Raw genomic sequence first — 57,671 nt, forward strand, 5'->3', positions numbered from 1 at the left:
AAAAAACATCGACCTCAACAATCTGGTGCTGACAGATGATCCAGAGCTGCAGAACGCAGTATTTCTTGCCGCGTTCAATTCGGGAGTTGGCTCAATTTTCGACAGCCTCTACCGCGACGACGCGATCTCGAATCTCACCGGCACTCCCCGGACTGGTTCTGATAGGACAGCGGGGATAACCGAACTACTATCCACGAATCCCCAACTCAGCTCAAAAGTAAAATATTCGCACACTACGGGCGACACGTCTCTGATCGTTGTGGAATTCGAGTTAAGTCTCACAGACGAGAATGGCCAAGTGACGCAACACAATGGAATCTGTACAGATGTTCTCGTGCGCGAAAGTGATGGCACCTGGTCGATGGCGATCGACAGGCCAATTATTCTGGATTCACATCCTATAGATTGAAGATGCCAAGAAACGGGTCGACCTCCTCGCACGAGCGTCGACCCGTTTCAGCTGCGAGATAGAGGGGCTTTGACGTAGGCTCCTCTCCCAAATTCTTCATCCCGCGTCGGCGGTTCTTCACGGCCTACGTCAAGTGCGCACAGAAATAGGGCACCCCTCTGTATTTCATTCCGTGGAGACGTCTTCTTCGTCCGAGCCGCTCAATATACGATCCAACAGATCACCAAACTGTATCAACCTGTCAGCAAGGCGGCTCCATCTCCCTTTCGTAGGAGTACACACAGACCACGAAGCGCTTCGCCTACCTGTGCGATTGCGGAATCGCTCAGGTTGATCGACGGCTCGGCCCTCAGCGTATGCGGGTTGCTGGCAGTGGGGAATATCCGAACTCCGTATTCCCGCAGCAGATACCCTGCGAATACATAGCCAATGATGCCCTGCGCCGCATTCTGGGAAAGAATCGGGTCAGCGGAATTCGATAGATCTTTGAGCTCGAAGCCCAGCATGAGGCCCAGACCGCGAACATCGGACACCACGTCGGGATACTGAGCACGCACCGATTCAAATTCAGCCCGCAGCGCAGCACCGCGCTCCTCGGCCTGTGCGTAGGCACCCCCGCCGTTAGCCTCGAGCATTCTGACTACAGACAAACCAAGATTGACAGAAAAGGCGTCCTTTGCGAACGTGGAGCTATGGAGTAGCTCGAACTGTCCATTGTATCGGGAAGAACGGATCATTGCTACCGATGACTTCGCGATGCCGCCACCTATACCCTTGGCGAGAAGTATGTAGTCTCCAATTAAGCCGATATGCGCTGCTGCGAAAAATTTACCGGTACGACCCATACCGCTTTGAATCTCGTCCACAATCACGGGAAACCCACCTGCATCTGCCGCGCTGCGAATCTCGTCCGCGAAATCTGGATCAAGAACTTTGATTCCACCCTCGCCTTGTATTGGCTCCACAAAGAAGCCCGCGATTCGCGGAACTGCCATTCCCGTCAGCCGAAGTGCGCCGTCAATTATTTCAGGCAATATAACCTCCATCCGCTCAGCGGCCAAGGCTGCCTGGACGGCTCCTGGTTTGATTGCGATAAATCTTGCCTGCGTAGCTAACCTGCTGAACGGCGTCCGATAGCCTGGGTTGTGAGTCATCTGCACACTACCCGCTAGTTTGCCGTGAAATCCACCTTCTAGCGCGAGAAACACCGGGCCCCGGGATAGCGAGACTTCGTTCGCGCGTTGTACAGTCCGAGCAACCTGATCGAATCCTGCGGAATTCGGCAATCCTAAGCGATCGTAGACATCCGATCCGATGAATGGCGCGAGATTCTCCGCCGCCCTCCAGGCCTCGACCACGTGAGCCTGCAGATCGCTGATACGGGTTCCGCGATCGAGCTCGGCATGCTTCATGGCAATTTCGACTGCCTCCGCACCACTATTCCCGAATAGTGCCGTATACGGTTCTTCGACTTTCAATTCTCGTTGTATCACTGAATTCAGCTCGATCGCGAGACTGTTGGCATAGGGATGGAAAGAAAATTGAGCATGAATGGGGACCTGGTCTGCCAGCAACTGACGCGCCTTTTCCACCAGCGCTGGATGATTATGCCCGAAAACTAGACACCCATAGCCGCCGACCAGATCAAGTACAGGTACTTCGATACCATTGTCAGTCCGATAGAATAGTATATCGCCGACGCCACGAACGTACTCGACATCCAGGCCAACGCTCGCCAGCATGCCGCGCATGTGTGGCTCGGATAGATCAACCTCAGTATTGGAAGCAGTCATGTTTCTTCTCCATCCCTGTTGTCGTTCTGAAGTGCATGTGTGATTAGCTTCGCCGAAGGGGTTGTCCACGACATAGCGCCACAGGTCGTCTTCGCCCTTCCGCAGCACATCGAGGCCGAGTCCGGAATGGTGTTCGCCGGCCAATTTGCCGTCTCCGGGAATGTCGATCGTCCAGTCCACGACTAGTAGCGCTGTATCTCCAGTGACGTGTGACTCGCGAATTGTCGCCTGCATAACCGGCTTTCGCTCAAGGTGCGCGCGGACGACCGCCTCATGCTCGATACCGCGGACTGGCTTCCCAGGCTCCCACACCGAGATGGCATCGTCAGAATACAGGCTCAGCACGCCGTCGATATCGCCGGCGTTACTGCCATTTACGTAGGTCTCGGTCATGGCCAACGGGTCGGCGACAGGCCCAATCGGACGGTCCGCTGTGATTTTCTCTGATTTCATCATCTACTTTTCCGTTCGTCGTGCGATGCGGTGGCCCGCTCCGCTGCGGTCAACGTAACCGCGGATCAACTGACGGCGTTCACTGCTTGGTAATGGAAACGTCAAAAGTGAAAGCGGAGATGCAGAAACCTCTGAGTGACCACCTGACCGGTATGAATCAGATGTCCACCGATCACGTTCCAGCCGCCGCGAGAAAGCAGTCGAATGCTATGACGGATAACCGAGCTCGCACTAGCTCGACCCTGCAATCGGAACCGGTTGCCGTCATCGGTGTCGCATGCAGGTTTCCGAGTGCGCCGAATCCAACTGCGTTCTGGACACTTTTGCGCGATGGGGTGGACGCAGTCGGGAAAGTCCCCGCCGACCGATGGATCAGCATCTCCGGCTTGACGGACCGATCGGGTTCTCTTGCACACGGCGCGTTCCTGGATTCGGTCGCAGATTTCGACGCTGCATTCTTCGGTGTGTCTCCGCGAGAAGCCTCCGCGATCGACCCTCAACAGCGGCTGACATTGGAGCTCGTCTGGGAGGCTCTGGAGGACTCGAAGATTGTGCCGGCCGATCTCGTCGGGACAACGGCTGCGGTTTACGTCGGAGCGATGCGGGACGACTATGCAGAACTGGTTCACGCGACTGGCGAGTCGGTGATCGGCCAGCACAGTAACGCAGGTCTGCACCGAGGTGTTATTGCGAACCGCGTGTCGTATGTGTTCGGCCTGCGTGGAGCGAGCGTGGTGGTCGATACTGCTCAATCTTCTTCGCTCGTAGCGGTTCACATGGCATCAGAAGCTGTGGCCACCGGACAAGCACCACTGGCAATTGTGGCCGGATTCAATCTCAACATTCTCGCCGAGAGTGCGCTCGCTGCAGAACGTTTCGGAGGCCTTTCCCCCGACGGTCGCTGCCGCACCTTCGACGCACGCGCGAATGGATTCGTCCGCGGAGAGGGAGGCGCAGCAATTGTGCTCAAGCCGCTCTCGACTGCCCTAGCCGACGGCGACGACATATACGCGGTAATCAGAGGTAGCGCTGTGAACAACGATGGTGCTACTGAGGCGCTGACGGTTCCGAGCCGAACCGCACAAGAAACAGTCATCCGAGCGGCACACGAGCGTGCAGGAGTTCGCCCCGATGAAGTTCAGTACGTGGAGCTGCATGGCACCGGAACACCGGTGGGCGATCCCATAGAGGCAGCAGCACTCAGCTCAGCCGTTGCCTCCGCGCGCACGACACCGCTCGCCGTCGGATCAGTGAAAACCAACATCGGTCATTTGGAGGCTGCCGCGGGCATGGCAGGCCTGCTCAAGGTTGTCCTGGCGATTCGCCATCGGGCAATCCCCGGCACGCTGCATTTCGAGACCGCTAACCCGAAAATTCCGTTGTCCGACCTCAATCTGAGAGTACAAACCGGGTACACCGGCTGGCCGGCCGCCGACGCGTCGCTGGTAGCTGGAGTCAGCTCCTTCGGGATGGGTGGAACCAACTGTCACATTGTTGTCTCCGAGCCCCCCACCGACTCACCTCGAGACCACCCTGACGCCGTCGAACGCCGCTCGGACCTGGTGGCGATTCCGATCTCGGCCCGCTCCTCTTCAGCCCTACGTGACCAAGCAGCTGCTCTCCTCGGCTACACAAGGAGCATCGCGGATCTGGGCTATGCGGCCGCAGTAACACGTACGCATTTCGAACAGCGGGCGGTGATCGTGGCTGCGGAGCGGTCCACTGTCGATGATGGACTATCTGCACTGGTCAATGGAATTCCGCACCCTGCTGTTGTAGTCGACACGGTCCAGGATGCCGGAGTCGGTGTGCTCTTCACCGGTCAAGGTGCACAGCGAGTACGCATGGGAGCTGACCTGGCAGCGCATCATCCTGTATTCGCCGAAGTGTTTCATCGGTTGATCGGAAAGTTCGATGGTTTAGCTGAGGTGATAGCTACAGGCAGGGACCTGGATCGAACAGAGTTCACCCAGCCTGCGCTGTTTTCTTTCGAGGTTGCCGCCTATGCACTCGTACTGTCCTGGGGCGTAAGCCCGGAAGTACTGATCGGGCATTCGGTCGGAGAAGTCGCCGCTGCTCACGTTGCCGGCGTCTTGTCGGAAGTCGATGCCTGTGCACTGGTTTCCGCACGGGGAAAGTTGATGGGCATGCTGCCGGAAGGCGGTGCCATGGTTGCAGTGGAGGCAGCTGAAGAGGCGGTGGCCGACACCCTCAAAGACGGCGTCGTAATCGCTGCTGTCAACGGGAGGCACTCGCTCGTGCTTTCAGGACCGGTAGATCCGATTCTGACAGCTGCTGAAACGATGCGCCGTCGTGGCACGCGGGTAAGACGTCTTGGCGTAAGTCATGCCTTTCACTCTCCACTCATGGATCCCATGTTGGCCGAGTTCGGTTTGGTTGTAGCTAGTTTGACGTTGAATCCACCGCGTATACCGATTGCATCAACAGTCACCGGCCAGCTCGTGACCACCGAAATGACCACCCCCGAGTACTGGGTTCGACAGGTGCGTGAGCCGGTCCGATTTCTCGATGCTGTGGCTGGGCTGACCGTTTCGACCCTGCTGGAAATAGGTCCCGATGCCGCCCTGACGAGCATGGTCCCTGACTGCGTGATGGAGGGCACCGATACCCGCGCCATAGCCCTTCAACGATCCGACCGGCCAGAGCACGATTCCGCGGTGATGGCTCTCGCCCGATTGCACTCGCGTGGTGCCGACATCGACTGGGCTACGTTCTATCGAGGCGCTGATCCAAAACCGATAGCCCTGCCGACTTACAGTTTTCAGCGAGAGCGCCATTGGATCGACCATGTCGCATCGACGCACCCGACTAAAGCGACTCGAGGAAGTCGGCAAGACTCACAGAGCGGTACTCCGACCGCACACACCGCCAGCGCTCAGGCAGTCACCGCCGCTCTGGTACGCGCACACGTCGCAGCGGTCCTGGGCATCACCGACCCGGAAGCCGTTCCAGCTCACACTCCGCTCCGTGACCTTGGCTTCAGTTCTTTGATGCTGACCGAGTTGCGAGATGCCCTAGCCGGCGTCGTAGGTCAGGAACTGCCTGCGACAATTCTCTTCGACTACCCGACCACAGCGGCGTTGGCCGAGCACCTTGTCAGTACGGGAAAACCGAACGACGTCGACCAGAACGACGGCGACAAATGCCGGCGTCCGACGGAAACCGACTCGATAGCCATCGTTGGTATGGCCTGCAGGTACCCAGGCGATGTCTCCACACCGGAGGACCTTTGGAATCTGGTCTTCAACAGGATCGACGCAGTTGGTCCGTTCCCAACGGACCGGGGCTGGTCGGCCGACCTGTACGACCCAGACCCTGACGCCTCCGGAAAAAGCAGCGTCAGAGAAGGCGGATTTCTCACAGGTGTAGCCGACTTCGATCCGGCGTTCTTCGGCATCTCGCCACGCGAGGCGCTGTCAATGGACCCCCAGCAAAGGCTGTTGCTGGAAACCGCGTGGGAGGCCATCGAACGATCCGGTGTCGAACCAGGTGCTCTAAAAGGTGCTCGTACCGGTGTGTTCATTGGCGGCACCAGTAGCGACTACGGATCCCGTATGCACGAGGCACAGCCCGAGACCGAGGGCCACATCCTGACGGGACTCGCGCCCAGCTTGCTCTCTGGCCGTATCGCGTATCAATTCGGCCTATCGGGTCCTGCGCTGACCGTCGATACCGCGTGCTCCTCATCGTTGGTTGCTCTGCACTTGGCCGTGCAATCTCTCCGTTCCGGCGAGGTCGATACAGCACTCGCTGGTGGTGCCGCGGTCATGGCAGCACCCGGCATGTTCCTGGAATTCTCGCGTCAACACGGTCTCTCTGCGGATGCGCGCTGCAAATCTTTCGCAGACGGTGCGGATGGCACCGTGTGGGCCGAGGGCGCAGGAATCTTGGCTTTGATGCGCGAGTCCGATGCGCGCCGCGACGGACGACCGATCCTGGCCGTGATACGCGGCTCAGCCATCAACAATGACGGTGCCTCGAACGGTCTCACAGCTCCCAGTGGCGCTGCTCAGCAAAGAGTAATCCGTCGTGCGCTGGCGGACGCGGGGCTCAATTCTGATGACGTAGATGTGGTCGAAGCACACGGCACCGGCACTCCACTCGGCGATCCGATCGAAGCCGAAGCGTTGGCCGCCGTCTATGGGCAGGGACGCGCAACTCCCCTGTTACTAGGCTCGCTCAAGTCCAATACCGGCCATACCCAGGCTGCCGCGGGAGTGGGCGGGGTAATCAAAATGGTCGAGTCGATGAGGCGAGGCATCGTGCCGGCAACGCTTCATGCCGACAATCCAAGTTCTCGGGTGAATTGGTCGTCGGGAGCGGTCGAGTTGGTGACAGTCAATCGCCCATGGCCGGAAACCGGCCGCGTACGTCGAGCGGGTGTCTCGTCGTTCGGCATCAGTGGAACGAACGCCCATCTCATCCTGGAGCAGGCCACCCCGTTCGCCATCGCTGCCGAGCCCGATTCGTATCCAGCTCCATGGGTTCTGAGCGCGAACTCACCTGCATCCCTCGAAGCTATGGCGGGCGTGCTGGGCGACGCCATCTCCGATATCGATGGAGGGGCAGTTGCAGCAGCATTGGCGGCGCGGCCACGCTTCGAGTATCGGGCCGCAATTGTCGGTCGTACACCGGAGGAACGGCAGGCCGGTCTGGCCGAACTGGCCGAAGGGCACGAGTCCGCGGCTGTCGTTCGTGGGTCAGCAACCACAGCAGCACGAACTGCCTTCATTTTTACTGGACAGGGCTCGCAGCGTGTGGGCATGGGTTTGGAGCTGGCAAAAGCCTTCCCTGTATTCGCACAGGCCTATGGTGACGCTATCGCCGCGCTGGATGTGCAGCTAGATCGACCTTTGTGGGACGTCATCGCAGAGGGTCCGGACGAAACTCTGGAGCGGACCGAATACGCGCAACCCGCATTGTTTGCATTCGAGGTAGCCCAAGCCCGACTGCTGGAGGCCCATGGCCTGGACCCGGATCTCGTCGCCGGTCATTCCGTCGGCGAATATGCCGCTGCACATGTAGCTGGTTTGTTGGATCTCGAAGACGCTGCGCAGCTGGTCGTCACTCGTGGTCGGTTGATGCAGTCGGCGCAGACCGGCGGAGCGATGATTGCGATCGCCGCGGCCGAACACGAGGTATTGCCGACGCTCGCAGAGTTCGATGGTCGCGTGACGATCGCAGCCGTCAACGGCCCGAGCTCTGTGGTGGTCGCGGGTGACGCGAAAGCGGTCCGCGCGTTGGCTGAGCAGTGGTCAGCTAGAGGTCGACGCATCCATCCATTGCGAGTGAGTCACGCCTTTCACTCACCGCATATGGACAGCGCACTCGACGAGTTTCGTGCGGCCGCGACAAATGTACGGTTTCTCGAGCCGACGGTGCCGATGGTTTCCACGGTCACCGGAGCGCTCGCCGATGCGGTTACTCTGTCCACGCCGAACTATTGGTCAGATCAAATTCGGGCGGGCGTTCGCTTCCATGACGCCCTTCTTGCTCTGTCCCATGCTGGAGCCACGGTCTTCGTAGAGGTAGGACCGGATGCTGTGCTCACCGCACTCGCTTCTGCGGCACTCCCCGGTGATGCCACAGTTTTCGCGACCGCACGCAGAGGACATTCCGAACCGGAGACCGTCATGCGCGCTGTTGCAGGTGCGTATTCCCGAGGTGCATCGTTTGCACTACCGTCCCGCGAACCGGTCAGCTTGCCGACCTACCCATTCCAACGAGACCGATTCTGGCTGTCCAGTCGCCGTCGAGACATCGCCGAGCGTGGTGTTGGCCCGATGGCACATCCGCTGCTGAACAATCCAGTCGACCTCGCCGAGGGCAACAGCGTGGTGTTCTCCTCGGTCTTGTCGATCGACGAACAACCGTGGTTGGCAGACCACACCATTGCCGGCACCCTGCTTGTCCCCGGCACCGCACTGCTCGAGCTTGCGGCTGGCGCCGGCCGGTACGTTGGTTCGTCCTCCATAGAGGAGCTCACGTTGGAGAGACCTCTTCCAATGAGTACCGGCGCGGACGTTCATGTGCAGGTCACTGTGTCCGACGAGCACGTCGTCACCATCCACTCCCGCCAGGGAGACACGTGGGTCCGCCACGCCTCCGGAACTCTGGGCGAGGAGCCTGCAACGGGCCAGCCGCTGACCGACTGGCCGCCACCCGGCGATCCGCAAGCCGTCGACGACATCTATGACAAACTAGCTGACCTCGGCTACCAGTACGGGCCCTCTTTTCGCGGCTTGACAGCACTCTGGCGCGATGGCAACGACACATATGCTGAAGTTCACCTCCCGAAACCACTGAGCAGCAAGTCCTTCGGCGCACATCCCGCACTCCTCGACGCCGTACTACACCCACTCGTTCTTACCGCCGCCGACCAGCACGGTGAGGTCAAACTGCCATTCTCGTGGGCGGGCGTACGCATCATCCGCCCGGAAGTGTCGGCATACCGGGTAAAAATCAGCCTCACAGGCAAGGACATCGCCACCGTAGTCATCACCGACACTATGGGTGCGCCAGTCGGGACAGTCGAGTCGCTGTCGTTGCGTCCTGTGGAGAGGTCCACTCTGGACGGGCTGGTAGACAGTCTGTTTCAGCTGTCTTGGGTCGCAATTCCCAAACCGACACCTTCCGGCATTCCAGTTAGTCTTCTCGACGCCGAAGGGAAGACGCCCTTCGCTGCAGCCACTTCAGTCTTGGCGAGGGCGACAGAGTGGATGAAAGCAGATCATTCCCCAGAGGAACGACTCATTGTCCGAACTCGAGGGGCCGCTGCGGACAACACCGCTGTCGATTTGGCAGGTGCTGCTGTGTGGGGCCTGGTCCGCTCGTTACAAAGCGAGCACCCGGACCGATTCATCCTCCTTGACAGTGACGGCGAGGACGACGTTGCCGAGATCGTCGCAACCGGTGAGTCGCAACTGGTTTCGAGAAGTGGGGCGCTACACGTTCCTCGACTCACCAAGGCAACGCCTACCGTGATCTCCCCCGACCTGAGCAAGGGGACAGTTCTGATCACGGGCGGAACAGGCGGGCTGGGCGCACTACTGGCACGACATGTGGTCGCCGAACATGGTGCGACCGACTTGGTACTCGTCAGCCGGCGGGGCCCAGAAGCTCCGGGAGCGCTCGAACTCATCGCAGAGCTGACTGCGCTCGGAGCAACCGCCCGCGCGGTTGCTGTCGATGTCACCGATCGCGAATCCCTCGCCGGTCTGATCGATGAGATCCCTCATCTTTCGGCTGTCGTACACACTGCGGGCGTTCTCGCTGACGGTGCCGCTACTTCACTGACCGATCAGCAGTTCGCCGATGTCCTCGGACCGAAAGCGGACGCCGCACTCCTGCTTCACGAGTTGACCCTCGATCGCCATCTGGTCGCGTTCATTCTCTACTCGTCGGTCTCCGGACTGGTCGGAACCGCTGGACAGGCCAACTACGCAGCCGCGAATACAGTTCTCGACTCCCTGGCTGCACACCGCCGAGCTGCCGGACTACCCGGAACATCCTTGGCCTGGGGTCTGTGGGACGGTAACGCAGGCATGGGCTCTGCGCTGACCAGCTCGGACATGGCCCGCTGGACACGATCTGGCTTCGCTCCGTTAGAGACCGAGCACGGGCTCGCACTATTCGACTCATCGCTGCGCACTGATGCCGCAGTTATCGCGCCAATTCACTGGTCGCCCTCGACCATCGACAGCATCGACATTCCAACCGTCCTGAGTGGACTGGCTCGGCCCGCCCGCCGCAATACCGGCCGGCCGGCCGGCTCTGCATGGGTGACCAGTACTGCGATGCTCCCGGAGTCTGCTCGGGTCGAGGCGGCCCACCGACTGGTGAGAGAACTGACCGCAACCGCGCTCGGACACGACACCGCAGCGACGGTGGACTTGACCGCTGCCTTCAAAGATCAAGGATTCGACTCACTTGCGGCTGTGGATCTGCGCAATCGACTGACCTCAGCGACCGGGCTACGCCTGAACGCTACGGCAGTCTTCGACTATCCTTCGCCACGAAAGCTCGCTGACCATCTCCTTTCTTTACTGGTGGTCAACGCGCCGAACGAACCTACATCGATTCCGAACTCCCACTCGATCAATGACCCCATTGCCATAGTCGGCATGGCATGCCGCTATCCAGGCGGGGTCGACTCACCAGAATCTTTGTGGCAGCTTGTTTCTGACGGTATCGACGCAACTTCGGAATTTCCGACCAACCGTGGTTGGGACGTCGACGGGCTCTACGATCCCGACCCCGACCATATCGGGACCAGCTATACAAGACACGGCGGATTCCTTCACGACGCAGACTTGTTCGACGCCGATTTCTTCGGCCTTTCTCCGCGTGAGGCTACCGCCACCGATCCGCAACAGCGATTGCTACTGGAAACCGCATGGGAAACGTTCGAGAACGCGGGAATTGACCCAAATGCGTTGCAAGGAAGTAGAACTGGCGTTTACACCGGGGTGATGTACGACGACTACGCCTCCCGCCTGAACGCTGCACCAGCCGAATACGAGGGCTTTCTACTCGCCGGCAATACCTCCAGCGTGATTTCAGGTCGTCTTGCCTACAACTATGGGTTGGAGGGACCGGCGATCACCGTCGACACCGCGTGCTCGTCGTCATTGGTTGCCTTGCATCTCGCTGCACAGGCTTTGCGCAATGGGGAATGCGACCTGGCTTTGGCCGGTGGCGTGACCGTAATGTCCGGTCCCAACACCTTCGTCGAGTTCTCACGCCAGCGTGGTCTCTCGCCTGACGGAAAGTGCAAGTCTTTCTCCGAATCCGCGGACGGTACAGGATGGTCGGAGGGCGTCGGACTACTACTGGTCGAACGTCTATCGGATGCAATTGCCCGCGGTCATCGAGTCCACGGCATTGTCCGAGGCTCGGCGGTCAATTCCGATGGCGCATCCAACGGTTTGACGGCCCCCAACGGACCGTCGCAAGAGCGGGTCATCCGTGATGCTCTGGCAGCGGCAGGGCTCCGCACCGGAGACGTCGACGCCGTCGAAGCACACGGCACCGGCACCCGACTCGGAGATCCGATCGAAGCGCAGGCCATCATGGCAACCTACGGAGCCGACCGCGACGCGAATCATCCTCTTCTGCTCGGTTCCCTGAAGTCGAACATCGGTCATTCACAAGCAGCTGCGGGAGTCGGCGGCGTAATCAAGATGTTGATGGCAATGCGGCACGGTGTACTACCTCGCACGCTACATGTCGATTCTCCCTCGTCACAGGTGGACTGGGACGCAGGGGCAGTCGAGCTTCTGACCACTGCGCGCGAATGGACCGCAGACCGACCGCTTCGCGCCGGCGTGTCATCGTTCGGTATCAGCGGCACGAATGCACATGTGATTCTTGAGGCACCAGAGCAAGAGATACGACACGAGAATGCGGCTCGTCCACGCAGTCGAGAACTCCTCCCGTGGGTCCTGTCGGCCCGCGACGCCGATGGTCTGGCAGACCAAGCAGTCAAACTGCGGGCTTACGTCGCCGATCGTCCTGAGCTGAACGTTGCTGATATCGGCTTCTCGTTGGCAACTACGCGTGCCAAGCTCGAACACACAGCCCTTGTCCTCGCCGCGGATCGAGAGCAATTCATCAACGGTCTCGAACACATAGCCGCTGGCGAATCTTCGCCCTCGGTTTTCACTGGCAGGCGAGCAGGTTTGGGAAAAATTGCGTTCCTATTCACCGGCCAGGGTGCACAACGAGTCGGGATGGGTCGCGAACTATACGAGAAATCAACGGTGTTCGCCGATGCTCTGGATGAGGTACTGAACCATCTGGATCATCGTCTGGGGACCTCTCTGCTGGCGATCCTCTTCGCTGCTGAGGGTGATTCGGACTCCAAGATGCTCGACCAGACGCTCTTTACTCAAGCGGCTACCTTCGCTCTGGAAGTTGCACTGTACCGATTCGTAGGACATCACGGTGTGCAACCAGATGTGGTCATAGGCCATTCGGTTGGCGAGATCGCCGCCGCACACGCAGCCGGGATCCTCGACCTCGCCGACGCATGCACACTCATCGTAGCCCGTGGCAGAGCAATGCAGACCGCGCGTAATGACGGCGCGATGATGTCTCTGGAAGCGAGCGAGGCCGAGACCGTTACGGAATTGAAGAAGGTGGTGGGTGTTGACGTCGCCGCGTTCAATACCCCGACTTCCACCGTGGTCTCGGGGGACGAGCATTCGGTGGAAGCAGTCGGTAAACACTTTCGGGAACAGGGAAGACGAACCACATCCCTGAGGGTCAGCCACGCCTTCCACTCCACTCACATGGATGGAATCCTCGAATCGTTCCGAGCCGACATAGCCGACATCACTTTTCGTGAACAAACAATCCCGGTTGTATCCAACGTAACGGGTCGCATAGCCGAATCGGGACTGTTGCAGAGCGCGAACTACTGGGTCGAACATGTGCGTAGTCCGGTCCGATTCGTTGATGGCGTGCAAACTTTGGAGACCGAAGGGGTCACCGAATTCGTCGAGTTGGGTCCTGATGCCGTACTAACAGGGTTGGTCCACGGAACCACTACCCGCAACGCACATTCGGCAGTCTCGCTGCTGCGAGCAAACAGATCAGAGACAGCCACTGCCCTCTCTGCCCTAGCGGCGCTCAACACCCGTGGCGTGCATGTCGATTGGTCGGCCGCGCTACCCCAGGCAAATTCGATATCGTTGCCCACCTACGCATTTCGGTCCAAACGTTATTGGCTTCCCGAAGCTGCGAGCATCCGGAACACGGGACGCGCGCGCGACAGTACTGACAATCACCCGCTACTCGACACGATCGTGCAGCTCGAGGGAGGCTCGATCGTGTTGATCAGCAATCTCTCGCTGCAACGAGTTCCATGGCTCGCCGACCATCGAATTCAGGGCAGCACCATGCTTCCCGGGGCGTTGCTCATCGAGTTGGTGCTACGCGCCGGGGAAGACCTCGGACTACCCAGTATCGGCGACCTGACGATCGGCGCTCCAGTCCTGCTTTCAGCCGATGAATCGGTCGAAGTGCACGTCACGGCTTCGCCCGACAACGGCGAGGTGACAGTTCGGTCCCGCGATGAAGACGGTGCGTGGACCCTTCATGCCGAGGGCACGCTTGTCCCAACTTTGGATGCAATCCCACTACTCGTGCAAGCGGATCAAAAACTCGAGTTCGACTACGATGCATTGACCGAATACGGCTACGACTACGGCCCCGCGTTTCGCGGTTTACGTGAACTGCACCGAGGCGAACAAGACCTACTGGCCGAAGTGGAGCTGTCCGGGCCCCTGCGTGCGGAAGCTGCCGCTTTCGGGGTGCACCCGGCATTGTTGGATGCGGTGTTGCATCCGCTGCTATTCCTCGACGACAGGCCGTCGGTTCTACCGTTTTCATTCTCCGGCATCACACTCCACGTCGCAGGGGTCGAGGCGGTCAAGGCACATATCTCCGTCGCCGTCAGTGGCGATGGTTCTCTATCGGCTGCCGTCTCCCTCCTCGGCCCGAGTGATGTGCTGGTCGCATCGATCGAAGCACTACTGCTCCGCCCGATGCTCGCAGTATCAGCTCCCTCGCGCGGACTACATCGACTGACGTGGCGCGAACTCCCACATGCGCCCCACTCACCGCAGCTGCCTCCTGTCGTCGTGAACCCTCCCACGTTATCGAGCGTTGTGGGCTCGCCTGCATACGTGGCTTTGACGATCGCCGACGATGCGCGTTCGTCAGTCCACAGCGTTCTTGCTTCAGTACGAAACTGGCTGTCCGAGAGCAGGTTCGATGAATCAACTCTGGCAATAGTCACCCAAGGCGCACAGGTGGAGTCGGCGGACCCGGCTGGAGCTGCGGTATGGGGTTTGATGCGCTCCGCCATGACCGAGAATCCCAATCGATTCGTATTGGTCGATCTCGAGCGTGCGAGCGACACCGCTGCGCTCCAAACAGCGCTGGCTTCCGGTGAACCGGAGGTCGCAGTCCGCGGGGACAGAGTGTTGGTCCCCAGACTGGCCACAGTCGTACCAGAATCGGTCGACCCGGATTGGCACAGTGGTCCAGTTCTGGTTACGGGTGCTACAGGTGCCCTTGGCGCTGTGATTTCTCGACATTTGGTCACTAGGCACGGTGTCGAAGAGCTGATCTTGCTCTCCCGCCGGGGTCTCTCAGCTCCCGGGGCCGCAGACTTGGTAGACGAGCTGACCAATCACGGTGCCGTGGTAACCGTGTTGGCATGCGACGCATCCGATCGTAACGCTCTGGCCACAGCATTGGACGGACGTACAATAGGTTCGATCGTGCACACCGCAGGAGTGCTGGCCGACGGTCTCATCACGACGTTGACCGAGGACCAAGTCGACAAAGTCCTTGCTCCAAAGATTGCTGCCGCCTGGAACTTGCACGAACTGACGCTGGACCGAAAACTGTCTGCTTTCGTGCTCTATTCTTCGGTTGCAGGTCTGCTGGGCACGTCCGGCCAGGGAAATTACGCTGCGGGGAACTCGTTCCTCGACGCTCTGGCCGTCCATCGACGGGGTCTGGGTTTACCCGGATCGTCGTTGGCTTGGGGTCTTTGGGCGGATGGCTCTGGAATGGCCGGCGACCTGACAGATGCCGACCTTCGTCGATTAGCGCGGGCCGGACTACCGCCGCTGTCGACCGAAGAGGCGTTGTCTCTGTTCGACCTCGCTGTCGGTGGTCAAAATGCGGTTGTGTCGGTAACAAGACTCGACCTGGCCACCCTGCGCTCCCAGGATGGACCGAGGCCAGCGGTACTGAGAGACCTTGTCCCAGAACGAGTCGTGCGGGCCCACGCGTCGACACTCGCTGTGGCGGGCGTATCCAAGAACATGCACAGCGCGCTGATCGAGCTGTCCGACACCGACCGCGCGACGGCTCTCCACGATCTGGTCGTTGCGGAGACGGCCAATGTGCTCGGTACGGAGATCCCGACGAGGTTGCACCCGACCGTGGCTTCTCCGAGCTTGGATTCGACTCGTTGACTTCGGTGGAGCTGCGAAACCGGTTGGGCACTGCCACCGGTCTACGACTTCCTTCGACGATGGTGTTCGACCATCCCAGTCCGGATTCGATTGCGACATACCTGTACACGCTCTTTCATAAGCCTTCAGGTCCATCGCTGATGGAAGAACTCGATCGCCTCGCAACTCTGATCACGAAAAGTGCTGGGGTTGAGATCGGTTCGGCTGCCCCGAGACTGCGTGAGTTGGCAATGCTGGCTGAAACAACTGCAACTTCGCCGCCCCCGCGTGCGTCCGCCGACGAGCTTTCCGACGATGACCTCGACACGGCCAGCGACGAAGAGCTGTTCGCAATGCTCAACGAGCTCGACTGATCCGAGATCGAGCCCTCCCCCACGACCACCTACGAGCAGGAGAACACCGTGGCCGACGACCAAGAACTCCGTACCTATCTCAAACGCGCCATCGCTGACGCCAGAGAAGCTCGGCGGAAGCTGCGCGAAGTCGAAGACGGCGTCCACGAACCCATCGCAATCGTTGGGATGGCGTGCCGCTACCCGGGCGGTGTCAGCTCACCGGAAGAGTTGTGGGACTTGGTTGCTGACGGAGTGGACGCAGTCGGACCATTCCCGACCGACCGGGGCTGGCCTTCGGATCTGCACGACCCGAACCCCGATCGAGCTGGCAAGGTGTACACAACAGGTGGAGGATTTCTTTCCGGAGCCAACGGCTTCGACGCCAGCTTCTTCGGCATGTCGCCACGCGAGGCCATGGCCGTCGACCCACAGCAGCGGCTTCTGTTGGAGACCACTTGGGAGGCCGTCGAACGCGCGGGTATCAACCCGATAGCGCTGCGTGGTAGCCGCACTGGTGTGTTCATGGGCGTGATGTACAACGACTACGGATCTCGTCCCGGATTGTCACCGAAAGAAGAGGGTTATCTGTTCAGCGGGAGCGCGGGAAGCATTGCCTCAGGCAGACTCTCGTACACTTTTGGATTCGAGGGTCCTACGGTCACGATCGACACTGCATGCTCCTCTTCTCTGGTTTCGCTTCACCTGGCTGCAGCTGCGTTACGCCGCAATGAATGCAGCTTGGCTGTGGCCGGCGGAGTCACCGTCATGTCGACCCCGACCGCTTTCATCGAGTTCTCTCGGTTACGCGGATTGTCCGCCGACGGCCGTTGCAAGTCTTTCTCCGACGACGCCGACGGAACAGGATGGTCGGAGGGGGTTGGTGTGTTGGTCCTGGAGAAACTATCCGATGCAGAGGCCAACGGGCACCGCGTTCTGGCTGTAGTCCGCGGATCGGCGGTCAACTCGGACGGCGCGTCCAACGGACTCACCGCGCCGAGTGCGCCAGCACAGGAGCGGGTAATCCTGCAGGCGTTGTCTGACGCTCGTCTGGTACCGCAAGACGTCGACGTGATCGAGGCACACGGCACAGGTACGACTCTTGGCGACCCGATCGAAGCCCGGGCGGTACTCGCAACTTACGGCCAGAGCAGATCTGGGGCAGCACCGGTTCTGCTCGGCTCTCTCAAGTCCAATATCGGTCATGCACAGGCCGCGGCTGGAGTCGGCGGCATCATCAAGGTCGTTCAGGCAATGCATCACGGGACAGTGCCGAAGACGCTGCACGTCGGTGTCCCCTCGTCCCACGTCGACTGGGAGTCCGGAGACCTCGATCTGGTCACGGAAGCCCGGCCGTGGCCGGAGGTCGGGCGGCCAAGGCGAGCTGCTGTGTCCTCGTTCGGATTCGGTGGCACCAACGCCCACGTAATTCTCGAAGCACCGAGCTCGACCTCAGCGAACTCTGATCTCGCTGAACCTCAGCGGGGACGAATTTGGGCGGCGCACGCGGCGGATTCGACGGACGGGCAGCGCTCGAGCATGCCAGTGCCGTGGGTGCTGTCCGCCCGCACCAGTGAAGCCCTGGTCGAACAAGCGCGAAATCTGGCGGACTGGGCGGAAACTGCGACGGTCTCGGACCTCGATGTCGCCACGGCATTAGCTCAACGCCGGGCGGCGTTACCTCTCCGTGCGACTGTCACGGGCTCTGATCGTGAGTCTCTGGTGGCCGCGCTACGCGGTGTGCGAGGCGGCGTGGCCGCTCGACCAGGAAAGACTGCTTTCGTATTCAGCGGACAAGGTAGTCAGCGAGCAAAGATGGGAATCGAGCTCAGCAAGGCATTTCCTGCGTTTGCGATTGCGTTCGACGAGGTCTGCGCCGCGCTCGACTCGCACCTGGACCCTCCACTCCGCCAATTGATTTCCGACGGAGACCTCAACCTGACCCAACACGCCCAGCCCGCGCTATTTGCGTTCGAAGTTGCGCTGTTTCGCTTACTCAAGTCCTGGGGGATACATCCGGATGTACTCGTCGGTCACTCGGTCGGAGAGTTGGCCGCAGCTCATGTTGCCGGGGTGCTATCGCTGCACGATGCCGCAGCAGTAGTGGCTGTACGTGGCCGATTGATGGGCGGGCTTCCTGCAGGAGGGGCAATGCTTGCTGTCGAGGCCACCGAGGACGAGGTGGAACAGCTGCTGACCGCTGGTGTCGGAATCGCTGCGATAAACGGACCGAATTCGGTTGTTGTGTCTGGTATCGAGGCCGAGGTGTTGGCTATCGAGAAGGCGCTGGCGGGACGCCGAACCTCGAGACTGGCAGTCAGTCACGCGTTCCACTCACCGCTTATGGAACCGATCCTTACCCAATTCCGTACCGCACTGATCGATGTCGCGGTCAAGTCCCCGAACATTCCAATTGTCGCGACAGCCGAGATCGACGCAGAATGGGGAAGCCCGGAGTACTGGGTGAATCAGATCCGTGAACCGGTTCGGTTTCACGCCGCAATCAGCGCGCTGGGTTCGCATGGTGTGCGAACCGTACTGGAGCTGGGCCCAAGGCCTGCACTGTCCGGTCTGATCGACTCCGACACGATCGCCGCTATTCCGGTTTCACGAAACGGGCGGGGTGAGGTGGAGTCGATTGTGGAAGCACTGGGTCGTCTGCATGCCCAAGGCGGGACTGTCGACTGGACTGCATTGCTTGGCCAGGGCCCGGTCGTCGATCTACCTACTTACGCCTTTCAACGCACGAACTACTGGCTAGATCAGTCCCACCACAGATCCGATGAAAGTGCGACCGATCTGGGGAGCAACGAGCACCCGCTGGTCGGCGGATTGGTTCACTTGGCGGACGAGTCGGCGACCGTTTTCACGTCGCGAATTGGAGTTGACACCCACCCTTGGCTGGCCGATCACCGCATACAAGGCACCTTGCTGTTGCCTGCGACAGCTCTTTTGGAGATGACCGCACATGTGGGGTCGATTGCAGGCACGCCGTTCGTCGCAGATCTAACTTTGACGGCTCCAATTTCGCTGCCGGATCAGGGTGTCGTCGATCTCCAGTTCATCGTAGATCCACCAGCCGCTAGGGATACGCGCCAGCTCAGCGTTTATGTTCGGCATGATGACGAGGATGTCGATTGGAGTCCGTGTGCGTCCGGGCAGTTACACGCGGCCGCCCCTGACCCGTCGGTAGCAATCATCGACGTATGGCCACCGGACGGCTCAGTCGAAGTAGTGCTCGACAATCTCTATGACCACGTTACCGGCGACGGATACGACTACGGAACATCTTTCAGAGGGCTGGTTCGGGCTTGGACTCGGGGCGATGAGATCTTCGCCGAGATCGCTCTTCCGGAACAGTTGAAGGTCGACTCGTCCCGGTACGCGTTGCATCCTGCTCTGCTCGACTCGGCGCTTCACCTTCTGCTCCCTGGTGTCTTGGACGAACGCCCTGCGGTGCTCCCCTTCAGCTGGACCGGTGTCTCGATCACCGGACGCTTGGGCGCGGCGGGCAGGGTTCGATTGACCCGTACCGGACGCGATTCGGTTGCGATCCTCGTCGCGGACGAGGCCGGACTGCCCGTTGCAGAGATAGCGAAGCTCGCTTTACGCGAAGTAAGCGAAAAGGTCTCAGCATCAACGATCTTGACTCTGCGCTGGGATAAGTTGGACCGCCCGGACGCACCGCTCGATGGCTGGGCGGGGTTCGGAAACGTTGCTGGACTACCGAATTACTCGAGCTTCGAGTCACTGGCCGCAGCTGCTCCTCCTGTCGTTGTAATCCCGTTCCTGCCTGCGGGTGTGCACCCTGATGCCGTGCGGTCCGCAGTACTGGATGCGCTGACCTTGGTTCAAACATTCTTCGCCGAGCCCCGACTGCAAGATTCCAAGCTAGTTGCAATGACCAGCGGAGCCGACGGGCCTGACGCTCCAACAGATCTCGCGGGTGCCGCAGTACTGGGTCTGTTGCGCACAGCTGCCGCAGAGAACCCTGGTCGAGTAGTCATGGTGGATGGTTCAGAATCTGCGGGTGACATGGCGGCCGCTGTTGCTCTGGAAGCCGAACGAGTTGCTATCCGGAGCGGCGAGTTTCTGGTCCCTCGCTTGACGAAGGACTCCTCCCCGACCGAGCCGAAGAGGTGGGACCGGGGCACAGTTCTGGTCAGCGGTGCAGGGGGCACTCTGGGCGGATTGATCGTTCGGTGGCTCGTCGCGGAGCATGGGGTCAAACGTTTGCTTCTGGTTGGCCGATCCGGATTCATGCCGCCTGACCTGTTGGCTGATCTGAGAAACGTCGAAGTCGTTGTAGCAGCTTGTGATCTCGCCGACCGTGACTCGTTGGCCGGTCTCCTGGCCGAAATTCCTGACGGCTTCCCTCTGACCGCGGTGGTACACGCAGCGGGAATAGTCGACGACGGAGTTCTCACAAGCCTCACTGCTGACCATGTCACTGCCGTGCTCAGGCCGAAAGTCGACGCCGCGTGGAACCTCCACGAACTGACGAGCGAATTGAACCTTGACGAGTTCGTTCTTTACTCCTCGATCGCCGGAGTACTCGGAACAGCCGGCCAAGGCAATTACAGTGCTGCGAATGCATATTTGGACGCACTTGCCGGATACCGCCTAGCGAGTGGGTTGCCTGCGACCTCACTGGGATGGGGACTGTGGGCCACATCGAGCACGATGTCCGACGGGCTCGATGAAACCGATCTGCATCGTGTGAACAGCATGGGTCTACGGCCCCTGGAGCAGAACGCGGCACTGGCCGCCTTCGATAGGGCCGAGGGCGTTGTTTCGATAACCGAGCTGAATAGAACCGTTCTACGATCAGGCGGACCCCAGGTTCCAGAACTGCTGCGTCATATCGTCAAATCTCGCAAACACACCGATGCGGGCCCGAGAATCCTGGACGCCGCGGCCGTATTGCATCTCGTCCGTACTCACGCTGCCGAGGTGCTTGGCTACGCTGACCTGGCCGAGATCACATCGCACCAGGTTTTCTCCGAACTCGGATTCGATTCACTCACATCTGTCGAATTGCGTAACAGACTCAGCGCAGCAACAGGTCTGGCGTTGACAACCGGTTTGGTATTCGACTATCCAAGCCCTGTAGCGCTCGCAAACCATCTTTCGGACCGACTGGCCGAGAGTTCGGCGGTGCCAGAAACATCGGACTTCACGTCACATTCATCTACTGACGAAGACCCGATCGTCATAGTCGGCATGTCCTGCCGATTCCCCGGTGGCGTTAACACACCCGAGGAGCTGTGGAAGCTCGTCTCTGAGGGCAGAGATGCCATCACGGAGTTCCCGGTCAACCGCGGGTGGAACGCTGAGATCCTGTACGACGCAGATCCAGATCGCACAGGTAAGACCTACAGCACCAGAGGCGGGTTCCTACACGACGCTGACCAGTTCGATGCAGCGTTCTTCGGGTTGTCCCCACGCGAGGCACTTGCCACCGACCCACAGCAGAGACTGCTGCTCGAGACGGCTTGGGAGGCGATCGAAGGCGCAGGCATTGACCCAGAATCTCTGCGGGGTAGCCGGACTGGCGTCTTCGCAGGCGTCATGTATCACGACTACGGCCGCAACGCGCCGGCTGAAGTCGAGGGCCACCTTGCAGTCGGCACCCTCGGAAGTGTCGCCTCCGGACGCATTTCGTACACCTTGGGACTCGAAGGTCCGGCATTGACTGTCGATACTGCGTGCTCGTCGTCACTGGTAGCGCTACATCTTGCTGCGCAATCACTACGAAACGGCGAATGCGATATGGCCCTGGCAGGCGGTGTGACTGTTATGTCGAGCCCGACGGCATTTGTCGAGTTCTCCCGACAACGCGGCCTATCGGCCGACGGCCGGTGCAAGTCGTTCTCGCTGACGCCGACGGAACAGGCTGGTCTGAAGGGGCGGGTCTGTTGGTGGTGGAGCGGCAGTCCCGCGCGAAAGCCCAGGGACACACAGTCTTAGCCGTCGTGCGCGGATCTGCGGTGAACCAAGACGGTGCTTCCAACGGACTGACGGCCCCGAACGGAGTATCGCAACAACGCGTTCTACGAGCGGCCCTCAACGACGCAAAGCTCCTTCCGTCAGAAGTAGATGTGGTCGAAGCACACGGCACTGGAACCAAACTCGGGGATCCGATAGAGGCGGAGGCGTTGATTTCCGTCTACGGCAACGATCGGGATGTCCCTTTGGCAATCGGATCACTGAAGTCCAACATCGGACACGCCCAAGCTGCAGCCGGAGTTGGTGGCGTGATCAAGATGATCATGGCGATGCAGCACGGCATCCTTCCACGTACCTTGCACGCTACAACTCCCTCTCAGCACGTTGATTGGTCGACAGGAGCAGTTGAGTTGTTGACCGTCGCCAAGGACTGGACGGTCGGCCGACGACGGCGGGCTGGGGTGTCATCCTTCGGCATCAGCGGTACGAACGCGCACATCATCCTCGAAGAACCAGACGACACACCCACACCTCAGATAGCGATACCGGCAGTGGTTCCCTTGATCGTGTCCGCTCGAACAGACACCGCGGTGCGAGATCAACTGGTACGACTGCGCGATCACCTGGTCAGCCAGAAGATCGACCTACGCTCTGCAGCAAGAGCGTTGACGGACCGGTCTCGATTCGACCATGCCGTCGTAGTGGCGGTGACGGAGAATACCGACGTCGTCTCAGCCCTAGAGGATTCGGTTCTTCTGCCACCGGGATCGGCGGGCAAGCTGGCATTTGCGTTTACGGGGCAAGGTAGCCAGCGGATCGGCATGGGGCATGGCCTCTATCTGACGTACCCCGCTTACGCTGCGGAGTTCGACGAAGTATGCGCCGCGTTCGACACCCATCTCGATAGACCGCTGTGTGATGTCGTTTTCGGAGGCGGGTCCGACCTCGATCGCACCGAGTACGCCCAGCCTGCTCTCTTTGCCGTGGAGGTCGCACTTGTTCGTCTCCTGGAGTCATGGGGAACCGTCCCCGATGTTCTCGTTGGGCATTCGATCGGCGAAATCGTCGCCGCACATGTAGCAGGCGTCTTGACGCGCACCGATGCGGCCACTTTGGTGGCGCCCGAGGCCGCTTGATGCAAGCCCTTCCCGAAGGTGGTGTGATGATTGCTGTCGCCGCCGGTGAGGACGAAGTACTGCCACTGCTGGCCGAGCACCGCGAGGCTACGTCGATCGCCGCTGTCAACTCACGTCACTCGGTCGTGCTGTCAGGCAGTTCGGATGCGCTGAAGGGTGTCGCACACCAACTTTCAGTCCGCGGTAGACGCACTACTCCGCTTGTGACCAGCCATGCGTTTCATTCACCATTGATGGACCCGATGCTGACCGAGTTCAGGGAGATAGCACGGAATCTCACTTACTCCGAGCCGACGATCGAAGTCGTTTCTGCTCTGCAGGGTGGTTCTGCGCTCACTGACCCGGAACATTGGGTGGATCACGTCCGAGAGTGTGTTCGGTTTGCCGATGCTGCAACCAGTGTGGTGCAAATCGGTGCCACCACTATCTTGGAAATTGGCCCCTCCGCCGTGCTTACGGGGCTTCTTTCGGATCAGCTTCCAGCGGGGAGTATGGCCTTGCCTGCCTTGCGCAAAGACCAGGATGAAGCCCGCACTCTGGTGACGGCCATGGGCATCCTGCACTCCCGCGGCGTAACAGTGAATTGGGATGCACTGCTTGGTCCGAGACTGCGAACAGCCCTGCCACCGTACCCATTTCAACGGGATCGGTACTGGCTCGAGTATGCGTCCCCGGAGTCGATCCAACCCGCGGTCGTCGGACTTGTTGCCATTGACCATCCAGTCCTCGCTGCTGCGGTGCCATTGGCCGACACTGGAGAGATTTTGCTGTACGGCTCCATATCCGCTCAGTCCTTGCCTTGGCTGTCCGAACACATGGTGGCCGGCGCACCGGTAGCTCCCCCGGCGGTCTTGGTCGAGGTGGCGATGCGCGCGGGTGCGCAGGTCGGGGTCAACGTGTTGCACTCATTGACTATCGAATCCCCGGTAGTCGTCGACGGAGAGGTCCGTTTGCAGGTTCGTCTTGGAGCTCTGGACAGCGACGGAGGCCGGGAGGTCACGCTACATGGGTCGGTGGGCACCGATGAGACGATTTGGACCCGCCACGCGCATGGCCGCGCTGTTTCGAGAGACGACGCACCGCAGACGAAAAACATTCGGAGGCTGGGTCGTTCGGGAAGTGTGTTCGACCCACAGTTGCTCGACACCGAATTCCCTTCGGAGATCGGTGCCACCTACTGGCGAGGACCGGTCGAATGGCACGACGTGCAGGTACGAGACGGGCGCGCTCACGTCGGTGACGTTGTGTACTCGGAAGTCGGTCTAGGTGCATTCACCGTCGGACGATCTTCGTTTTCGAGCGTGGATTGGTTGCCCCTTCCGGCCGAGGTAGCAATGAGTGGTGCTCCGATTCCGTTTGCGGTCATAGGCGAGGCACCACACGGCGCAACTGCGGTTTTCCCAGATGTGCAGACTCTGGTCACCGCAAGAGCCGAGGGTGCCGCGTTCGCTGCAGTAGCGATCTTTTCGGATTCCAGTGCCTCTGCGGCTCAGGTCGTGGACGAGTGGCTCGCTGAGCCGAAGGTTGCCGATATCCCCCTCGTTCTGACCACTGTGGGCGGTGTGTCCATCAGTGACGGTGAGGTGGCCGATGCCGCACAGGCCTCTGTCTGGGGTCTGGCCGCCGCGGCGCACGCCGCAAATCCGAGTCGTGTGTTCGCTGTCGATATCGAACCCAATGGGGCACTCGTGATTCCGGAGGTCATTGTCACGTACGCCGAACCTCTGGCAGCCGTACGAAGGGGGACGGTGTTGGTGCCGCGTCGCGGTGCCATTGACCCTGCGGGCCCGGTGGTAGACCTCCCGGACGGGCCCCTGGCTCTGTCGCTCGATCTGAATCTGGCGTCCATTCTGACCGGACGTGAGGTTGTGGAGGTGGGTGAGCGCGCCGCGCTCACCGTTGTGAAGACCTGTGCAATCGACGAAATGCTGCGGACAGCCGAGAGTGTCCCCCTGGATGGGATGCTGGTCTTCCTCGTTCCGTTCGCCAGTCGAGAAGACCGCTCGGCTGCCGGCGCAGCGGGGTGTGCCGAAGCAATAGCAAGCACGAGGCGTGCACAGGGGTATGCGTCAGTCGCCGTGGCGCTGTTTCCTGGAGACGACCCCGCTGTCGTGGTGGCCGCTGCGCTCGGAAGTACTATTTCTGCTCTTGCCGAGTTGATTCCGGTGCAGGCAGAAAAGGCAGGCTCTCCATCAGGGCACGGCCGATTGGATCTCACCGATCTCACCGATCCTCAAGCACAGCGCGCTGTACTCGATCGCGTCCGTGGTGAAGTGGCCGCGGTTCTCGGCCATCGCAACCTCGGGGTAGTTACAGCCGATACAGCCTTCAACGACCTCGGATTCGACTCCATGATGGCGGTAGAGCTGCGAAACCGTCTGGCTTCGGCGAGTGGAATCGCACTACCCGCAACCCTCGTCTTCGACTATCCGACGCCCGCGTCTCTCGCGGAGGCGCTAGCCGATGAGATGACTCATAAGGCAGAGGAGCCAGACCTGGTACTTGCCGAACTCGACCGTTTGGAGAATGCGCTGGCGTCAGTAACCGACCCCATCGATCGGTCGGCGGTGACCGTTCGTCTCCGCGCTCTTCTGACGCAGTGGAACGAGGCATCCGACACCGAATCGGCGTCCAGTGCCGCAGAGCCCGACCCGCTCAGCGACGTGACTTCCGACGAGTTGTTCGCCTTGATCGACAAGCAACTCGGCCGCACCTCGGGATAGCCGAAGCGTTCGCGTTAGCCGACCGGAACGACTGAATCTTCAACGCACAAAGGTGGATCGAATGGCAGACGAGCAGAAGCTCATGGAATACCTGAAGCTGGTCACCGCTGACCTTCAAAAGGCAAACAAGCGTGTCACAGAGCTGGAATCTGCCGAACCGGAACCTGTTGCAATCGTCTCGATGGCGTGCCGCTACCCCGGTGGGATAATGAGTCCTGATGATCTTTGGAGAACAGTCAACGAGGGCGTCGACGGTACCGGACCGTGGCCGACAGATCGTGGTTGGGACGTCGAAGGGCTCTACGATCCCGAGCCGGTGTTCCCGGCAAGTCCTACACCAACAGAGGTGGATTCATAAACCACGCGACAGAATTCGACGCTGGGTTCTTCGGCATCTCTCCTCGCGAGGCCGCAGCTATGGATCCCCAACAACGGGTACTGCTGGAGGTGTCCTGGGAAGTATTCGAACGCGCAGGGATCGATCCCAACGCATTACGAGGAAGTCGCACCGCCGTGTTTGCAGGAGTCGGCGAGCAGTCATACATCGGTCTCGCTGGCCCCCAGGAGCTAGAGGGCTTCCTCATGACCGGCAAGCTGTCGAGTGTTGCTTCTGGACGAATCGCGTACACCTTCGGATTCGAGGGCCCCGCAATCACAGTCGACACCGCGTGCTCGTCATCGCTTGTCGCCCTTCACCTTGCCATCCAGTCGCTGCGAAGTGGAGAGTCGTCACTGGCACTGGCGGGCGGGGCAACGGTGTACGGCTCACCCAGCGGATTCGTGGAATTTTCCCAGCAGCGCGGGTTGGCCTCGGATGGACGAGCGAAATCGTTCGCAGCATCCGCAGACGGGACCGCTTGGGCAGAAGGTGCCGGCCTATTGCTACTCGAACGACTTTCGGACGCCCGAAGAAACGGTCACCCGGTACTGGCAATACTTCGCGGGTCGGCCGTGAACTCCGATGGTGCATCCAACGGACTCACAGCACCGAGCGGTCGGGCGCAGGAGAAAGTCATCCGGGACGCCCTCGCGGACGCACGACTGAATTGGGTCGATGTCGATGCCGTCGAAGCACACGGCACCGGGACTCGACTCGGCGACCCGATCGAAGCGAATGCTCTCTTGTCCGTGTACGGGAAGGACCGTACCGAACCATTATGGCTGGGTTCGTTCAAGTCCAACATCGGACACAGTGTCGCTGCAGCAGGAGTTGGCGGCGTGATCAAGGTCGTGCAAGCGATTCGACACGGAGTGCTACCCAAAACACTCCATGTCGATGCTCCGAGCCCCGTAGTCGATTGGTCGTCAGGATCGGTCGAATTGTTGACCGAAGCCCGTTCCTGGCCCGACAACGGAAGACCCAGGCGCGCGGCCGTGTCAGCGTTCGGCGTCAGTGGCACCAATGCGCACCTCATTGTCGAGCAAGCCGATCTCGCACCTCTCACCGAGCCAGCCGAACATCACACCGATGGCATTCCACTACCAGTCATATTGTCAGGGAGAGGCACTCGTGGACTCAAAGCTCAGATCGATTCGCTCACAGCACATTTAGAAATGCACCCCGAACTATCCGTTCTCGACGTAGCAAATTCCCTCGCGACTGGACGCGTGGGGTTCGACAGACGTGGCACAGTCGTTGCAGCTGACCGCAGTCAGCTAGCTGCCGGCTTGCAAAAGATCGGTGACGGGACAGCCGCCTCAGGAGGACGTGTCGCATTCTTGTTCAGCGGACAAGGCGCGCAAAAGCTAGGTATGGGCCGCGAACTCTCCACGCGCTTCCCTGTGTTCGCGGAAGCCTACAGCGAGATCATTGCAGCTATCGACCCACACCTGAGTCGAGCACTCGATGACGTTCTCGACACCGACCAGGTGCACCACACCGAATTCACCCAGCCCGCACTGTTCGCGTTCGAAGTTGCCCTACACCGACTTCTGACGTCTTGGGGTGTTCAGCCCGAGATCGTCGCGGGCCATTCGTTGGGAGAGCTTACCGCTGCACATGTTGCTGGAGTGTTGTCTCTGCCGGATGCAGCGCGCTTGGTAGCAGCTCGCGGCCGTTTGCTGGGGGCGCTACCCACAGGCGGAGCGATGGTTGCAGTCGCGTGTGCGAGTTCCGCTCTCGATACCCTACCCCGCGGAATCGACATCGCTGCCATCAACAGTCCGACGTCAGTAGTGCTGTCCGGGCCAGAAGACTCCCTGCACTCCTTCGTTCAGACACTCAAGCGACTGGGTGTCCGAACAAAACCGCTGAACGTCAGCCACGCCTTTCATTCCTCGTTGGTCGAACCAATGCTCGACGACTTCCGGGCCATTGCCGAATCAGTTGTCTACCGTCAACCCACGATCCCGGTTGTCTCCAACGTAGACGGAAAGTTGTCCACATCGAATCGCTTCGATGCAGATCATTGGGTTCGACACGTACGCGCCGCTGTGCGATTCGCGGATTGCATCGATACTCTCGTGGCCGAAGGAATCGACACCTTCGTAGAAGTCGGACCTTCCTCTGTTCTCACTCCACTGGTTCTAGAGGGCGGAAATGAAGCAATCGGCCTCCAACAGGGGAATTCCGAAGTGGTCGAACTGCTGGAGGGCCTTGCAGCGACCTACCGACGGGGGGGGCGCATGTGTCTTGGAACGCCTTCTTCGCCACCCTCGGCGCTCAGCAGATCGAACTTCCGACTTACCCGTTCCAACGCGACCGGCATTGGGTCGTCGATAGCGCAGTCCGAAACGACCCGGCTGCCGATTCTCATCCTCTACTCGATACGACACTCGCTGTTGCGGGGCGCGACGATTTCGTCTTCACCGGCACCATTGCAGCTCACAGCCACCCCTGGGCAAAAAGAGACTCGGTTATGGCCACTGCCCTGGTTGAGATGGCGCTCGGCGCAGGAGACCGAGTAGGCACCCCGCGAATCGAACAGCTGACCGTGCGGACCCCCCTTGTTCTGCCACCCCGTGGTGCGCTGCACTTCCAGATTCTCATCGACGAGCCTTCTGATGGCGGACGAGCCGTCGCCATCTACTCGCGAGTCGAAAATCGAAACTCATGGACTCTGCATGCCGACGGAGTTCTGGGCCAGTCACGTCGCCCTGCGATCGACATCGGGCTGTGGCCTGACGTAGCCGTCGGGGCTGCAATTACCTCGGGCGCTGAGACCTGGGTTGATGTTGAGGTGGATGAGCCGACCGATGGGTTCGCCTTGCACCCAACGCTGCTCGCCGATGTACTCGGCTTGGCAAGACCAGGATCGTCACCTACTCATTGGCGCGGTGTCGAAGTAACGGCTTCCGGTGCCAGCCGGGTCCGCACGCGTGTCAGCGCGACAGGAGTCGACACAACAGCGCTCATCATCTCCGATTCTTCCGGCGGAACCGTCGCCGTTGCTGACGAAGTCCGCCTGACGACGTACACGGATGCAGCAATGTCGTCGGCTCTTCTGCGGCCATCGGACACACTCCTTCGTCCGAGCTGGATCTCGTTGGTGAGACTTGACGACAGCTCCAGTCACCACGGCGAGGTGGTATCCCACGCGCCCGAACTGGATTTGCACAAACGCACGCAAGCAACGCTCGAGTCGCTCCAGCGCTGGATTGAATTGAACAGTGGCACAAAGCTGGTCATCGTCACGCGAGGTGCATTCTCAGTATCGGGAGAGCCGATCACCGACCTCGCAGGCGCGAGTGTGTGGGGTCTGGTTCGATCGGCTCAGTCCGAGCACCCAGGAAAATTTGTGCTGATCGACGCTGATGAGTCGCCGACGGACGAGCTGATCGCTCGAGCGGTTTCGTCCGGTGAGTCGCAGGTTGCAATCCGAGGCGAACAGCTCCTGGCACCCAGGCTCCGGCGGGGACCGTCTGACATTGCACGTCCTTCAGGGCATTGGCACGGCACAGTGTTGATCACGGGCGGAACAGGTGCGCTCGGCAGGATCCTTGCACGCCACTTGGTCATCAATCATGAAGTTCGCAGCCTTGTACTGACCAGCCGTTCAGGCATAGCGGCGTTCGGTGCCCGCGCCCTTGTCGATGAGCTGACAGGCCTCGGGGCGAAAGTCGAGGTCGTGGCCTGTGACATCTCGGACAGGAATGCCGTCGGACGATTGGTGGCTGAACACCCGCTCAACGGCGTCATCCATGCAGCGGGAGTCACCGACGATGGACTTATCGATAAGCTCACCCCCACTGACCTTTTCGCGGTACTCGCTGCCAAGGCCGACGGCGCTCGTCATCTGCACGAACTAGCAGGAGACGTGAGTGCATTCGTCCTGTTCTCGTCCCTTGCGGCCACCATCGGCGGTGCAGGACAATCCAACTACGCTGCAGCCAACGCTTACCTCGACGGGATAGCAACGATGCGGGCAGTCGAGGGAAAGCCAGCCACCTCTATCGCGTGGGGCCTATGGAACCTTGACAGCGGAGTAACCAGCCACCTCGGAGCTGCTGATCGTCGCCGGATAGAACGTGCCGGTTACCTGTCGATCGACCCTGTACTCGGCGTGGCAGCTCTGGATGCTGCTGTGGGCGACGGGGCACCTGTACTGGTCTCTGTCCCACTGGACGAAACCGCTATGCGTACGCGCCCAGATCAATTGCCCGCCGTTTTTCGGGAGATCATTCGAGTACCCCTTCGGCGCAGTGCGACTGGGCCGGAGAACTCGGGGTCGTGGGCCGACCGTATTGGCACACTCACCCCTGACGAGCGCTCCGCGGCAGTCCTGGCCGAGGTCCTGGATACAGTTCGTGGCGTCCTAGGGCACGCAGACAGCGAGTCGATTCACTCCACGTCGGCGTTCTCAGACCTTGGATTCGACTCGCTTCTGTCGGTTGAGCTCCGCAACCGTCTTGCGATGTCATCCGGGCTTACGTTGCCACTGACGGCACTTTTCGACCATCCCACGCCGACCGCTCTGGCCGACCATCTCGATGGGCAACTCACACCCGACGGAAATTCCGATGCAAGTGGGGTTGATTGGGACGCCGAGATAGCGCTTCCCGACGACATCGAACCCTCCAGCGTAAGAATATCTGCAACCGACGACCCCGAATGTGTGTTACTCACCGGGGCCACCGGCTTTCTCGGCGCGTTCGTGCTGCGGGAACTACTGCAGCTCAAACGCGCCCGTGTCCTCTGCCTCATACGTGCGGAGGACACGGCCGATGCTTGGCGAAAGCTGCGCGAGAATCTGACGTGGTACCGGATACAAGGAGATATGACACGAGTCGAGATCGTCGTGGGCGACCTAGGCGCGGCGTCACTAGGCCTGCCGGCCGAAGAGTTCGATCGACTTGCGACGACGGTCGATGCGATCTACCACGCCGGAGCTCAGGTCAATTGGCTGCAGCCTTACCAGGCGCTCAAGGCTGTCAACGTCGAAGGAACCATAGAGCTGCTTCGCCTTGCGGCCATGCACCGCACCGTTCCGTTGCACCACGTATCGACAACCGGCGTATATGCGGGCCCCGCAACTCCGGGCGTCGCATTGCGGGTCGGTGACCCAGCAGGGCCTGGAGACGAGCTACCGAGTGGCTATACCCAGAGTAAATGGGTGGCTGAGGAAATCATCGGTCTCGCCCGTGAACGCGGCTTGCCGGTTTCGGTGTACCGGGTAGACCTGATCTCCGGTGATCGTGTGACCGGAGCCTGCCAAAAGCGGGACTACGTCTGGCTGGCTCTCAAGGGCTGATTCAAGCCGGCTGTTACCCCCAGAACCTGAGCGCTCCTCTACACATGGTGCCGGTGGACTTTGCAGCCAACGCGATTCTGCGCCTGTCGGGAATGCCCTCTACCGCAGGGCGAGTGTTCCATATCGACTCACCGAGCTCAGTCGATTTCGCCGAGATGATCGACAGCCTTTCCGCATTCGGTTACGCCTTGCAGGAGCTACCATACGACCTGTGGCGGGCAGCAGTAACAGGGCAACGCAACAACGCGATTCTTCCACTTCTGGACGCATTCGACATGATGCTGGCCGATAGCGGGACATTCTATCCCGCCATCGACACCTCCGATACTGACGACGCACTTGGCGGGCATTGCCCTCCAGTTACAGAAGATTTGGTGAACACTTACGTCCGATTTTTCATCGAATCACAATGGCTGCCCGAACCCTCAACGACCTCGAACAGCGTACGGCATACCTCATCAGCCCCTTTGAGCTGACCAGACCCGTAATTTCCTTCTAGCTCCGTGAAATCAAAGGGGTCCTCCCTCGACGCCGAGGGAGGCGCGTCCAATCATCCGGACTCAGGGTTCGAGATACTACGAAGAATACATGACTCAAAACCCAAACGTCAGCGGATGGTGACTAAAGTACCAAGGAAATAGTCCGCCTTCACTTCGGGATACCCCGAGGGAATAGGCGGCCGATAACCATTTCCGCGACTTCGCGATGGTGGGAGTCCAAAAAAAAAGTGTCCGCCAGGGAAAGCTCGCGCCTCGAAACTTTCCGAGGTGTGTTCGCTCCAAGCTTCGATCTCATCGCGAGAGGCTCTCGGATCCCGGTCACCAAAGAGCGCAAAAATAGGGCAGCTGACATCCAAACCCGGTTGGTACCGATAGAATTCGGACGCACGATAGTCGTTCCGTATTACGGGAAGCAACATTCTTCGAGTATCCGCGTCTTCAAATATATGCAGGTCGGTTCCGCCGAGTTTATGCAACTCTCGCATGATATCCACGTCGCTATCCAGTGGCACCTTCTTTGGTGGGAGCACCGAGGGGGCGCGTCTGGCCGACACGAACAACGCGCTCGCAGGCGCTCTACGTCGCTCCCACCGTCGTGCTACCTCGAACGCCAGAGTGGCACCCATACTGTGCCCGAAAAAAGCTGTCGGCATTGTCTTCGAGGAATCAACCACATCGGCAACACAATCGGCCAACTCCGATATGGAATCGATCAGGGGCTCACGGTGGCGATCCTGCCGACCTGGATACTGAATCGACACTAGCTGCACTGGACTTGACGCCATCGACTCCGAAAGACCGCGATAGTAGGTCGCAGATCCTCCCGCATGCGGGAAACAAATCAATTGCGCCTTCGCGTCTGGCACTGCATGAAAGCTTCTTATCCACAATGAAGTGTCAGCAGGTTTCAACTTGTCTCACCTTTTCCGTAAGCAACCAATTTAATTCATCACATATCCAACAATACGTGCCCGAACCAACGCGGCCCGAAGCTACTGGCCTCGCCACAGCTCCAATGCAGGCTGCGCGGACAAAGCGGCTCTGACGAATTGCAATGGGCACCGCAGGAGAAACGCCTTCTTACGCCCTGATTAAATCGGCGGCCCGTTCCGCGATCATAACTGCGTGTGCATGTGTGTGCCCGCGGGGAGCCGAAGGAATCACTGATGCATCGACTACGCGCATTTTAGTCGTACCGTAGACCCGGAGCTGGTCATCGACAACCGAACCGATCGCGCACGAACCGATGGGGTGGAACACTGTGCTCGCACGATCACGAATGTAATCAATTACAGAATCGTCCGATGGCCAGGGATCGACCGGTCCGTCGTGCTTGTCGCCCAGCGCATCCAAGATCTTCTTTGCAACTTTCAATCCGGCGAGGTAAGCACTGACATCAGCCGGCGCAGTTAAGTATCGCGGATCAATGTACGGTCGCGAATTTGGATCGCTGGATGCGAGCGATATGATCCCCCGACTTTCAGGGCGCAAGAGAACTACGCCCAACGTGTAGCCGGGAATCGTCAAACCTGCACTATCAAACGCTATGGGTGACCAGATCAATTCCAAATCCGGAGGACCGTCACCGCCGTCCGCTCGCAAGAATGCAACACCCTCACCGATATTTGATGTCAGAGGACCCATCCGCTTTTGCTCATAGCGCTCACGAGAGACCCCCAGAAACCGAGTCGCTGCCGCGGCGTTAACTGCCAAGTCTAGAATCGTGTGATCCTGCAGCATAAGTCCTACCGGAAGATCCACCAGCGGTTCAATTCCGACTGCTTGCAGCTGTTTTGCAGGTCCGATACCCGAAAGCATCAACAGATGGGGCGAGCCAACAGATCCGGCAGACAGCACGACTTCGCGCCTAGCCGCTACCTCAAAGTCCTCGAGACGAACCCCGGTTGCCGTCGAACCATCGAAGAGCACGCACTGCGCCGTCTGACTGCTGAGCACTGTCAGGTTTGGACGACCGAGGACAGGTTTGAGATAGCCGTCAGCTGAACTCCATCGTGCACCGTAATGTTGAGTCACTGGCGTCAGTGCGCACCCCACGTTGTGTATCGCCCCCAAACCGCCACTTGGGCGATGGATCCCAATCGACTCGCATGCCTCTAGAAACAGATGAGTGCTCGGGTCCGGGTCTCGTTGAGGAGAGATCCACAGAGGACCGCGCGTCCCGAACGCGCGACCTTCCTGCACCGGACCCGACCACCGTTCGGCACGGCGAAAATATGGTGCCACTTTCTCGGCGCTCCAATTTTCCGGCCAACTATCGAAGTCCGCTGGGTGGCCGGGAACCCACATCTGGAAGTTGATGGAAGAAGAGCCCCCTATCACCCGGCCTCTGGGCCACGAAACAGCGCGGCCACCCAAGCCGGATTGAGGCTCTGTGACATAATCCCAATCAACCTCGGAACCGAGCAGCTCCAGCGCGCTCAGAGGAACCGTGATGTCCGGATGGCTATCGGCACCGCCGGCTTCCACGAGCGCAACACTGACCCTTGGGTCTTCGGACAACCGTGCTGCCAGCACACAGCCTGAGGAACCAGCCCCCACTATCACATAGTCGAACGTTCGCGCCTTATTCACGAGATTTCCGATCTAAGCCTTTGAGGTCGTCGATTCGCGGTTCAGGAAACTAGTTGAGATACCTGGCCCGAAGCTACTAGTCCGGATTCCATGGCCCCTTCGACGTAGCCGCTCCAACCGGACGCAATATCACTGGTAGCAAAAAATATGCGGCCTTGAGGTTGCTGGATTTCTGGAAACAACTTTGTCAGCTGTCCAGGTTGTCTGAATGACCATCCGCCCAACGAGAAAGCGTCAGACCCCCAATCTTGTCCTCTAGCTGCAAATACTCGGGCGTTCGGTACTACCAGTTGCAGTGCCTGTTGGATCTGTCCGGCGTTGTTGACATCGAGACGAGGGTCGCTGCTGAACGCAGTCATGAGCCAACCACGACTAGTCCGTTTGTGCGGAACTAGCGTATCGATCGGGTAGCCCTCGGGTGTATGAACGTAGGTGTTGCCGATTGTGTCCGACATGTGCAGACACATCTTCTTCGCGGGTGTGACACCCACAGTTTCGAGAGAGGCTTGACGCTTTGCCGGCGAAAGCCCAGGACTGAACTCAATGTGCCGCCAATTATTGACTGGGACCGCCAGCACTACTGAACTCGCAGAGTGAGATGCTCCGCCCCGGGTGCGGACAATTACTCGACGCCCGTCGTCGACTATGGACTTGACTGGCGACGAGAGTCTGATTTCGGCACCGGACTCCTCGAATATAGTTCGCGCTAGCCTACTCATGCCGCCAATTGGTCGGAAAGTATTAATTCCATAGTACTGTTCCGCATTATAGTTGCAGAGTGCCCACCAATGCAGGAACTGCGTGTACGCAGCGCGGTTCGATCCGCCACCTAAGCCACCAGTTGCACCGCTGAGCCACCGTTCGTCCAGTACAGACAATCTCATGGAATCCAGGTGCTCCCGGACGCTCCGATTATCCGATTCGCGAAGTACTCCCGAAGCCGCGAGCGGATTGTACGCGTCCGGAAACAGCTCAAGTGCTTGGTCAGCAAAGCGAGTCAACAGCTCGCCCTGGCGCCCGAACGACTCGGCGGGTGCAATTGGGGCGAACCCGCTTTCGGTCGGAAAAATCGTATTTTCGGCTGCCGGGTCTGCTATAAAGCCAATACGTTTAGATTCAATTTCGCTCCATACATTTTCCTGCAAACGATCTACCCATGTGCCCCCCAATTCAATCTCTTCACCCTCAAAACTGGATGTCCACGCACGACCACCGATCCGGTCCCGCGCTTCGAGTACAAGAACTTTGAGACCCATGCGTCTGAGAGCACGTGCAGAGGTTACGCCCGCAAAACCGGCACCAACAACTATTGTGTCGTATGCAGGTCGAGTACTGTTCGGCGCAGCAGCAGCGACCCCAGGAGCGAACAGGCTACCCGTGACTGCGCCCGCTACAGCTGCCTTAAGCAGGCTACGTCTGGTAATACTGTGTTCGCGCACTATTGGTTCATTCATCGTTTCGCGTCCCGGGCTGGATTCGGTCTACAGAAAGGAAGATTGCGGGTCGAGCCCTACCAGTACACGCCCGTGGACCTCCAGGCTCATGTCCGGAGACATCAGACCGTGAGTACTCAGACCAAGCAGGTCGCGGTGGTAGCGTTGAAATGCCGAAAGCTTGCTTAGCGCAGATGCACCGGCGATCGTCTGAAGAAGCTCAATTGCCTCCTTTACCAAAAGAATGGCCATTCCTGCTTGGCCGCGAACAGCTGCCTTTTCTTCCCACGTTGGGTGCTTCCCTTCGTCGGCCCGGCACTGAAGGAGTTCGACGTATGACGCTGAAAGTGTCTCCGCCGCAGAGATCTTGTTTGCAGCCAATGCGACCTTGTGTTGCGTCAATGGGTGTTCTCGCTGCTCGGTCCATACGGTGTAGGCGAGGCTTTTGCCAGGCAGACGGGTGAGGAATACTTCCAGTGCGCCTTTAGCCATACCAATATAGGCCGCGACGGACTCCGCCACTACGTAGCTGATAAGACTGTACCCGCGGCCTGGCGCTGTTGGCGTCCGAGTCGGTTCCCCGTACAACAGCGCCTGCTCAGCGGTAACTACGCGGTGTGAAGGCACAAACACGTCCGTCGCGGTTGTGGTCGAACTCCCGGTGCCAGATGCGGCAGAAACATGCCAATCGTCAGCGATGGTGAGCTGGTCCATGGGAACCATAGCGAACACCTCATCTTCCGTACCATCAGAACGCTCGACTATGGCAGCCACCAGATCCCAGTGCGCCCCTCTGCAGCCTGTGTTGAATCGCCAAGAACCATTTAGTTGATAGCCGCCCGGTACGGGCTTTGCACTTGCAGTAGGTGTAAATCCCCCCGACACGCGCACCGACCCGCCGGCGAAAATCTCCTCCTGCGCTGCGTCGGAGTACAACGTCGTCATCCAAGCACTTGACACCCACGAAACTGAAACCCAGGATGTAGACCCACAGCCGCGTGCAATCTCCGTCAGTACGTCGATTTGTTCGGACAGCGGCAGATCAAGACCACCAAAACGTTTGGGGACAGACATAGAAAAAACTCCAGCCTGATCCAACATGTCGATATTTCGTTGAGGTATCCACCGGGACTCGTCGGCCTCGAAACCGTTTTTGCGCAGTTCAGGCACCAGTTCGCGGACGGAATTCAGTACAGCACTCATGAGATTTCCACTCTTTCTATGTAAGGAGGACAGGCAATGTTGCATGGCCATTGGAAATAAACGATCCCAACGGTTGCAGTGCGGGCACAGGTACCGCCAGCTGCATCTTCGGGAACCTCTCGAATAGAGCTGATAGACCGACCGTTGCCTCCATCCTCGCCAGAGGTGCCCCGAGACAATGATGCACACCGTGGCCAAACGCGAGATGATCACGTGGATTCGGTCTAGTCGGATCAAACTGCGTTGCCGTCGTCCCGTGCACCTTGCTGTCGCGCCCACCGGCTCCGAATGAAATTACAATTGGGTCACCTTCATTGATGAAGGTTCCTTCTCCGACCTCAATACCTGACACGGCGTATCGAAGCGGTAGATTCGGAAATGGCGCTTCCAAACGGAGTGACTCTTCAATAACATTTTCCCATGACTGCGCTCCGGACGTTACGGCTTTGCGGTGTGTTGCGTGCGTCAAAAGCAGGGTGATGGTCTGATCGAGCAGATTTACAGTAGTCTCGTGACCTGCCGTGAACATCAGCAGCACAGTATCTACCAACTCGCGCTCATTGAGGACTCCATCCACATCGTCATGGGCTTGTATCAACGCGGTTGTCACGTCGTCACCCGGTTCCTTCCGTTTCATCGATATCAGATAACGGAGATGCTCATATAGCTCTAACTCATTGACTTTAACTTGCGCAGAGGAAGCCGATGTGTCCATAATTTTATGCACTGTTCGCAGCAATGGATCTCGTAGAATGTCTGGAATGCCCAGTAGCTCGGAAATTACTTGTACCGGCAGTGGATACGCAAAGCGCTCGCGAATGTCGACGACTTCACCGTGGGGTACCGCCGCGAGGGTACCCAATAGGTCCTCAACGATTGCTTCCACACGTGGGCGCATGTCTCGTGTACGTCGAGCAGTGAAAGCCTTACTCACTAACTTACGCAATCGCGTGTGCTCGGCACCGTAGGCGGTAATCATGTTTCGATCAGCCACCCACATCGCGAGCGACCAGGTCTGCGCTAATTCACTGTCCCCGTTACCCCACGCTGGCCAATGCTGGTAGGTGTCGCGTGAGACGCGATCATCGGTGAGCAGCTTCTTTGTCAAAGCGTAGTCGGTAACCCACCATGCGATGACACCTCCAGGGAGCTCGACTTGTACCGCGGGTCCGAGTGCGCGTAGACGTTCAGCCTCACAATGGATGTCTCTTCCGGAGGTATCGATCACGGGACAGTGTCTGGGCCCACTCATGCGAACCTACTAGCATCCTGCGCGCGTAAAATGTCGCATACATCGCGAAATCCAACGTCTACCTGCGCAATCTCATCCTGACTAAGAAATATCGACGGCTCAAAACGTAAAGTGTCCAGATTGGAAGCCGTCGAAAAGATTCGAATTTTATGTTTACGTAGAAGGTGTCCGCCAATGACAAATGGTAGCGCCTCGAAGCGAACAGATTCGCGTATTTCTGCCGATTCTGAGCTACTTTGATCGCGTAGCTCGAATCCTAGAATTAGACCTTCTCCGCGGACGTCCTTCACGACGTCTGGGTAATCATCTTTTATTTTCAGAAACATCGACTTTGCTTCTAGCCCGCGTTCCGCAGCCATCTTGTAGGCCTTGCCCCCGTCTGCTTCCAACATCTGAAGAAACTTCAACGCAATCCTGCTGGAAAAACCATCTCGGCCAAAGGTGGAGGTATGCATCAACTCGAATTCTTTGCGGTACCGGTTCTCATTTACCAGGACGACACCGAGCTTTGCGATACCACCACCCAAGGCTTTGGCGAGGATTATGTAATCCGGCCGAAGGTCGATATGAGTACCTGCCAAGAACGTGCCAGATCTGCCCATCCCGGATTGAATTTCATCCGACACGAGTGGCACTCCAGTTCGGTCGCAAGCCAGACGTACTGCGCGCGCCAGTTCTTCCGATATTGGAAAAATGCCAGCCTCGCCCAGAATCGGTTCAATTAAGAACGCCGCAAATACCGGGAACGCTCGCTCTACAACGGCCAACTCACCGTCCTGTACGACGAGATCCAGAAGCGAAGCTCGTTCCTCCTCGAGTATTTTGTCGATAACCTCAGGCTGGCTCCGTGGGACGAACCTCGCTTGTGCAGCTAGCGCTTTGAACGGGCCACGAAATTCTTCATTGAAAGTGAGCTGGACGCTGCTGACGAGCTTTCCATGAAAGCCGCCCTCTAATGCGAGAAATAGCGGTGGCCTCAGCTCTGTCTCCAAGTTTCGGCGCTGGAGCTCACTAACCAGACTTTCCAGGTTCGCGTCAACGTCGAGCCTTTCGGCAGCTGCAGTAATGTCAGCACCGTTCATGACAGCTCGGCGTGCAACCTCGACGTTGTTATCGATTCCAGTTTTGAGATCTTTTATCCGCATTCCGCGGTCCAGTTCGGCATGTTTGATCGTAATCTCGACCGCCTCAGCGCCTGAGTTCCCGAACAAGCAAAAATACTTTTCGTCCGTTCGCAATTCGCGTCGAACTATATCGTTTAGCTTTTCAGCCAAGTTGGTTGCGTAAGAGTATCCGGAGAATTGGGCATGAATGGGAGTTTGTTGATCAAGAAGCCATTTCGCGTGCTCGACCAGCACTGGGTTGTTGTGTCCGAACATTAGTGACCCAAAACCGCTCGCAGCGTCGAAGACCCCGACGTGCGTTCCGTCATCAGCAAGGTAGTAGAGCGTATTGCCCTCTGCCCGAACATATTTCAATGCGAGACCGAACTCTGACAACACTTCGACGAGGTAGGAGTCGGCGTACTCGGCGTCAGCGGGATAGTTGCTCATTATCAATCTCCGGTTGATGTTGATCTTGGGTCGTCATCACGCCTATGAGATCGACGTGCAGAATCTTTGTACCCCAGAGCATGACCCGCGCCGGTCACCAGAAGTCCTTCTCACCTCCGTGATTGGTCAATGAACGAGCAGTTACCCCGGACTCAGCGCTGATGGATTGGTTGGCACTAGCGTATGAACACGGGTTCCGTGGCTGCACTCTCCTTGCTATTGCTCAGTCGACGACGAGCGACGTGACCGCAGCGGCCTCGAGACCACGACCTCGTATGACGATCTCGTCGAACATCGTGCCCATTGCTGTGGTGCCCCGCTTTAAGGCCCGTTCTACATCGCTGCGTTCGGCCTGCGACAGAGGTGCACCGGACGCCTCCCGAACCGACTCGGCGTGTCCAAGCAGCAGTGCTGCACGCTTATGCTCACCAATCCTGGAGTATGTGCACGCAACACCTTCGACTGCCAAGGCCACCGCGCGAGAATCTCCAGTTGAACGGGCAATGTCATAGCCCTCCCTGTGCGCGATTAGAGCACTATCGATGTCGCCCCGCATCTCCGCAATGAAGCCAAGCTCTGCCAGGATCAGGGCTACCCCGTGCCCTCCCTCTACTTGCCGGCACCACTCCAACCACCGAAGCAGATGGACCTCGGCAGCCGAGAGGCGTCCCTGTCGCCGTTCCGCCATGCCAAGTCCGATCTCGGCGAACTGCTCGCCAAATGTGTATCCCTGTTCTGCAGCCAATCTCATCGAACGCTCGTGTAACTCACGTGCTTGTGTGTAGTCCCCATGGAGCAGGGAGATCCGGCCCAGCCCCGACAGCTTGTTGGAAACTTCGTTCCACAACCCCAATGTCTCAGCTATGCGCAAGCCCTGGCGGTGTAGTTGTGCCGAACTTTGGTAGTCCCCGTGCACCTCAGCCAATGCAGCCAATGCGTCGGTAGCCTGCAACTGGCCCCATCCATCACCTAAATCGACAAAAAGGCGAAGACTCTCCTCGCCGCGTCGACGAACCGTGTCAAGATCGCCGCGCAAGACCCCGAAGGCGGCCAGGGCGGCGAGCGCTGCAGCCGTTCCCCAGGAATAATCTTGGGCTCGGAACTCAACTAGAGCATCTTCTACACATTCTTCGGCGCTTCTCTGTTCGCCATAGCCGACTCGCACGAATCCCAGGAACCATCGGATCGTTGCTCTCCGAATTGGATCGCAGATTCGGTCTGGCAATTGACCGTATTGGTCGAGCGGATGAATTGTCTTACCCGCACGCAGCGCGAAACCTACCTGCCACGCCCTAGCCTCGCATTCCCTCGAACTTGCCTCGAAACCATCGGGGCCGGTGGCTACCGCTAATGCCATTTCGAATCCTCGGTTAGCTTCGTCTAGTCGACCGCTCAAGAACCAATGCCAAGCAAGCGCGTTGACAATGCGAAACGCCAGTTCTGTTTCATCGCGCGAAGCTGCGGCCGTCTCGAGCGCGGAACTAAAGTTTCCCGACTCAGTATTGGTTTGCTCAAGCCAACGACGCTGGCTCGGTCCTCGCAATTTCGGAGCTGTAGCTTCGGCGAGGTCCGCATAGTAACGAGCGTGCTTTATGCGTATGTCTGGCTCTTCACCGGAATCGCTGAGGCGCTCTTCAGCGTATGCGTGGACAGACTCCAACAATCGGAATCTTCGCACCCCCGCGACATCTATAACACTAACCAAGGAGCGGTCGACCAGACGGGAAATGAGATCGGGTACATCCTGTCGCTCAATCACTCCTCCAGAACAGACATCTTCCGCGGCGGTCAGCAGACACCCGCCGCTGAAGACTGCTAGACGTTCCAGAACAATCTGTTCGTGGTTTGTCAGAAGATCCCACGACCAATCGATCGCTGCACGCAAGGTTTGCTGGCGGACGGGCGCACCGCGTGACCCCATCGTCAACAATGAAAATCGGTGCCCAAGGCGTGCGGCCACCTCATTCACCCCCAGCGTTCGGACGCGGGTGGCCGCTAACTCAAGCGCGAACGGGAGTCCGTCCAGACGTCGGCAGATTTCGGCAACCGAAGTCCGAGTGTGCTCGTCAAGGACGAATCCTGGTGCGACCTCCGAAGTACGGGCTACGAACAATTCGGCTGCGCTGGAACCTTCGATAGATCGCGTGTTGGCTGGGATGGTGAGTGCGGGAACCGTCCATAGTCGTTCACCAGGGACGCCCAGCGGTTCTCGACTCGTTGCCAGGATACGTAAACCAGGCGCAGCCCTCAGCAAGAGGTCACTTACATAGGCCACCTGCTCAACAACGTGTTCACAATTGTCGAAAATCAGCAGGGTATGTTTGGTGCGTAACGACTCGGCCAAACGCTCGACCTGCGTGACCCTCCCTTCTCCCGCAGCCACCCCATCGCGTACGCCCAGTACAGATGCAATCGAATTTGCAACGATCGAGTATCCGCCCAGCTTCGGCTGGTTGCTCAATGTAGATAACTCAACCAGCCAGACACCGTCCGGATAGTCCTCGTCGATGGAGGAACCGACTTCGAGCGCCAGTCGAGTCTTACCTACTCCACCGACGCCATGCAGCGTAACCAAGCGGCTGGCCTCGATGAGGGCCTTTACTTGCACAGTCGCCGAGTCCCGACCAATCAGTGCGCCTACGGATGCAGGCAAGTTCGTGACTTGACGCGCCGCTGTAGTAATTGGGCTGTGACGTGGCGAGAGATCCGGGTCGCGTGACAGGACCGCCTGACGTAACGAGATCAGTTCCGCGCTCGGCTCAAGGCCTAGCTCCTCATCAAGCCGACCACGTAATCCGTCGAAGGCAGCGAGTGCTTCGCTTTGTCTTCCAGACGCGTAAAGAGCCCGTATGTACGCGGCGCACAGCCGCTCTCGAAAGGGATGCCGAGCCAGCAAGTCGCCGAGCTCACCCACCAGGAGCTGATGCTCACCCAAAGAAAGCATCGCGTCTGCCTTGTCTTCGAGGGCCGTGAGGCGCCTCTCCTCGAGCCGTGTGATGATCGGACCCGCAAAGTCTGTGTGGGCGAAGTCAGCCAAAGCCGGACCCCGCCACTCCGCGAGAGCGTCCCCGAGAATCCGCACCTGGAGTCGAACATTATTGCTCGACTGAGCCTTGATTAGTTGCTCCTCAAACCTGCGAAAATCGACATCGCCGTCGTCGACCTCTAGGGAGTAGCCGTGAGAATTAGACAGGATCAAGCTTCCCGCCGTTGGTTCGGCCTCGTCCAGCACCTTCCGCAACTGCCAAATTTTGGTGTGTAGTGCACCGAGCGGGTTGCCAGGAGGAGACTCCCCCCACAGCGTGTCGATGAGCCGATCCGACGAGACCGTACGGCCTTCTCCCGTGAGCATCACCGCCAGCAACATCCGGACCTTCTTCCCCGGCAGCGCCACAGCTTGATCGTCGCGCGTTTGAATTACGAGAGGTCCAAGCACGCCGAATCGCACAAATCTCACCTTATTCTTGGCGACCCAGGTGCGAATCGCATGCACCACTGACTTGAGCCAAGGTGCCGAGAGTGTTTTGAGAGGAGTCCAAGAGGTCTACCGACGAGACTAACAGTGGTAGCAGAAATGTCGGTGGGTCGACAGAACGACCCCTCCGGCGAAACAACGGGATGGAGATTAAGACAATGGGTCAGGAACACCGCGCACCTGTGACGGTTATCGGCTTGGGATCGATGGGTTCAGCGATCGCACAGTCATTTTTGGACAAGGGACATTCGACGACAGTTTGGAACCGTTCGCCCCAACGAGCCGATCAGCTCGTCGCACAAGGTGCCGTTCTTGCCACCACGGTTTCCGAGGCCGTCGCGGCCAGCGATCTGGTCATCATCTGCGTGCTCGACTACCGCGCCATGCACGAGATCCTCAGTTCGACGGGACCAGCATCACCCGGTCGTGCGATCGTCAACTTGACGTCCGGCACACCGGACGAGGCGAGAGAGACTGCCCGCTGGGCCCGGGAACGAGGCAGCGACTACCTCGATGGCGCAATCATGGCAACACCGTCCATGATCGGCTCAGAACACACACTCATTTTCTACGGCGGACCGAAGTCGATCTACGACACTCACGGTGCCACCCTTTCTTCGATCGCAGGTGCGAGCACCTACCTGAGCGAAGACGCTGGCTTGCCGTCGTTGTACGACGTGTCCTTGCTGGGGATGATGTGGACCACCTGGACCGGCTTCATGCACTCGGTTGCCCTGATCGGAACAGAGAATGTAACCGCATCCGCGTTCCTGCCCTACGCAGAGATGTGGTTTGAGCATGTGATCTCACCAGAGGTAGCAAACATTGCACGCCAAGTCGACGAAGGACAGTACACCGACGATGACTCGACCTTGGGCATGCAAATCGCAGCGATCGACCACCTGGTTGATGCGAGCCAGGCGCAGGGTGTGGATAGCGCACTACCTGAGCTCCTTAAGCGTCGTGCGGCCGAAGCCATTGAACGCGGTTACGCAGGTGATGGCTTCACGGCCCTTTACGAGGTGCTTCGGAAACCCACCGCCGATCGGTCGATCTAGAAACCAGCCACCGACCAGAGGAGTAGGAATGGCCGACACAGCTGACCGAGCAGGGATCAAAGAATGGCTCGGACTTGCAGTACTAGCGTTGCCAACGCTGGTACTGGCGATCGACGCGACCGTCCTGTACCTCGCATTACCGCAATTGGGCGCGGACTTGCGCCCCTCGGGTGCCGAGACTCTCTGGATTGTTGACATCTACGGCTTCATGATTGCCGGCTTTCTCATAACGATGGGTAGCGTCGGTGACCGAGTTGGACGACGAAAACTCCTAATGACCGGCGCAGTCGCATTCGGCGCGGCATCAGTCTTGGCTGCCTACGCCAGCGAACCAGCTGTACTCATTGCAGCCCGAGCCCTTCTAGGCATCGCTGGAGCTACTTTGATGCCTTCTACACTGTCGCTCATTAGCAACATGTTCCACGATCCCACGCAACGAGGATTTGCGATCGCCATCTGGGCTTCCTGCTTCTCCGCAGGGGTTGCATTAGGACCATTAATTGGCGGTCTTCTACTGCAATACTTCTGGTGGGGTTCGGTCTTTCTACTTGCGGTTCCTGTGATGCTACTGCTACTGGTGTCCTCGCCGTTCTTATTGCCCGACTCGCGAGATCCGCAGCCTGGCGAGATAGACTTCCTCAGCGTGTTGCTATCCCTAGCGGCCATTCTCCCGATCGTTTTCGGTTTTAAATTGATTGCCGCTGAGGGATTCGGAACCGTCAGTTCGGCCTCTATCATCGGCGGCCTGATATGTGGCGCAGTTTTTATACATCGGCAGCTAACACTCGCGAACCCACTGCTCGATGTCAGACTTTTCAGTCGACCAGCCTTCTTAGGAACTCTGCTTGCCTTACTTATCGGGCTTGCAGCGGTGGGGGTGACCTACATGTTCGTCACCCAGTATTTACAAATGGTCGAGAACAACTCTCCGCTGAGGTCAGGACTATGGCTTCTTCCCTCTGCGGTTGCAATGATCGCATCCTCGATGATTGCCCAGCGCTTGGTCCAAAGATTTGAGGCCGGACAGCTCGTCGCCGGCGCCCTTATCGTATCGGCCGCCGGTTATGCGCTGCTTGGATTCGTAGATGGCCCGGGAGATCTCACGCTCGTCGTCATCAGCCTCGTCGTCGTTTACACCGGCATCGGACCGCTCATGGCTCTAGGCACAAATCTCGTGGTCAGCGCTGCTCCCCCACGACGCGCAGGCTCCGCTGCCGCCATGTCCGAGACTGCAATGGAGTTGGGCCTGGCGCTCGGAATCGCTGTGCTTGGCAGCGTCGGAATGGCTGTCTACAGATCGCAGCTCCCCAGCGGTATACCAGCCGAATCCTCCGCCTCTCTCGCAAACGCCTTGGCAGTATTGGGAGACAACGAAGCGTTACTCCAGGCGTCGAAATATGCGTTCACGTCAGGTCTGAGCATAGTCGGTTGGATAAGCGCAGCCGCTACCGCGGCAATCTCTCTAGCGCTACTTGCACTCTCCCGCCGATCGGGCAGTAGCCCCAATCCTGAATTGAAGGCTGCCATGGACTCCAGTAGCGCAAGAAAGAGCCCCGAGCCATCAAACTGATCTAAAACTTCTGACCTTATTCACACGGGGACGCGCTTTCAATTTTCTTTCGTAGCCAGAAGCACTACCGACTTACAGTCATAATCAAAACTGAGGGAAGTCAAAGTGGAATTTCGACTACTCGGACCATTGGAAGTAATATGCAACGGTCGGCCGATAGCACTAGGCGGAATCAAGCAGCGAGCGACGCTGGGATTCCTTCTGCTGAATGCCAATCAAGTGGTCCCTACCAGCCAGCTGGTGGCAGCGCTATGGCCGACCGAAGACCCCCCTGCTTCGGCCCGAAAGATGCTACAAAACGCTGTCTGGAGTCTAAGACGATCACTAGCGACAATGAAGGAAGGAGACGATATTCAACTAACCACACAAGAACCAGGATACGTGCTGAGAGTGGACCCCGAACTATTGGATCTCACTCAGTTTCAGGACCGAATAGAACGGGCTCGTGCCGCAGACTCGACACCCGAAGTGGCCGCTGGCGAACTCAGAGCCGCGCTTAGATTGTGGCGTGGAAACGCTCTGTCCGATCTGGTAGAAAGCGGAATTTCATGGCCCGAGTTATCAAGTGTCGAAAATCTCAAACTAAGTGCACTCGAAGACTATTTCGATGCTGAACTTGCTTGTGGTCGCCACCAAACAGTGTTGATCGAGCTGTCTTCGCTCGTAGAAGCTGAACCACTGCGAGAGAGATTGTGCAGTCAGTTGATGCTCGCGCTATACAGGAGCGGGCGACATGCGGACGCGTTAGCCGCTTATGGGAGGCTCCGGGTCTCCCTCGTCGACAACCTGGGATTGGAACCGGGACCGGCTTTGCAAGAGCTTCAGCAGTCAATTCTTAACCACGAGCCTACACTGGCCGCCAACAACTTGACATCCGTCAGCGCACTTCACCACACGCTCGAACACGACGCTTTGAACGCTCCGGTTCCGCCTTCGAAACATCCTTCGTCCCGGCGTGCACGTCTGACTATCGCAACTGTTCAAGTCCGTCTACCCACGGGTCCAATCAATGCCGACCCTGCCAAGAAGGACTCAACACTAGCAACGGTGAGCGAAGTGATACAGACTTGCTTCGAAGACTTCGGTGGCACGTTGGCTGCATGTGTTGGCTCAGTTTCCGTGGTGATGTTTCCCGACTGCGACCGCCAGGTCGAAAAGGCAGTGTCCGCCGCACTCACAGTGCGTGACTGGTTTGCCAACGACGTTGACTTGAAGATCTCCCTTGCTCATGGAAGCGTTCTTGTCAAATCTGATTATCGTTCTGTTTTTCCAGTTTTGCACGGCACCTTGATTGACGAGGGTCAAAAAATCTTATCTGAAGCGACAGACAACTCCGTCTTTGTTTCTGCCGGAATACGTGAAATTCTCGGCCAATCCTATAACTTTGCTGCAGACCCCACCGCCGATAGTTACGAAGTCAACAGTATCAACGCGCACATCGAAGCAGAGTATCTCGAGGAATTAAGTCTGATACAGACCCTGATGGATCGAGCCGTGAAATGGAGCAAGCCCCACATCGTTACACTACTGGGCGAGACCGAAAAGTTCGTGGAGACCTTCATTGGATCTGTAACCACCCCTCGAATCATACAAAGCAGGGTTTTGCCAGATGATGACGGCCTGGAACTGTTGGTGAGAACTATTGCCCAGCATTGCAATATTGAACCGGAGATGCTTCTGAATAACAGAGGAACCGTTGATCATTTGGGAAAAGCGAACATCTCTACAACCGATTTGAACGATGCCCTTACCTCTTGGTGCGGATATATCAGAGCAGCCGCTGCTGTTAGGCCGTTAGTTTTGGTATTACGTGACTTACATCTAGCCAAACCTGAGGTGAGGAACGCCGTCCAGTCGCTGGCAGACCCGAACTACCCATTACCATTGGTGGTTGTTGTATCTGCACACCACGACCTGCTACGGTTTAGCCCAAACTGGGGAATCGGCAACCCGCACTCGACGTCAATTAAAATCGACGACACGCCAGAGAATACCAGCAACTACTTGCGCAAAAAGGTTACCTCCACGATATCGGAATACATCAGCGATGTTCCATCAATGGGAGTACATCGTCCGGAACTTCCTCAAAGTAGCTTCTATTCCGATTTTATTGACAACCCTGACTCCATGAACGTGTCGGCCTAGCACGAGAGCGTCGCTCTGTAGGTCGAGATTCTGTTCGACGGTGGAGACCCTGGCGTACCCGTATTTGTGGCCCACGGGGGCTAACCTTGCCAGAACTCATCGTTTCGGGTGGTTTTGGCGCGCCGGGTTTAGCCTACGTGTCTGGCACGGAATTTCAGCTGGTCGAGTTTCGACGCAATGTGGTGGCCGAGGTTGTGCCAGAAACGATCTTGGTCTCAACCGGTCAGCGCATCACCTAGTTCAGCGATTGTCGCTTGCCGGCAAGTGTTTGCCTATTGCAGGCGAGATTTGTTGTCAGGTCGAGATGTTGATCGGTCATGATGGGTCGATGTTGAAACAGGCTCTCGGGTTCGCTTTGTTGGGTGCCCGAGGTGCCTCTGCTTGCTGCCGTACCCGAAGAAGAAAGACACCATCCCAGCCTAGCGATCTCCCAGCGGACGGCTCGGGACCCCGGTGCACCGTAAAGGATCGACGGCCCCCAACCTCACCCACTGGACGCGAGGGCGTGGGGCTGGCTGGGATCGAGGCTGGAGGCGAAGTGGGCGCGCACGGCGTGGCAACGCTGGTCGAGTTCGGCGGCGTTGCCCGCTTCCGCGAGTTCAACTACGCAACGGTTTGTCGAAGAGCGAATCAGCAGAGCACATCGAAACCATGCAAATGGCCTACGAGGATGCGCGCAGGCGGTCGGAGGACCTCTTTCACAAGATGACCGAACTAGGAATGGCGGTCGGAGACGAACTAGATGACTAGGGACCCCTTCAGACTTGGCGAGTGGGGTCGAATCTCGACCACGACGTCGGGTGGCGTCAGCGTGGCGCGCGTTCGCATCAGAGATCAGGACGGTAAGCGACGACTGGTCGAAGCTCGTGGAAAAACCGCAGCCGAAGCGCGGCGGAGGCTTCAGGAAAAAGTTGTCAACCGCGAACCACCCCATCCTTCTCAGCGTGCTGAACTGAGCAAGACGTCCACGATGTCGGAGCTGTTCACCTACTGGATAGCTCAGAAGGCGAAAACTGTTTCGCCGCAGACAATAACGGGCTACAGGCAAGCATGGAACGCCTACTGCGCGGCAGCTGTAGGCGAGATCTTCATCCGTGAGATGACGGCTGGGAAGGTTGACTCTTTGATCAATTCGATCGGAGAGAGGACCATGAGTGGCGCTCGGATGTCGCGGATCGTGATGTCCGGCATGCTCGGTATCGCCGTACGGTTCGACTTCCTCAGCCACAATCCAGTTCGCGATACGCCGAGACCGACCCCAAAGAAGTCCGCTGTCCGCGCGCTGACTCCCGACGAGCTCGACGAATTACGCGAACGCGTGCAGAACTACTCTCGCCACCAGACCGTCGACGAATATGGGGTCGTACGGCCGAAGCTCGGACAACGACCCGGTGCCGATCTCGAGGACATTCTTATGCTCCTGATCGCCACAGGTGCTCGCATCGGTGAGCTCTTGGCTTTGAAGTGGGACCAAGTCGATCTGGACTCGCCGATCCCGACCGTCACATTCAGCGCAACTCTTGTTGTTCCGCGAGCGGCCGGCGAACGCCTCTTCCGTCAGAACTTCCGAAAGGGTGATGCACCTCCGCTTACCGTGGTGCTTCCGCCGTTCGCAGCCACAGCACTCCGACGTAGGCACGCTATGCCAACGTTTCAGAACCCGGAGAACGCGCTGTTCGTGACGGGCACCGGCAATTGGGTGTCGCCGGCGAACGTTCGGAGATCGTGGCGCGCTGCACGCGGCGACGACTTCGACTGGGTTACTCCTCACACCCTCAGAAAGACCGTAGCCACTCTGGTAAAAGAGACTTACGGGGTCGAAGCAGCTCAGATTCAGCTGGGACACGCCAACACGAGGGTCACCGAGGCGCACTATATCCAGCGAGTGACCTTGGCTCCAGACATGAGCGACGCGCTGAACAAGTTTGCGCCCAAGGCTTAGGCATCAATGTCCGGCTGAGCCGGTCGCGTGGACAGTTGGGCCTGGCCCAATCATCGGCAATTCTGGCCAGATCTCGGCAGGCGGGACCGATCGCGCTCGCCGCCACCTGGAACCGATCTGTCCTTGAACTTTCGAGACCATAAACGGACCGCAGGCGCGAAGACGACCTCCATGGGGCGCGCGGAGCTCCTAGCAGGAACGGAGCGAGCAACTCATCACTTTGCCCTCAAAGTGATGAGTAAGTGATGAGTTGGGGCAAAACCCCGCAAAAGCAAAACACCCCGCCTCCAGCTTTACGCTGGTGACGGGGTGTTTCGGTGTGCGCCATCAGGGATTCGAACCCCGGACCCGCTGATTAAGAGTCAGCTGCTCTAACCAACTGAGCTAATGGCGCCGATCCGCACCGCGTGTTCTCTGCGGTGCGGGAGAAACATTAACAGCAGATGCCGCCAGATGTGAAATCGGCTGGTCGGAGCACCTGCATGCGTCAGTTGAAGATCCGGCGAACCACGAGAACTGCCACCACTGCGCCCACTCCGAGGAGGGTGAACTTCACTGCCGGCTCGTTGAGCTTGGCCACCACGGACTGCTTGGTGTTGGCGACGATGTTCTTGGGGCTGGCACGGACGCTCAGCTCGTCCAGGGTGCTGGCGAGCTGATTGCGAGCGGCCTCGATCTCGCGCTCGATTCGGTCGGTGTCCTTGGCCACGTGTCCTCCAACTTGTTGCAAATAGTCTCGGTCGCAGTCGAGCCTAGAGCACGACGATATTTCGATACTCTCGTGCGGTGACCGAATACAGCAAGCTCGAGCCGGGCGACACCGCTCCGGCGTTCACCCTGCCCGATGCCGACGGCAACGACGTCTCTCTCGCCGACTACGCAGGCAAGAAGGTCTGCTTCGTCGACCCGAGCTCCACTTCCGGATTCCTCTACCCGACAGCGGGACTCATCGAGGACAACGTCATTTCCTCCGGTTCCGAGGCCGACATCTCCGCCGCCATGAGTCCGATCTACGCCGGCGGTCACGATGCATCGGCACTTGCAGTCAAGGCCGGAGACTGCGACGCCGGATTCGCCTTCGACACCATGGTCGACCGGACGATGATCGACAACGGCGAACTCGCACCGGGTGAGCTCAAGACGGTGTGGAAGTCCGAGATGATCGCCGGCTCGCTCTTCGCGGCCAACAACGAACTCGGTGCCGACGCCATCGCCAAGCTCGAAGACGTCTTCAGCGAGGGCATGAACTCGGATGCCTTCGTCGCCGACGGCATCTGCGCCGAGGAATGCCGCATCACCGACGAGGACGCCTGGGGCGTCGTCCCGGCGCAGGACAGCGACTACGACGGCGTGCGCACCGTGTGCGAGGTCACCGGCTCCGAGAAGTGCCAGGGCTGATGATGTCCGCACCGATGGACCGAGGCGATATGGTGGTCAGCGTTCGCAACGTCACCAAGACGTTCGGATCCACCACCGCGCTCAAGGACGTGAATCTCGATGTCCACCACAGCGAGATGTTGGTTCTGCTCGGGCTTTCCGGCTCCGGCAAGTCGACGCTGTTGCGGTGCATCAACGGCCTGCATCCCGTCACCTCGGGTAGCGTCACCGCCCTCGACATTCGCGTCGACCTCGCGAACCGGCGCCGGGTACGCGAACTGCGCCGAGATGTCGGCTTCATCTTTCAACACTTCAACCTCGTGGGCCGGTTGAGCTGCCTCGAGAACGTACTCGTCGGAGGTATCGGCCGCCTGTCGATTCCGCGCTACGGCGCAGCCACCTACCCGAAAGCGATGCGCGAGGAAGCGCGGGCGTGCCTCGACCGAGTCGGGTTGGCGGACTTCGCCGAACGGCGCGCCGACACACTGTCGGGCGGGCAGCAACAACGGGTGGCGATCGCACGCACCCTGATGCAGCGTCCGCGGATCGTGCTCGCCGACGAGCCCGTTGCGTCCCTCGATCCCGAGAACGCGGGCGTGGTGATGGATCTGTTGCAGCGAGTGTGCAGCGAGGAGAAGCTGACCGTGGTGTGCACCCTGCACCAGGTCGATCTCGCGCTCGGCTGGGCGCACCGCCTCGTGGGTCTACGAGACGGTCGGGTGGTGCTCGATCGCCCGGCCGCTGGTCTTCAGCGCGAGGACATCATGCCGATCTATCAGCGGATCGCGCCCGACCCCGGGAACAGAACCACGGTGGCACCGACATGACTGTCACCGTCGAACCGAAGCCCGCAAACGCTGCTACACAGAACGATCCGCGGCGACGACGATGGCTGTTCCCGGCGCTGGGCGTCGCCGCGCTCGTTCTCACAATGCTCTCGGCGGGGTACATCGACTTCGCGCCGACGACGTTGATCGACGGTCTCGAGGATGTCGGCAACCTGCTCGAGCGGATGCTGCCGCCTCGCGTCGACGACACCGGCAGGATCGTCTCCCTCGCACTCGACACCTTGCTCATGGCAGTACTGGGCACCGTGCTCGCAGCGATCGTCTCGGTACCGTTGGCGTTTCTCGCGGCGCGCAACACCTCGCCGCATCCGGTCCTCTACAGCATCGCTCGCGCCGTCATCACGTTCTGCCGGGCGATGCCGGACCTGCTGTTCGCAGTGCTGTTCGTCAGGGCGTTGGGAATCGGTGTGCTACCCGGAATCCTCGCCCTCGCACTGCATTCCATCGGTATGCTGGGCAAGCTGTTCGCCGACGCCATCGAAGAGACCGATGTCGGACCACGAGAGGCCCTCCGTGCCGCTGGGGCGGGCTACTACAGGGAAATGATCAACGCCGTTGTTCCGCAGGTCGTTCCGGCGTGGATCGGAGCCTTCGTCTATCGAATCGACATCAACCTGCGCATGTCGGTGGTGCTCGGCTTCGTCGGGGCAGGCGGTATCGGTTTCGCGCTGCAGGACGCCCTGCGGGGCCTGATCTACCCGCGTGCCCTCGGAATCGTGCTGGTGATCCTGGTGATCATCGCCGCGATGGAACTGGCAGCGATGGCTCTTCGTCGCATGTTGCTGGTGCCGTCCGCGGCGGGCCCGCAGCGCGATCGATTGATGCGAATCGGGGCGTCGGCCGTGCTCGTCCTCGCGATCGTGGCGTCGTTCGTGGTTCTCGAATTGGATCCACGCTCGCTGCTGACGTGGATCGGGCCGTCGATCGAGGTGTTCGGGCGAATGGTCCCACCTGACTTCTCTGCGCTGGGAGCGGACCTGTTCGACGCCGCCGTACAGACCGTCGCCATCGGAGTCGTGGCCACCGCAATCGGTATCGTATTGTCGATACCCGTCGGAGTCCTGGCCGCGCGCAACGCAACTCCGCATCCCGCGGTGTACTGGATCGCGAGATCGTGGATCCTGCTGGTTCGCGCCGTCCCCGAACTCATCCTGGCCGTCGTGTTCGTCGCAGCGCTCGGACTGGGCCCGGTGGCGGGAACGTGCGCACTGGCCATAGGATCCGTCGGATTCCTCGGCAAACTCGTCGCCGACGCGATCGAGGAGATCGATCCCGGTCCCCTCGAAGCTGTGGCGTCGGTCGGTGGCGGTTGGTGGAATCGGACGCTGAGTGCCGTTGTTCCTCAGGCCATTCCGTCGATGGTTGGCTCGAGCTTGTATCTGCTCGACGTGAACATTCGTACCTCCACCATCCTGGGGATCGTCGGTGCAGGCGGTATAGGCTTCCTGCTCTTCGAGTCGATTCGTACCCTGAACTTCGACGTCGCCGGTGCCATCGTTCTCGTCATCTTCGTCGTCGTGTACATCGTGGAAAGGATCTCCGGATGGATCAGGTCAATGTTGGTCTGACACGGGCCGCTGTCTGGACCGGCGACGGGATCGACATGTGGGACATCGAGATTCCTACCCTCGAGCCGGAAGATCTGCTGGTGCGAGTCGATCTGGCGACGGTGTGCGGTAGCGACTTGCATACGGTGTCGGGTCGACGGAACGGAGCGTGCCCATCGGTACTCGGTCACGAGGCCGTGGGCCACGTCGTCGCCGTCGGCGATGCCACGTCCATTGCAGCAGTGGGGGATCGGATCGTCTGGTCGGTCACCGTGTCCTGTGGTCGGTGCGACCGATGTATCTCCGGGTTCACTGCCAAGTGTTCGGCTGTGCGCAAGGTGGGGCACGAATCGGCTACGAGCGCATGGACGCTCAGTGGTTCCTACGCCCGGCACATCGTCCTTCCGCATGGAACCGCGGTAGCCCGGGTTCCGCACTCCATGCCCGACGCCGTCGCCGCGCCTGCTGCGTGTGCGACGGCCACGGTCATGGCTGCTCTCGATGCGGCAGGTGCACTCGAGAGCAAGAGGGTGCTGATCGTGGGTGCAGGAATGCTGGGGATCACTGCCGCTGCAGCGGGAGCCGAGCGAGGAGCAACGGTCCGCGTACTCGATCGAGACCCCGAAAGGCAACGGCTCTGTCGTGCATTCGGTGCCGATGAGGACGACGGTGCACAGACGGATGTGGCGATCGACTTCTCCGGATCGTCGTCGGCAGTGCAGGCCGCATTGGGCAGGCTCGACATCGGCGGACGGCTCGTGCTCGCCGGTTCGGTCGCGCCAGGTCCGCCGATCACCGTCGACCCAGAAGCGGTCGTGCGGAATTGGTTGACCGTCACCGGCATCCACAACTACGAGCCGCGGCACCTCCATCAGGCCGTTGCTTCCTACGCGACACCGGTGAGAAGTATCCGTGGGAATCCCTCGTCGAGGCGCCGGTGCCCCTGGCCGAACTCGCATCGGTGTTGCGGCCGACGCCGTCGGGAATTCTTCGGTCGTCGGTCGCTCCGTGAAGAGCGCAATTGGATTGCGTTTTCCGTAGCCGGGATACACCCCTATATGCCCGAAGGTGACACCGTGTTCGTATTGGCCGCGAGGTTGCGTCGAGCATTGGACGGCGCATCGTTGCGCGCCGGAACGCTGCAGGTGCCCGCGCACGCAGTGGAGAATCTTGCCGGGCGAATTGTCGTCGCCCATCGGACCCACGGCAAGCATCTGCTCACCGATTTCGATGACGACACGACGGTGCACACGCATCTGCGGATGAGCGGATCGTGGACGGTGGTGCGGGCCGGTCGGTCGATTCCGCAGCGGGTCCGACCCGACGTGCGGGTCCGGCTCGCCGTGGTCGACGGGCCAACCGCCTACGGAATTCTGCTGCCGGTCGTCGACTACGGATACACGCCGGACATGAACGCGCTGATCGCGCATCTCGGACCGGACCCGCTGCATCCGGCGTTCGACGCCGAGCGCGGTGTTGCCAACATCGCCGCCCAGGGAAGGCGGCCGATCATTGCGACGTTGCTGGACCAACGGGTGATCGCCGGGCCAGGAAATCTGTGGGCCAACGAGCTCTGCTTTCTGCGCGGGCTGTGGCCGTGGACGCCGTCGGGTGATGTCGACGCCCAGCGTTTGGTTGCGTTGCTCGAGCGAGCGATGCGTCATTCGGCGACAGTTCCGGGTGCGATGCAGGTGACCACGGGGGACACTCGCCGGGGCCGTGCGCACTGGGTCGCCGGTCGTGCCGGACAACCGTGCCTGCGGTGTGGAACGTCGATTCGGGTGGTCGCCGAAGTGGACGGTGACCCGGACAAGCGTCGAACGTGGTGGTGTCCGAGCTGTCAACCAGAGTAGTAGCGACGAGCGGTCGATCGCTGTTGTCTCAACGACATAACCGCCCGCGGGTACCGCGTGTTGCCTGCCGATACCACTGACAGCCATTCCTCGTGAGCTGCGAATCGAAACCCCGTCGGGTCGTCAGAAGGTCGAGTTCGTCGGGTGATCGGTGTCGATCAGGTCCTGAGCCACCTGGCGCAAAGGCTGATTCTGTTGCTGCGACAGCTTCGCGAGCAGCTCGAACGCCTGGACTGCATCGAGATCGTAGCGCTCCATGATCATTCCCTTGGCCTGACCGATCAGGTCGCGACTGGCCAGACCTGTCCGGAACTGCTCGTCGTCGCGGGCACTGAGCATTGCGATGGCGGCATGCGCTGCGAGGGCTTCGCCGATCGCGACCGCGTCGGTGTCGAAGGCCGCCTGCTCATCGCTGTAGAAAATCAACGCACCGAGGTCATCGGCATTGCTGTAGAGCTGAAACGCCGCCAAGGACTTGAATCCCTCGTTCACGGCCAGAACCGCGAACTCCGGCCATCTCGGCTCTGCTGTGAGGTCGTGCGATACGACGACGTCGAAGTGGCGAACCTCGGTGGGAATCGGGCCCTCGTCGAGCTCGTACTGCAGTCGACACAGCTTTTCCGCGAGGGGGTCGGTGGACGCTACGACGGTGCGAACACCCTTGCTCACAGTGGTGATGCAGCCGACGGTTGCCCCCGGGATGAGCCGGATGGCGGTGCGCAGAATTTCGCTCATCGTCTCGGGCACCGACCGACGGGTATCGCGCAGGGATCGCGCGAATTCGGCGAGCGAGGATGCAGGGGACGTTCCGGGAAGGTGTACATCGGTCGATGGTCGCGACATCACACGGTCCTCTCGCACAGGACCCCTGCCGTCGTTCGCCGGAGAGATCCACGATCATGCGCCTTTTGCTGGACGCCCGTACCGGCCGTACAGCCAGCGTTGTGCACTGTATACGCCTCCGCCGAGGGGTTGTTCGTCGAACAGCGTGAGGGCCGCCGATCACCTGATCGACGGCCCTCACCGGAATGCGAATTACTTGAAGGTGTCCTTGATGTTCTCGCCGACCTTCTTCACGCCTGCCGAACCCTGGTCCTTCTTACCCTCGGCCTCGAGGTCCTTGTTGTCGGTGGCCTCGCCGACAACTTCCTTGGCCTTGCCGATAGCGTCTTCTGCTGCGTTCTTGGCCTTGTCGATGAAGCTCATGTGAGTCCCTTTCTCGTTTCGTGCGGTGTCAGAGATTGGTCGAAGCTCGAACCGAAAAGCGCACGCCGAGTCGTTGAGATCTGAGTCACACCGGATGCGCACTCGGGCGACGTTTCCAGCAGCGTCGTGGCGGATACATTCGATCGATGGTGGTCGGCAAGGTGGACAGCTTTCAGCGCAGGCACCCGTCGGCGGGTTTTCCGCTCGCGGTCGTGTACAAATTTCTCGACGACAGAGGTGGGTATCTCGCGGCTCTCATCGCGTACTACTCGTTCCTCTCGTTGTTTCCGTTGTTGCTGCTCTTCACCACCGTGTTGGGAATCGTGCTGGCCGGCGACCCGGACCTGCAGACCCGCATCATCGATTCGGCAATGAGCCAGATCCCGGTCATCGGTGATCAACTCGGTCAGCCGGATCGACTCAGCGGCGGAACAACCGCCATCGTCATCGGCGTGGTGGGGTCGCTCTACGGCGGACTCGGAGTGTCACTGGCCGCGCAGTACGCGATGAACACCGCATGGTCCGTCCCGCGAAACGAACAACCGGATCCGATCAAGGGTCGGCTGCGCGGGCTGGTGCTGCTCAGTACCGTCGGCACCGCCATCATCGGCCTGAC

General features: G+C 59.4%; 28 protein-coding genes, 1 tRNA gene and 6 pseudogenes (1 of these 35 running past the window's edge). 23 read left to right on the plus strand and 12 right to left on the minus strand.

Annotated elements, in window-relative coordinates; all coding sequences use genetic code 11:
* Positions 1 to 409, plus strand: a 409-nt coding sequence (locus tag RHBS_RS01130; protein WP_236745321.1) for a nuclear transport factor 2 family protein, incomplete at its 5' end; no start/stop codon positions are given.
* Positions 410 to 642: 233 nt separating this feature from the next.
* Here RHBS_RS01130 and RHBS_RS01135 read toward each other — a convergent pair.
* Complete coding sequence (locus RHBS_RS01135) at positions 643 to 2,658, minus strand: aminotransferase class III-fold pyridoxal phosphate-dependent enzyme (RefSeq protein WP_128644635.1); 2,016 nt, start codon at positions 2,656 to 2,658, stop codon at positions 643 to 645.
* A 206-nt stretch (positions 2,659 to 2,864) separates the two neighbouring features.
* Here RHBS_RS01135 and RHBS_RS01140 point away from each other — a divergent pair, with 206 nt between their 5' ends.
* The 12 genes and pseudogenes from RHBS_RS01140 (at position 2,865) to RHBS_RS01170 (ending at position 31,977) form a co-directional block, all read left to right on the plus strand.
* Positions 2,865 to 15,671, plus strand: coding sequence for a type I polyketide synthase (locus RHBS_RS01140; RefSeq protein WP_236745322.1), 12,807 nt, complete (start codon positions 2,865 to 2,867; stop codon positions 15,669 to 15,671).
* Positions 15,668 to 15,715: pseudogene (locus tag RHBS_RS32015) on the plus strand (hypothetical protein); the annotation flags it as partial. The gene RHBS_RS01140 and the pseudogene RHBS_RS32015, both read left to right, overlap by 4 nt.
* Positions 15,716 to 15,730: 15 nt before the next feature.
* The gene (locus tag RHBS_RS29570) at positions 15,731 to 16,024 is read left to right on the plus strand and encodes a hypothetical protein (RefSeq protein WP_236745325.1); all 294 of its coding nucleotides are present in this window, start codon (positions 15,731 to 15,733) and stop codon (positions 16,022 to 16,024) included.
* A 48-nt stretch (positions 16,025 to 16,072) separates the two neighbouring features.
* Positions 16,073 to 21,973: pseudogene (locus RHBS_RS01145) on the plus strand (SDR family NAD(P)-dependent oxidoreductase); the annotation flags it as partial.
* A gap of 20 nt (positions 21,974 to 21,993) precedes the next feature.
* Positions 21,994 to 23,088, plus strand: coding sequence for an acyltransferase domain-containing protein (locus RHBS_RS01150; RefSeq protein ID WP_187298316.1), 1,095 nt, complete (start codon positions 21,994 to 21,996; stop codon positions 23,086 to 23,088).
* 26 nt (positions 23,089 to 23,114) lie between these two features.
* Positions 23,115 to 24,083 (plus strand): annotated as a pseudogene (locus RHBS_RS32020) (acyltransferase domain-containing protein); the annotation flags it as partial.
* Between the two features lie 306 nt (positions 24,084 to 24,389).
* Complete coding sequence (locus RHBS_RS30010; protein WP_237668914.1) at positions 24,390 to 25,811, plus strand: beta-ketoacyl reductase; 1,422 nt, start codon at positions 24,390 to 24,392, stop codon at positions 25,809 to 25,811.
* A gap of 61 nt (positions 25,812 to 25,872) precedes the next feature.
* Positions 25,873 to 26,169, plus strand: coding sequence for a beta-ketoacyl synthase N-terminal-like domain-containing protein (locus RHBS_RS29575; RefSeq protein ID WP_236745323.1), 297 nt, complete (start codon positions 25,873 to 25,875; stop codon positions 26,167 to 26,169).
* Positions 26,076 to 28,718 carry a type I polyketide synthase gene (locus RHBS_RS30020; RefSeq protein WP_374700513.1) on the plus strand — a complete coding sequence of 881 codons (2,643 nt, stop codon included), beginning with the start codon at positions 26,076 to 26,078 and terminating at the stop codon, positions 28,716 to 28,718. The genes RHBS_RS29575 and RHBS_RS30020 overlap by 94 nt, the downstream gene beginning before the upstream one ends.
* Positions 28,625 to 29,647: pseudogene (locus RHBS_RS32025) on the plus strand (hypothetical protein); the annotation flags it as partial. The gene RHBS_RS30020 and the pseudogene RHBS_RS32025, both read left to right, overlap by 94 nt.
* A gap of 63 nt (positions 29,648 to 29,710) precedes the next feature.
* Positions 29,711 to 31,501: a thioester reductase domain-containing protein gene (locus RHBS_RS30025; protein ID WP_237668915.1), complete on the plus strand. Its 1,791-nt coding sequence runs from the start codon at positions 29,711 to 29,713 to the stop codon at positions 31,499 to 31,501.
* A gap of 44 nt (positions 31,502 to 31,545) precedes the next feature.
* Positions 31,546 to 31,977 (plus strand): hypothetical protein, encoded by a 432-nt coding sequence (locus RHBS_RS01170; protein ID WP_128644640.1) that lies wholly within the window; start codon positions 31,546 to 31,548, stop codon positions 31,975 to 31,977.
* A gap of 131 nt (positions 31,978 to 32,108) precedes the next feature.
* On the opposite strand, the gene RHBS_RS32030 is transcribed toward RHBS_RS01170, so the two are convergent.
* From RHBS_RS32030 to RHBS_RS01205, 7 genes are all read right to left on the minus strand, one after another.
* Entirely contained in the window at positions 32,109 to 32,867 is a 759-nt protein-coding gene (locus RHBS_RS32030) for a thioesterase II family protein (RefSeq protein WP_374700514.1), read from the minus strand.
* Between the two features lie 214 nt (positions 32,868 to 33,081).
* Entirely contained in the window at positions 33,082 to 34,593 is a 1,512-nt protein-coding gene (locus RHBS_RS01180; RefSeq protein WP_121869377.1) for a GMC family oxidoreductase, read from the minus strand.
* Between the two features lie 41 nt (positions 34,594 to 34,634).
* On the minus strand, positions 34,635 to 36,047 hold the full coding sequence (locus RHBS_RS01185) for an NAD(P)/FAD-dependent oxidoreductase (RefSeq protein ID WP_121869376.1): 1,413 nt from the start codon (positions 36,045 to 36,047) through the stop codon (positions 34,635 to 34,637).
* A gap of 27 nt (positions 36,048 to 36,074) precedes the next feature.
* Positions 36,075 to 37,229: an acyl-CoA dehydrogenase family protein gene (locus RHBS_RS01190; protein ID WP_121869375.1), complete on the minus strand. Its 1,155-nt coding sequence runs from the start codon at positions 37,227 to 37,229 to the stop codon at positions 36,075 to 36,077.
* Positions 37,230 to 37,245: 16 nt separating this feature from the next.
* Positions 37,246 to 38,337, minus strand: a complete 1,092-nt coding sequence (locus RHBS_RS01195) for a cytochrome P450 (RefSeq protein WP_237668916.1) — start codon at positions 38,335 to 38,337, stop codon at positions 37,246 to 37,248.
* A 140-nt stretch (positions 38,338 to 38,477) separates the two neighbouring features.
* On the minus strand, positions 38,478 to 40,034 hold the full coding sequence (locus RHBS_RS01200) for an aspartate aminotransferase family protein (protein WP_183130108.1): 1,557 nt from the start codon (positions 40,032 to 40,034) through the stop codon (positions 38,478 to 38,480).
* A 223-nt stretch (positions 40,035 to 40,257) separates the two neighbouring features.
* Positions 40,258 to 43,482, minus strand: a complete 3,225-nt coding sequence (locus tag RHBS_RS01205) for a BTAD domain-containing putative transcriptional regulator (protein ID WP_121872290.1) — start codon at positions 43,480 to 43,482, stop codon at positions 40,258 to 40,260.
* A 185-nt stretch (positions 43,483 to 43,667) separates the two neighbouring features.
* On the opposite strand from RHBS_RS01205, the gene RHBS_RS01210 reads away from it, so the two are divergent.
* The 4 genes from RHBS_RS01210 (at position 43,668) to RHBS_RS01230 (ending at position 50,224) form a co-directional block, all read left to right on the plus strand.
* Complete coding sequence (locus tag RHBS_RS01210; protein WP_121872289.1) at positions 43,668 to 44,567, plus strand: NAD(P)-dependent oxidoreductase; 900 nt, start codon at positions 43,668 to 43,670, stop codon at positions 44,565 to 44,567.
* A 28-nt stretch (positions 44,568 to 44,595) separates the two neighbouring features.
* Complete coding sequence (locus RHBS_RS01215; RefSeq protein ID WP_183130107.1) at positions 44,596 to 46,137, plus strand: MFS transporter; 1,542 nt, start codon at positions 44,596 to 44,598, stop codon at positions 46,135 to 46,137.
* 105 nt (positions 46,138 to 46,242) lie between these two features.
* Positions 46,243 to 48,282: an AfsR/SARP family transcriptional regulator gene (locus tag RHBS_RS01220; protein ID WP_121869373.1), complete on the plus strand. Its 2,040-nt coding sequence runs from the start codon at positions 46,243 to 46,245 to the stop codon at positions 48,280 to 48,282.
* Positions 48,283 to 49,432: 1,150 nt separating this feature from the next.
* Complete coding sequence (locus RHBS_RS01230) at positions 49,433 to 50,224, plus strand: tyrosine-type recombinase/integrase (protein ID WP_187298319.1); 792 nt, start codon at positions 49,433 to 49,435, stop codon at positions 50,222 to 50,224.
* Between the two features lie 320 nt (positions 50,225 to 50,544).
* Here the strand turns inward: RHBS_RS01230 and RHBS_RS01235 are convergent.
* Both RHBS_RS01235 and RHBS_RS01240 read right to left on the minus strand, forming a co-directional pair.
* Positions 50,545 to 50,618, minus strand: a tRNA-Lys gene (locus tag RHBS_RS01235).
* A 93-nt stretch (positions 50,619 to 50,711) separates the two neighbouring features.
* Entirely contained in the window at positions 50,712 to 50,933 is a 222-nt protein-coding gene (locus RHBS_RS01240) for a DUF3618 domain-containing protein (protein ID WP_032375974.1), read from the minus strand.
* Positions 50,934 to 51,052: 119 nt separating this feature from the next.
* Between RHBS_RS01240 and RHBS_RS01245 the strand changes: the two are divergent.
* The 5 genes and pseudogenes from RHBS_RS01245 to RHBS_RS01265 all read left to right on the plus strand — a co-directional run.
* Positions 51,053 to 51,622 (plus strand): annotated as a pseudogene (locus RHBS_RS01245) (PhnD/SsuA/transferrin family substrate-binding protein); the annotation flags it as partial.
* Between the two features lie 29 nt (positions 51,623 to 51,651).
* Positions 51,652 to 52,428, plus strand: a complete 777-nt coding sequence (gene phnC / locus RHBS_RS01250; protein WP_237668918.1) for a phosphonate ABC transporter ATP-binding protein — start codon at positions 51,652 to 51,654, stop codon at positions 52,426 to 52,428.
* Positions 52,429 to 52,532: 104 nt separating this feature from the next.
* Positions 52,533 to 54,017, plus strand: a complete 1,485-nt coding sequence (phnE, locus tag RHBS_RS01255; RefSeq protein ID WP_237668922.1) for a phosphonate ABC transporter, permease protein PhnE — start codon at positions 52,533 to 52,535, stop codon at positions 54,015 to 54,017.
* Positions 53,993 to 55,008, plus strand: a pseudogene (locus RHBS_RS01260) (zinc-binding dehydrogenase). Before phnE ends, RHBS_RS01260 begins: the two are co-directional and overlap by 25 nt.
* 46 nt (positions 55,009 to 55,054) lie before the next feature.
* A complete protein-coding gene (locus RHBS_RS01265; protein ID WP_121870900.1) occupies positions 55,055 to 55,849 on the plus strand; it encodes a DNA-formamidopyrimidine glycosylase family protein in 795 nt (264 codons plus the stop codon).
* 123 nt (positions 55,850 to 55,972) lie between these two features.
* On the opposite strand, the gene RHBS_RS01270 is transcribed toward RHBS_RS01265, so the two are convergent.
* Both RHBS_RS01270 and RHBS_RS01275 read right to left on the minus strand, forming a co-directional pair.
* The gene (locus tag RHBS_RS01270; protein ID WP_121870899.1) at positions 55,973 to 56,692 is read right to left on the minus strand and encodes a GAF and ANTAR domain-containing protein; all 720 of its coding nucleotides are present in this window, start codon (positions 56,690 to 56,692) and stop codon (positions 55,973 to 55,975) included.
* A gap of 192 nt (positions 56,693 to 56,884) precedes the next feature.
* Positions 56,885 to 57,055 (minus strand): CsbD family protein, encoded by a 171-nt coding sequence (locus tag RHBS_RS01275; protein WP_121870898.1) that lies wholly within the window; start codon positions 57,053 to 57,055, stop codon positions 56,885 to 56,887.
* A 146-nt stretch (positions 57,056 to 57,201) separates the two neighbouring features.
* On the opposite strand from RHBS_RS01275, the gene RHBS_RS01280 reads away from it, so the two are divergent.
* Positions 57,202 to 57,671: the start of a YihY/virulence factor BrkB family protein gene (locus RHBS_RS01280; RefSeq protein ID WP_187298320.1), read on the plus strand. The gene runs 526 nt beyond the window's last position; only the first 470 of its 996 coding nucleotides appear in the window; its start codon is at positions 57,202 to 57,204; its stop codon lies beyond the right edge, outside the window.

Origin of the sequence: Rhodococcus sp. BS-15, assembly GCF_000813105.1 — a bacterium.
Lineage (GTDB): Bacteria > Actinomycetota > Actinomycetes > Mycobacteriales > Mycobacteriaceae > Rhodococcoides.

Excerpts from the sequence above, each read along its gene's own strand:
- RHBS_RS01170 (WP_128644640.1), top strand. The coding sequence starts at position 31,546 with ATGGTGCCGGTGGACTTTGCAGCCAACGCGATTCTGCGCCTGTCGGGA.
- RHBS_RS01190 (WP_121869375.1), bottom strand. The coding sequence starts at position 37,229 with ATGAGTGCTGTACTGAATTCCGTCCGCGAACTGGTGCCTGAACTGCGC.
- RHBS_RS29575 (WP_236745323.1), top strand. The coding sequence starts at position 25,873 with ATGGCAGACGAGCAGAAGCTCATGGAATACCTGAAGCTGGTCACCGCT.
- RHBS_RS01215 (WP_183130107.1), top strand. The coding sequence starts at position 44,596 with ATGGCCGACACAGCTGACCGAGCAGGGATCAAAGAATGGCTCGGACTT.
- RHBS_RS01270 (WP_121870899.1), bottom strand. The coding sequence starts at position 56,692 with ATGTCGCGACCATCGACCGATGTACACCTTCCCGGAACGTCCCCTGCA.
- RHBS_RS01200 (WP_183130108.1), bottom strand. The coding sequence starts at position 40,034 with ATGAGCAACTATCCCGCTGACGCCGAGTACGCCGACTCCTACCTCGTC.
- RHBS_RS29570 (WP_236745325.1), top strand. The coding sequence starts at position 15,731 with ATGGTGTTCGACCATCCCAGTCCGGATTCGATTGCGACATACCTGTAC.
- RHBS_RS01140 (WP_236745322.1), top strand. The coding sequence starts at position 2,865 with ATGACGGATAACCGAGCTCGCACTAGCTCGACCCTGCAATCGGAACCG.
- RHBS_RS01210 (WP_121872289.1), top strand. The coding sequence starts at position 43,668 with ATGGGTCAGGAACACCGCGCACCTGTGACGGTTATCGGCTTGGGATCG.
- RHBS_RS01135 (WP_128644635.1), bottom strand. The coding sequence starts at position 2,658 with ATGATGAAATCAGAGAAAATCACAGCGGACCGTCCGATTGGGCCTGTC.
- RHBS_RS01185 (WP_121869376.1), bottom strand. The coding sequence starts at position 36,047 with ATGAATGAACCAATAGTGCGCGAACACAGTATTACCAGACGTAGCCTG.
- RHBS_RS01230 (WP_187298319.1), top strand. The coding sequence starts at position 49,433 with ATGAGTGGCGCTCGGATGTCGCGGATCGTGATGTCCGGCATGCTCGGT.
- phnE (WP_237668922.1), top strand. The coding sequence starts at position 52,533 with ATGCTCTCGGCGGGGTACATCGACTTCGCGCCGACGACGTTGATCGAC.
- phnC (WP_237668918.1), top strand. The coding sequence starts at position 51,652 with ATGGTGGTCAGCGTTCGCAACGTCACCAAGACGTTCGGATCCACCACC.
- RHBS_RS01265 (WP_121870900.1), top strand. The coding sequence starts at position 55,055 with ATGCCCGAAGGTGACACCGTGTTCGTATTGGCCGCGAGGTTGCGTCGA.
- RHBS_RS01275 (WP_121870898.1), bottom strand. The coding sequence starts at position 57,055 with ATGAGCTTCATCGACAAGGCCAAGAACGCAGCAGAAGACGCTATCGGC.